Source organism: Kribbella sindirgiensis (genome assembly GCF_004331435.1).
GTDB classification, from domain to species: Bacteria; Actinomycetota; Actinomycetes; order Propionibacteriales; family Kribbellaceae; genus Kribbella; species Kribbella sindirgiensis.
Window position 1 is genome coordinate 674309 of sequence record NZ_SJKA01000002.1, and the last position, 56973, is coordinate 731281.

Genomic DNA, 56973 nt, shown 5'->3' on the forward strand with positions numbered 1-56973 from the left:
CCGTCACCCCGGAGCAGTACGACTACGGCAAGGTCAAGTACAGCGTGGCCGCGGACGCCTCATTCACCGTGAAGAACACGGGAACCGATCCTGTCCGGATCGACGGGGTCAGCCTGACCCACGTCAGCTTCCCCTTCCGGTTCAATCCGGACGTTCCGCACGACTGCCGGCAGACGTTGCAGCCTGCGGCGACGTGCACCGTGAGCGTGCAGTTCCTGCCCATGTCGATCGGTCCCGAGTCGGACACCCTGACCATCAAGGACTCCACTTCCTTGGAACGGCACACGGTCGCCTTGACCGGCTACGGCATCGACGTGGCTGCTGCCCAGAACGTGGCGGTGCAGTCGACGTACAACGGTCATACGGTGAACTGGCGGTCGCAGCAGACCGCAGGTGGTACGGCGGTTCGCGGGTACAACCTGCACAAGTACCTGAACGGCGCGGAGACCGTGCAGTGGTTCCCCGTGAAGGAGTCGACGGACGACTTCGTCTTCGTCGAGCCCAGGACCGAGCCCGGGACCGAGTACGGCGTCTCGCTCGTGAACGAAGTCGGCGAGGGACCGGTCAGCCCGCGTCTGCCCGTCCCGCGGGCGATCGAGCAGGTGGTGGTCAGCCAGGGCGAACCGGACAGCCGGGACCTGGCCGCCGCGGACCAGTTCGGCCACGTCGTGCCGTTCCCGCCGGATCCGAACTCTGTCAAGGCGAAGCAAGCCGTCACCACCTCTCCGGACGGGCAGTCGCTCGCGTACGTGAGCGGCACCACGGAGCGTGCTCTGTGGACGCAGAGGGTGACGCAAGGCGATATCGGCGTACCGGTCAAGCTGTGGACTTCCACGGTGCCGGTCACCCACCTGGCGTGGTCGCCGGACGGCACCCGCATCGCGTTCCAGGCCCCCGAGAACGGCACCCCGTGCGTGTTTCTGATCGCGGCCACCGGCGGTACGCCGGTGAAGGTCGCCTGCCAGGTGTCCAGCCCGAGCTGGACCACGGACGCCCGCACGCTCGTGGTGTCGGACCACCGCAGCACGCCGAGCAGGCTCGCGACGATCGCGGCAGCGCCTGGCGGCGCCCGGGTCACCACACTGGCGGAAACGGCCGAGGTGGCGGACGGCCGGCCGGTTCGCGCCTCGGCCGACGGCCGGTACGTCGCCTTCGGGGACGGCTCCACGGTGCGACTGGCCGGGACGACGGAGCGCAGGAGCCCGTCGCTCGACTCGGAGGTACGTGCCATCTCGTGGGCAGGCGCCGAACGGATCGTGGCGCTGACCGCCAGCGGCCGTGTCTACCAGCTCGGGGTGAACGGCGGCGATCCGTACATGCTCAACGAGCTGGCCAGGGAGCCGAACACGCAGCGGGGTGATGTCACCTGGCAGCACCCGCGGGTGACGATCGAGCCCACGGCGGAGGTGATGGGACCGAACATCTCCATTCCGTTCGACACCTCGGCCTTCCCGGCCGGCACCAAGTTCACTTGCGAGGTGAAGGGATCGTTCGTGCCGGCCAAGCCGTGCACCTCGCCGTTCACGGGGACCGAACTGCGATCCGGGAAGTACCAGGTCATCATCGGCGGGGCGTATCGGGACATCACCGTCGACGCGGACGGACCGGTGGCGCGGATGACAGGGCCGAACTACCAGTCCTCGGTGGCTGCGGCGGCGACCCTGACGGTGTCGGGGACGGATCCCAACGGTGTCGCGTCGTACGACGTGCAGTACCGCCGAGCCACGTCCGCCGGGGACTACGGCGCCTTCGTGCAGCCGTGGACGAAGACCACTGCCACCTCGATGACGTTGGCAGTCGCGGCCGGGTACGAGTACTGCGTCTCGGTGCGGGCGACGGACAAGCTCGGGAACGTCGGGCAGTGGAGTGCGGAGCGGTGTTTCTCGCGGCCGTTGGACGACCGGTCGTTGTCGCTGGCAACTACTGGGTGGACGCGGGCGACCGGGGGGACGTTCTACTACGGGACGACGACGCAGACGACCGCGTACGGGAAGGCGCTCACGCGGACCGTGCAGGGGAAGCGGTTCTTCCTGGTGGCGACGCGATGCCCGACGTGCGGGTCGGTCGCGGTGTACGCGGGGAACAGGTATCTGGCCACGGTGAACCTCGCCTACCCGACGACCCACAAGCAGGTGCTGCTCGGGCTTCCGGTGCAGAGCACGCTCTTCAGCGGCACCCTCAAGCTGGTCAGCGCGTCCACCGGCAAGCTCGTCCAGATCGACGGGCTGGCGGTCGGCCGGACCTGACGAACGGCAGGTCGACAGGAGGTGTCGCTCAGCCGGGCGCCGCGGGGCGCCCGGCTGAGCGTGAGCAACCGGACCAGTGGACGTATACGTACTGTCGAGCTGCAGGCGTCAGGTCAGGTGGTCGTAGTCGCCGCGGACCCAGGCGGCGTGGCGGTCGGCGGAGCGGCGTACGACGGACTTGGCGTCGACCGGGATGACCGAGCCGAAGTTGTTGTAGAGGCGGTCGTACTCGAAGGGGTCCAGGGAGCGGGCCACGCGGTCGACGACGGCGCCGGACAGCGGGATGCGGTTCGGGTAGCTGCGCATGAAGCTGACCGAGGTGCGGTCGGGGTTGGCGAAGATGGTGTCGCCGGACAGGATCACTCCCTTGCCCTCGGCACCGTTCGCCCAGTGCACGACCGCGCTGCCCGGGAAGTGACCGCCGGGCTGGATGACGGTCACTCCCGGTAGCGGCGTGAGCTGTCCGGACCAGGTCCGGATGACCGCGTCCGGCCGCGCGACCCACTCCTTGTCGGGCTCCGAGACGTACACCGGTACGTCGCCGAGGCGGTGGCTCCACTCGACCTGGACGCCGTACATGTGCGGGTGGCTGGCGATGATCGCCACCACGTCGCCGAGGTCCCGGATCCGGCGTACGGCGTCGTCGTCCAGGTACCCGATCGGGTCCCAGAGCAGGTTGCCCTCGGAGGTTGTCAGCAGCATCGACTGCTGCCCGATCCCCACCGGCGGCTTCGAGCGGACGCCGTACAGGCCGGGCTCGACCTCCTCGACGGTGACCTCGGTGCCGGCCGCGGCCAGCTCCTCGAGCGTCGTCCACTGCTGCCCTTCGGCGGGCACCCACTGCCGCTCGTCCTCGCAGATCAAGCACACCTCGACCTGCTCCGCGTGCTCCACCGCACAGGTCGCACAGATCCAGAAACTCACCGTGTTCTCCCCTCGATCCCGGTACCGACGCGACCGATCTCACACGGATCGCGACCGATGTCACATCTGTCAGGACATTTCACCTCAACCAGCGGGTCTAGCATCAAGACGATTCTGTGAACTCGTCGAGGAGGATCTGGTGCCCAGCAAACCAGCCGGCACGCTCTACCGTGGCCGGGAGGGCATGTGGTCATGGGTCGCGCACCGGATCACCGGTGTCGGGATCTTCTTCTTCCTGCTGGTGCACGTGCTGGACACCGCGCTGGTGCGGGTCTCGCCGGAGGCCTACAACGAGGTCATCGGCACCTACAAGAACCCGCTCGTCGGCCTGCTCGAGGTCGGACTGGTGGCGGCGATCCTGTTCCACGCCTTCAACGGCGTCCGGCTGATCCTGGTGGACTTCTGGGCCAAGGGCCCGCGCTACCAGCGGCAGTTGATGATCGGTGTCGGCGTCGTCTGGGTGGTGCTGTTCGTGCCGTTCGTGATCCGCCACCTCACACACGTCTTCGGAGGCTGAGATGTCGGAATCAGCTCCAGGGATCGCAGCCCCCAGGTCCAGCTCCCGCGCCCGCAAGCTGAAGGGCGGCGGGCGGAACCGCTCCGGGCAGACCAACTTCGAGCTGTACAGCTGGCTGTTCATGCGGCTGTCCGGGCTCGCCCTCGTCATCCTGGTGCTCGGCCACCTGTTCGTGAACCTGATGCTCGGCGGCGGGATCACCGCGCTGGACTTCGGCTTCGTGGCCGGTAAGTGGGCCAACCCGCTGTGGCAGGTCTGGGACCTGCTGATGCTGTGGCTGGCGATGCTGCACGGCACCAACGGGCTGCGCACGATCATCAACGACTACGCCGAGAAGGACCAGACCCGGTTCTGGCTCAAGTCCTTGCTGATCACGGCCGCGATCGTGATCGTGGTCCTCGGCACCCTGGTGATCTTCACCTTCGACCCCTGCCTCGACCCCAACTCCACGTTGTCGGTCTGTAAATAAGTAAGGACGTCATGCAGGTCCATCAGTACGACGTAATCATCGTCGGCGCGGGCGGCGCGGGAATGCGCGCGGCCCTCGAGTCGAGCAAGCGGACCCGGACCGCCGTACTCACCAAGCTCTACCCGACCCGTTCGCACACCGGCGCCGCCCAGGGCGGTATGTGCGCCGCGCTCGCGAACGTCGAGGAGGACAACTGGGAGTGGCACACCTTCGACACGGTCAAGGGCGGTGACTTCCTGGTCGACCAGGACGCGGCCGAGGTGATGTGCCGCGAGGCCGTCGACGCGGTGCTCGACCTGGAGAAGATGGGCCTGCCGTTCAACCGGACCGCCGAGGGCAAGATCGACCAGCGGTTCTTCGGCGGCCACACCCGCAACCACGGCGAGGCCGTCGTACGGCGCTCCTGCTTCGCGGCCGACCGTACCGGTCACATGATCCTGCAGACGCTGTACCAGCAGTGCATCAAACAGAACGTCGAGTTCTTCAACGAGTTCTACGTTCTCGACCTGCTGATGACCGACGGCAAGGCGAGCGGCGTGGTCGCGTACGAGCTGGCCACCGGCGAGCTGCACGTGTTCTCCGCCAAGTCGGTGATCTTCGCGTCCGGCGGTTTCGGCAAGGTGTTCCGGACGACGTCCAACGCGCACACCCTGACCGGCGACGGGATGGGCATCGTGTGGCGCAAGGGCCTGCCGCTGGAGGACATGGAGTTCTTCCAGTTCCACCCGACCGGCCTGGCGGGTCTCGGCGTACTGCTGTCGGAGGCGGCCCGTGGTGAGGGCGGCATCCTGCGGAACAAGGACAACGAGCGCTTCATGGAGCGGTACGCGCCGACCGTGAAGGACCTCGCGCCGCGGGACATGGTCGCCCGCGCGATGGCGAACGAGGTCCGCGAGGGCCGCGGCTGCGGTCCGGACGGCGCGTACGTGATGCTCGACCTGACGCACCTGGAGCCCGCGCACATCGACGCGAAGCTGCCGGACATCACCGAGTTCGCCCGGACCTACCTGGGTGTGGAGCCGTACACCGAGCAGATCCCGGTGTTCCCGACCGCGCACTACGCGATGGGCGGCATCCCGACCAACATCAAGGGCGAGGCGCTGGCCGACAACGACAACGTGATCCCGGGCCTGTACGCCGCCGGTGAGGTCGCCTGCGTCTCGGTGCACGGTGCGAACCGGCTGGGTACCAACTCGCTGCTCGACATCAACGTCTTCGGCCGCCGGGCCGGGATCGCGGCCGCCGAGTACGCCGCGACCGCCGCCTTCGAGGAACTGCCGGCCAACCCGGAGGCGTACGTCGTGGAGCTCGTCGAGGGGCTGCGCAACTCGACCGGTGAGGAGCGGATCGCCGCGATCCGGTCCGACCTGCAGGCGACGATGGACCTGAATGCGCAGGTGTACCGCACCGAGGGCTCGCTGAAGCAGGCGCTCGTCGACATCGCGGCGTTGAAGCTCCGGTTCGGCAAGGTCGGCGTCCAGGACAAGGGCAAGCGGTTCAACACCGACCTGCTGGAGGCCGTCGAGCTCGGGTTCCTGCTCGACCTGGCCGAGGTGCTGGTGGTGTCCGCACTGGAGCGCAAGGAGTCCCGCGGCGGGCACTTCCGCGAGGACTACGACAAGCGCGACGACGTCAACTTCATGCGGCACACGATGGCGTACCGCGAGGTCGATGCCGACGGCAACGAGACGATCCGGCTCGACTACAAGCCGGTCGTGCAGACCCGCTACAAGCCGATGGAGCGCAAGTACTGATGGACGTCAAGGTCAAGATCCTCCGGTACAACCCCGAGGTCGTCGACGAGGCCGAGTGGAAGACGTACTCCGTCACGCTGCAGCCGACCGACCGGGTACTGGACGCGCTGCACAAGGTCAAGTGGGAGCAGGACGGCACGCTGACGTTCCGGCGGTCCTGCGCGCACGGTGTCTGCGGCTCGGACGCGATGCGGATCAACGGCCGGAACCGGCTGGCCTGCAAGACGCTGATCAAGGACCTGAACCCGGAGAAGGAGATCACCGTCGAGCCCATCAAGGGCCTGCCGGTACTCAAGGACCTGGTCGTCGACATGGAGCCGTTCTTCGACGCGTACCGCTCGGTGATGCCGTTCCTGGTCACCAGCGGTCACGAGCCGACCCGGGAGCGGATCCAGTCGCAGGCCGACCGGGACCGGTTCGACGACACCACCAAGTGCATCCTGTGCGCGGCGTGTACGACGTCCTGCCCGGTGTTCTGGTCCGACGGGCAGTACTTCGGCCCGCAGGCGATCGTCGGCGCGCACCGGTTCATCTTCGACAGCCGCGACGAGGGCACCGAGCAGCGGCTGGAGATCCTGAACGACAAGGAAGGCGTCTGGCGCTGCCGGACCACCTTCAACTGCACCGACGCCTGCCCGCGCGGCATCGAGGTCACCAAGGCGATCCAGGAAGTGAAGCGCGCACTCATCTTCCGTCGAGTGTGAGCGTGCGCCCTCTTTCGCATAAGATTCCACCGCCGACCTGACCCCCCTTGCGGGGACACCTGCGCCTTGGGGGGTGACTGTGGAGCCGCGCCTGCGCGAGTTGTCCGACCGCTACTACCGTCGCCTGGTGGAGCTGTTGGAGCGCTGCGGGCTACCCCGCAGCATGCCGCCGTTCCTCGTCCTCGGGGTGCTCGCGGCCACGACGTCCATCGTGCTCGCGGTGGTGCACCTGGCCGCGCACCGGTCGCAGCCCGACCCGCAGATCGCCATCGAGCCGGCCGCCGCGGGGCGGTCCGGCAGTTCGGTGGTGAACTCCGAGCGCGCGCAGGTGCTGTCGATCACGATGATCACCCGGAACCGCTGGGCGGCCGGCTGGTCTGACTGCACCAGCGGCCCGAACTGCAAGTTCGCCGCGGTGATCGACCGCGACGGGTCCCGCGCGACCGCACCCGAGTGGCCTGTCCCGTACGCGACCCTGCAGGCCGGCAAGGAGGCGATCGCCGTCGCCCCGCCGCTCGAGGGCACGCTGACCGGCGCCGCGACGATGATGTTCCGGCTGACGTACGACGGCCCGGTGCTCACCAAGCTCCGGTACCGGCTGCCCACCGCGACCTTCCAGAAGAACGAGATCCTCAGCGACCGGATCGTGCCGGGCTCGATCGTCGTGGTGAACCCCGAGGAGTCGACGGTCCGGATGCTCAGGACCCGCGGCACCCGCTCCCCGGTCTGTGACGAGTCCGGCCGCTGCTGGATGCTGACCGGGATCGGCCGCACGGACGTCGTCTGGACCGACGACGGCGGCCGGAGCTGGGGCTCCCGGTCGCTGGACACCCACAACCAACTCGGCCGGCTCGCGGTCAGCCCCGACGGCCAGACGCTGCTGTCGACCTCGGTCACCGTCGGCGCCACCGGCCAGACCGTGTCGAAGATGGAGATCTCCACCGACCGCGGCGCGAACTGGAAAACGGTCGAGAACCCACCGAAGAGCCTGAGCGCCCCGCCGCTCGCCTTCGACGACGGCACCGCCCTGATCCTCGGCGGCCGCCCCGGCGACCGCCCGCGCATCTTCCGAGTCCGCGACGGCGCCGCCAAACTCGACCGCGGCTACCCCGGCGACCTGGCGGACCTGTCCGGCGACGCCCAACTCATGTACGGCTTCGAGGTCCCGAAACGCCGTACCACCGAGGTAGTCCTCAGCACCGACCAAGGCGCCACCTGGACCAAGTTCGCCCCCCGCTAGCCCGCCGCCCAAGCCCCTCCAAAGCCCGGGGAACACCACCCACCTGAACCTCCCCAAACCAGTTTGGGGAGTCCCACCCACCCGAATCGGGCAGCTGCACTCCCCAATCCCAGGTCAAGCACCCCCCAAACTGGTTTGGGGAGACTCACCCACCCGAATCGGGCAGCTGCACTCCCCAGTCCCAGGTCAAGCACCCCCCAAACTGGTTTGGGGAGACTCACCCACCTGAATCGGGCAGCTGCACTCCCCAGTCGGAGGCAAGCACCCTCCCCAAACTGGTTTGGGGAGGGTGGTGCGGTTTGGGGAGGGTTGGGTGCGGGGTTCAGTGGTGTTTGGCGGCGCCCTTGAGGGTTTTGTCGACGGCGTTCTTCGGGCCGTAGACGGCGATGCCGACCAGGTCGAGCTCGGCCGTACGGACCGCCTTCACCGCAGCCCGATTGTCGTGGTCGTTGCCCGTAGCAAACAGATCCTGAGTGAAGACCGAGTGCTCGATCTTCCGGCTCAGCGCGCGTTCGTGGGCGGTCGTCATGAACTCCTTGGACCCCTCGAACACCATCACCGGCTGCCTGAACATCGGCAGGTACCGCACGCTGTCCGCATCCTCGTACGGCTCCCCGACCACCTCCGGATGCGTCCCGGCAATCCCGCTGACCAGGAACGCGGTCACGTTCAACCGCTGCCACACCGCCAGATCGTCGCGCAACAACACAGCAATCTTCGTATCGAACTTGTCCACACCCCGATCCTCACTGGCCGCCCGGACGGGGTCTTGTACGTTCTTAACCGGCTCAGCAGTACGGCGGGTTCGAGGTGACTGCTGAGCAGACGCGGAGGAACAGGTTGAACATGCGGTAGAGCTGGAGCATGTCGCCGTCAAGGGTGACTGTGCGGTCGTCGCGGCGGGTGACGCCGGGGATCGCGGTGAGGTGGGAGGCCACTGAGGCGGACTGCCAGCGGACGGACAGGCTGCGGGAGCCGGTCGGCGGGCTGGGTGGGGTGAGATTGGCGAGGGCCTCGGTGGTGGTTGTCTCGATGGATTGCTGGGCCTCGGCGACGGGGACGAGCTGCGCGGCGAAGCGGTCCTTGGCGAACTTGACCGGGACGGTCGCGACCGCGGGATCCCAGGCCTTCATCTCGTCGCAGGCGGTGTCGTCGCCGGTCAGGAGCGCGAGAGGTACGCCGTACGCCGCGGCGGCCGCGTGGAACAGGCCGATCTCGCCGGTGACCTGGTCGTCCAGCCAGATGTCCTCGATCTCGTGGCCCATGAAGCTGTGGCTCAGGACGCCGAGCACGCCGGCCCGGGCGTGGTACCCGACGCAGAGAACGGCGTCGTACTCCGGGGTGAGGCCCTCCATCATGCCCATCGGCTTCGGGCGGCCCTTGATCAGGCCGGCGCGCGGATCGAGGAGGTCGGGCAGCAGGTTGCGCATCGGGCCGTGGGCGTCATTCACCAGGACCTCGGTCGCGCCGGCGGCGTACGCACCGCGGACGGCGGCGTTCACGTCCTCGGTCATCAGCAGCCGGCCCCGCTCGTAGTCCCGCCCCGGCGGCTGCACATCCTCCGCGTCGACGACCCCGGTGACACCTTCCATGTCCGCACTCACGTAGACCTTCACAGGCAGCAGCGTATGTTCTGACTATGAGCGGCGGCGCCACGGTTCGGGCGTGGCGGCCTCGGGTGGACGGGGTCGTCGAGGTGCTGCATGCGCATTTTCCGTCGCATGCGTACCCGAGCCACACGCACGACGCGTGGACGGTGCTGATCGTCGATGAGGGTGCGGTGCGGTACGACCTGGACCGCCACGAGCACGGTCTCGCCCAGGCGCAGGTCTCGCTGCTGCCGCCGCATGTCCCGCACGACGGGCGGTCGGCGCTGCCGGGCGGGTTCAGAAAACGTGTTCTGTACCTGGCGCCCGACCGGCTCGGTGAGGGTCTGATCGGCGCGGCCGTGGACCAGCCCGAGTACGTCGACCCGCTGCTGCGGCACCGGATCCACCAGTTGCACGGCGTACTGCTGGACGGTCAGGAGGATCTGGAGGCGCAGAGCCGGCTGACCCTGATCGAGGAGCGCCTGAAACAGCATCTGCGGCGGCAGGTGGTCGCACCGGCCGACCGGTCCGACGCGGGTGTGGCCGCGCAGTTGCGCGACCTCCTGGACGCGCACGTGCCGGACGGCATCACGCTGGACGACGCGGCGAAGGTGGTGCCTGCGCATCCGGCGCACCTGGTGCGGGCGTTCAGCCGGGAGTACGGGATGCCGCCGCACCGGTACCTCACCGGACGACGGGTCGATCTGGCCCGGCGGTACCTGCTCGACGGGCGTCCGGCCGCGGAGGTGGCGACGCTGGCCGGGTTCTACGACCAGTCGCACCTCACCCGGCACTTCCGGAAACTGCTCGGGGTCACACCGGCGAGTTTTGTGCGGTCCTAGCCGCCTTGTACGCGCGGACACCCCAGGTGCCGAGCAGCGCCGCGATCAGCAGGTTCACGACGATCAGGACGGTGTGCGCGACGTAGTACCCGGTCGGGCGGTCCTCGGTGTCCACGAGCGCCTTGATGAAGCGCAGGTAGGTGATGACGTTCCACGCGGCGATCGCCAGCAGGACAAGAGCGTGCTTCCGTTCGAGCTTCACCTAGCCATTGTGACCGGGGCGGTCGACCATCCTGAGCAGCTGGGTGCGGTTGGCCACTCCGAAGCGGCGGTACAGGCGGGTCAGCTGCGACTCCACGGCCTTCACCGACAGGTACAGGGCCGCGGCGATCTCGCGGTTCGTGGAGCCGTCGCGGACCATCGAGACGATCTGCTGCTCGTTGTCCGTCAGCTCCGACGGCTGCCGGCTCCGGCTCGGTACGTCGAGACGCGCGAGCTCCATCTCCGCGACCTCACGCCAGGCCGGTGCGCCGTACGCCTCGAACTGCTCGATCGCGTCCAGGAACGCGGTCCGGGCGACCGAGCGGCGACGGGCCTGCCGGGCGATCCGGCCGCGAGTCAGCTCACAGCGCGCGAGATCGAGCGGGTACACCCGATCGCCCGCCGTACTGACAGTCTTGTCCAGCAGCTCCAGGGCGGCGGCCGGGTCGCCCTGCTTGGCGACCAGCAGCGCCTCGGCGCGGTCCAGCCCGAGCTTCACCACGCGGCGGTCCAGATTCTCGGCGCGGGTGCGGATCTCGGCGATCAAGGCGGCCGCGTCATCCAGCCGGCCGGCCGCGACCAGCGCCTCGGCGTAGTCCGCGTGCCACGGGATCACCGCCGGGTCGTACGGCATCGCGGCCTCGCCCGAGCCCTCGATCGCGTCGAACGCCTCGACGGCGCGCTGCGGGTCGCCGGTCAGCACGCCGATCAGCCCGAGGCTGACGAGCGCCGGGCCGGTCCATTCGTCGTTCCCGACCAGGTGTACGGCGTCCAGCGCGGACTCGGCGAGCTGCCGGCCGATGGTCGCCGAACCGCCGACCCACTCGGCGCGGCTGGCGATGATCATGCCGACCTCGGCCTCGTCACCGATGTCCTGCATCAGCTGGTAGCACTCGTGCCCGGCGGCCAGCGCGTCGGCGCCGCGGCCGCTGCGCTCGTAGATCGCCGTCGCGGAGATCAGTACGGACGCCAGCCAGCGCATCGCGCCGTGGTCGCGGACCTCGTCGGCCAGCGCCGTGATCGCCGTGATCGCCTCGTCGGTCCGGCCGCGGAACAGCTCACGCATCGCGGCCATCTGGCGGGCGTTCACCACGGTCCTGGTGAGCGGCAGGCCCTTGGCCAGCTCGGCGGCCTGCTCCAGTACGGCGTCCGAGGTCTCCTCGGCGTCGCGGGCCATCAGCACCGAACTCGCCGCGCTCAGGGCGTCGACGACCGCCTCGGTGTCGCCGGCCTCGCGCGCCAGCGCCTCGGCGATCCGCGCGTCCTCCTGCGCGTCGTCCAGGCTGCGATCGAAGTAGTGGCTGTGGCTGCGCTCGATCCGCACCCGCGCCTCAAACCGTTTGTTGCCCTCGGCCGCCGCGAACGCCTCGGCGAGCAGCTCGACCCGGCGATCCCGCTCCGGCCAGACCGCGTCGGCACACAGCAGCAGGGCGGGCACCTTGGTCTCGGGCGTGGTCGCTACCTGTACGGCGAGTCGCGCCATGTCGGCCGACTCCGCCAGGTGACCAGCGGCCGCGGCGTCGTCGGCGGCCCTGGTGAGGCGGCGGGCCCGCTCGTCGGGCTGGGCACTCGGCGTCCGGTCCGCGCTCAGTCGCCATAGGTTCGCGGCCGCGCCAGGAGCTCCCCGACCGGCGGCGACCGTGGCGGCCTCCTCGATCGTCGCGGCCAGCTCTGGGTCGGCCTCCTGGGTGGCGAGGGCGCGGTGGGTCGCGTTCTCGACCGGTTCGTCGACCACGGCGGCGAGTTTTGCATGCGCCTGACGACGGGCGGCCGACGTGGCTTCGGCGTACACGAACTCCCTCAGCAGGGGGTGCGTGAAGCGGAGCCGCTCGGCGGAAACGTCGATCAGGCCGAGAGTTTCCGCCTCGGCGAGGCAGACGTCGATCGGGCGGTCGAGGGAGCGGGCCAGCTGCGTCGTGGTCGGGCGCGGCGAGGACGCGGCGTGCAGGAGCAGCTCGTGCGTGTCGGTGGACAGGTCGCCGAGACGCTCACCGAGCAGCGTCTTGAGGCGGCTGGAGACCGGGAGCGGGTCGTTGGGCGAGACGTTCTTCGGATGCCGCAGTACGGCGCGACCGAGCTCGAGGGCCATGAACGGGTTGCCGGCGCTCGCGGTGAAGATGCGGCGCGCCGTACGGACCGGGAGCGGGCTGGACAGCCGCTGCCGAAGCAGGCCGAGGACGTCGGGCTCCGTCAACGGCGGGACCTCGAGCTGCAGGACGGGCTCGGGGCAGGCGTCGGCCATCACCGGCAGGTCCCCGTCGGCCACCTGCTCGGTGGCGAGCAGATGCACGCCCTCGGACAGCCGGCGAGCACAGAACGTGAGCACTTCGAGGCTGGACGGGTCCACCCACTGGATGTCGTCGACGACGATCAGCACCGGGCCGGTCGTCGCGAGGCGGCGGAGGACGTGCAGTACGGCGAGGCGCACGGCCAGCTCGTCACGCACCGTATCCGGGGCGCTCGCCTTCAGCAGGGCGACCTCGAGGGGCTGCCGGAGGTGGTCCGGCAGCACCTGCCAGGCGAATTCGAGCTGGTTGGAGAGCAGATCGAGGAGCGTGACGTACGGCAGGCCGGCCTCGGAGTTGGACGGAGCGGCGCTGAGGATCCGGCAGCCTTTCCGGCCACGCTCCGCGACAAGCGCCCGCCCGAGAGCCGACTTGCCGATGCCGGTCGGGCCGTAGAGCAGCACGCTGCCGCTGGTCTCGAGCTGCTTGGTGGCACGCTCGACCAGTCCGCTACGCCCGACCAGCTCGTCGTCAGTCATTCAACTCCTCGAAGGATTACCCTCGCCGATTATCACAGTCAACGACCGTTCGACACGGCGAGTGTCACATGAGGAAATTTGCTGGCCACCATCCTGTCACCCCTTACTGCCCAGTTCCGAGCAGTCGCGACGGCACGATCGTGCCGGGGCACCGGATGGTCTTTCGACGACTTTGAGCCCCCACCAACCGTTTCGCGGCGCCGAAAACGGTTGGTGGGGGCCCAAAGAGGGTCAGATCGATTCGAGGTCGCGTTCGATGGCGGCTAGCTCCTCCTCGGAGCCCTGGACCTTGGGGCCGGTGAACCAGCGGCGGGCGGACAGGAACCAGTACGCCGCCGCGAAGCCGAGCACGACCAGAACGGCGATCGGCGTGTAGTTGAAAGTGCTACCGGTGACCGGGCTGACCTGCGGCAGCATGAACAGGATCGTGATGAACGCGACCCAGACGATCGCGACGATGCCGATCGGGCGGCTCCAGCGGCCCAGGTGCCACGGTCCGGGCTGGAAGTCCTTGCCCTGGAGCAGCCGCAACAGGGTCGGCAGCACGTAGGCGATGTACAGGCCGATGACCGCGATCGACGTGACAGCGGCGTACGCCGTCGCGTTCCAGAGGTACGGCAGACCGAGCAGGAACGCGCCGCCGGCGGCCAGCCAGATCGCGTTCGTGGGCGTCCTGGTCTTGCCGTTGATCTTGTGCCAGAACGACGACCCCGGCAACGCTCCGTCCCGGGAGAACGCGTAGATCATCCGCGAGTTCGCGGTCACCGACGACATCCCGCAGAACAGTTGGGCGCCGATCACGACCAGCAGCAGGACCTTGGCCAGCCCGGCGCCGACCGCGTCGATGAAGATCTGCGCGGGCGGTACGCCGATCTCGCCCTCGAGCGCGCCGTCGTAGCTCTGGATCGCGAAGGTCAGACCGATCAGCAGCACCCACCCGGCCGCCAGCGAGACCAGGATCGACATCACGATCCCGCGCGGTCCCGACCGGGCGGCGTCGTGGGTCTCCTCGGTCATGTGCGCGGAGGCGTCGTACCCGGTGAAGGTGTACTGCGCGAGCAGCAGGCCGAGCAGCGCGACGTAGAAGGTGGAGCCCCAGCCGGTGTTGTTGACGAAGTGGCCGAACACGAACCCGGCCGACTGGTGCTTGTCCGGCACGATCACGAGCGCGCCGACGATGAAGACCACGCCGACGATGTGCCACCAGACGCTGATGTCGTTGAGCTTGGCGACCAGCTTCACGCCGAACGAGTTCAGCAGGCCGTGCACCAGCAGGATGATCCCGAACAGCAGGATCGTGTGGCCGGGCGTCGTACTGAAGCCGAACTGCAGGTCCAGGAACGCGTTCAGGAAGAACGCCGCGCCGAAGTCGATACCGGCGGTCACCGCGACCTGGCCGAGGAAGTTGAACCACCCGGTGAACCAGGACCAGGCCGCGCCGTTGGTCCGGGCGAGTTTCGCGGACCAGTAGTACAGCCCGCCGGCGGTCGGGTAGCTCGAGCAGACCTCCGCCATCGCGAGGCCGACGAACAACGTCATCAGGCCGACGAACGGCCAGCCCCAGACGATCATCACCGGGCCGCCGGTGTTCATCCCGAACCCGTACAGGGTCAGGCAGCCGGACAGGATCGAGATGATCGTGAAGGACACCGCGAAGTTCGAGAACCCGGACATCGTCCGGGACAGCTCCTGGGCGTAACCCAACTGATGCAGGCGTTTCTCGTCGTCGGTCATCGGGGCGGCGGACTCGTCATTGCTCATTTTCGGGCCTCCTGGACACAGCGCCTCAATGGTCTCCCCCCAGACCTTTAGGCAATTGAGGCACCGCGGTCAGGCGGTGTCAAGGGAAACGGGCCGCATTGACATCCACACGGCGGCTTGAGTCAATGGACTGGACGTAGACCAATAGACTCCAGGAGTGGCCGTGCTGAGTGTGGAGGAGTTGCGCAGGCTGGTCGAGGCCGGCGAGGTCGACACGGTACTGGTGGCGATCACCGATATGCAGGGGCGCCTGCAGGGCAAGCGATGCGGCGCGCGGTACTTCCTCGAGGAGGTGCTGAAGCACGGGACCGAGGGTTGCAACTACCTGCTGGCGGTCGACGTCGACATGAACACCGTCGACGGCTACACGATGTCCTCCTGGGAACGCGGGTACGGCGACCTGGTGATGGCGCCCGACCTGGACACGCTCCGTCTGGTGCCGTGGCTGGAGGGCACCGCGCTCGTGTTGTGCGACGTGCAGTGGCTGGACGGTACGCCGGTGGTCGCGTCGCCGCGGCAGGTGCTGCGGGCCCAGGTGGACCGCCTCGCGGAGCGCGGACTCAAGGCGTACGTCGGGACCGAGCTCGAGTTCATGGTGTTCGACGACACCTACGAGAACGCGTGGAACAAGCGGTACCTCGGCCTCACCCCGTCGAACCAGTACAACGTCGACTACTCCCTCGTCGGCACCTCCCGGATCGAGCCGCTGCTGCGCGACATTCGCAACGGCATGACCGGCGCCGGCCTGTACGTCGAGTCCGCGAAGGGCGAGTGCAACTTCGGCCAGCACGAGATCGCGTTCCGGTACGACGAGGCGCTGGCAACCTGCGACAACCACTCGATCTACAAGACCGGCGCGAAGGAGATCGCCGCCAAGCACGGCAAGAGCCTGACGTTCATGGCGAAGTACGACGAGCGGGAGGGCAACTCCTGCCACATCCACCTGAGCTTCCGCGCCGACGACGGTGATCCGGTGCTCGCGGGAGACGGTTCGCACGGCTTCTCGCGGCTGATGGAGCACTTCATCGCCGGCCAGCTCGCCTGCCTGTCCGAGTTCACGTACCTGCTGGCCCCGAACATCAACTCCTACAAGCGATTCCAGAAAGGCAGCTTCGCGCCGACCGCGATCGCGTGGGGTCTCGACAACCGCACGTGCTCGCTGCGAGTGGTCGGCCACGGCGACTCGCTCCGGGTCGAGAACCGGCTCCCCGGCGGCGATGTGAACCCGTACCTCGCCGTCGCCGCGATCATCGCCTCCGGCCTGCACGGGATCGAGAGCGAACTGGAGCTCGAGCCGCTGCTGGAGGGCAACGCGTACGAGTCCGACAAGGAGCACGTCCCGAGCACGCTCCGCGAAGCCGCCGCGCTCTTCGCCGGTTCGAAGCTTGCCCGGACGGCGTTCGGGGACGAGATGGTCGACCACTACAGCAACGCCGCACGCATCGAGCTGGACGCGTACGACGCCGCTGTCACCGACTGGGAGCGGGTCCGTGGGTTCGAACGTCTCTAGGCCGCGCATCGGCATCACGACGTACCTCGAGCCGGCCGCCTGGGGCATCTGGCGCCGCGAGGCCGCGCTGGTCCCCCGGGTGTACCTGGACGCGGTGGTAGCGGCCGGAGGGGTGCCGCTGCTACTGCCGCCCGTGGGCACCGACCCCTCGATCCTGGGCGTTCTGGACGGTCTGATCATCGCGGGCGGATGCGACGTCGATCCAGGTGCGTACGCCGCCGCGCCGCATCCCGAGACCGTCGACACCCGGCCGGACCGAGACCACCACGAAGCGATCCTGATCCGGGCCGCCCTGGACCGTGATCTTCCGTTGCTGGCGATCTGCCGTGGCTTGCAGATGCTCAACGTGACACTGGGCGGCACGCTGCATCAGCACCTACCGGACGTGGTCGCCCACGACGATCATCGCCCGGAGCCTGCGGTCTTCGGCAGCGTCGAGGCGAAAGTCGAGCCGGGGACGCTGACCGCACGGATCCTCGGTGAGCACGTTTTCGGAAGCTGCTACCACCACCAGGCGCTCGACGTCGTCGCACCGGGGCTGAAGGTCACCGCTCGCGCGGACGACGGAACGGTCGAGGCGGCCGAGGTGGAAGGCCACGACTTCGCACTCGGGGTGCAGTGGCACCCGGAGGAGAACCCCGAGGACCTGCGGCTCTTCACCGCACTGATCAGGAGCACCTCATGACGTACGACGTGATCAACCCGGCCACCGAGAAGGTGATCCGGACGATCTCACTCGCCTCCGAGGCCGAGACCGACGCGGCGATCTCGCGGGCCGCGAAGGCCTTCGAGACGTGGCGGGACGTGACACCTGCCGATCGTGGGCGGCTGCTGCGGCGGTTCGCCGACGCGGTCGACGCCGACCTGGAGAACCTGGCCGCGCTGGAGGTCGAGAACGCCGGCCACACGATCGGCAACGCGCGCTGGGAAGCCGGCAACGTCCGCGATGTGCTCACGTACTACTCGGCCGCCCCGGAACGCCTTTTCGGACAACAGATTCCGGTGGCCGGCGGCATCGATGTCACGTTCCAGGAACCGCTCGGCGTGGTCGGCGTGATCGTTCCGTGGAACTTTCCGATGCCGATCGCCGGGTGGGGTTTCGCCCCCGCGCTGGCGGCCGGCAACACCGTGGTCCTGAAGCCCGCCGAGCTCACCCCGCTGACCGCTCTGCGGCTCGCCGAGCTGGCGCTGGAGGCCGGCCTGCCACCCGGCGTCTTCGAGGTCGTGCCCGGTAAGGGAACCGTTGTCGGAAACCGTTTCGTCACGCATTCCGCGGTCCGGAAAATCGTCTTCACCGGCTCCACCACCGTCGGCAAGCAGATCATGGCCGGCTGCGCGGACCAGGTGAAACGGGTGACGCTCGAGCTGGGCGGAAAGTCCGCGAACATCGTTTTCGCCGACGCCGACCTGGAGAAGGCGGCAGCGCAGGCGCCGTACGGCGTGTTCGACAACGCGGGGCAGGACTGTTGCGCGCGCAGCAGGATCCTCGTCGAGCGTTCGGCGTACGGCCGGTTCCTGGAGCTGCTCGAGCCGGCGGTGAAGAACTTCCGGGTCGGTGATCCGGCGGATCCGGCCACGGAGATGGGGCCGCTGATCTCCGCGGGACAGCGCGAGCAGGTCGCGTCGTACGTCGAGAACCCCGCGTTCCAAGGGACCGCGCCGAGCGGACCCGGGTTCTGGTTCCCGCCCACGGTGCTGGCACCGGCCAGTGACCGGGCCTTGCGGGAGGAGATCTTCGGGCCGGTCGTCGCGGTGGTCCCGTTCACGGACGAGGCCGACGCGGTGCGGATCGCGAACGACAGCGAGTACGGGCTGTCCGGCTCGATCTGGACCCGGGACGTCGGCCGGGCACTGCGCGTCAGTCGCGGTGTCGAGGCCGGGAACCTCTCGGTGAACTCGAACTCGTCGGTGCGGTACTCGACGCCGTTCGGCGGCTACAAGCAGTCCGGCCTCGGCCGGGAGCTCGGGCCGGACGCGCTGGCCGCGTTCACCGAGACCAAGAACATCTTCATCAGCACGGAGGACTGATATGGACGTCAAGGCTCATCGGCTCGAGGGCCGGGTCGCTGTGGTCACAGGTGGCGCAAGCGGGATCGGTCTGGCCACGGTACGGCGGTTCGCGGCCGAAGGTGCGCGCGTCGTGATCGGCGATCTCGATCCCGCCGCGGGCAAGGACGCCGCGGACGAGGTCGGCGGGCTGTACGTGCCGACCGACGTCACCGACCCGGCCGCGGTCGAGAACCTGTTCAAGCAGGCCTTCGACACGTACGGCGCCGTGGACATCGCCTTCAACAACGCCGGTATCTCGCCGCCCGACGACGCGTCGATCCTGGACACCGGGCTGGAGGCGTGGCGCAAGGTCCAGGAGGTCAACCTGACATCGGTGTACCTGTGCTGCAAGGCCGCGATCCCCTACATGCAACGGCAGGGCCGCGGGTCGATCATCAACACCGCGTCCTTCGTCGCGGTGATGGGAGCGGCGACCTCGCAGATCTCGTACTCCGCGTCGAAGGGCGGCGTCCTGGCGATGAGCCGCGAGCTCGGCGTCGAGTTCGCGCGGCAGGGAATCCGGGTGAATGCGCTCTGCCCCGGCCCGGTCAACACGCCGCTCCTCACCGAACTGTTCGCGAAGGACCCCGAGCGCGCCGAGCGCCGGTTGGTGCACGTCCCGATGGGCCGCTTCGGCGAGCCGGAGGAAATCGCCGCCGCGGTCGCGTTCCTGGCCAGCGACGATTCCTCCTTCATCACCGCCAACACGTTCCTCGTCGACGGGGGAATCTCGGGCGCCTACGTGACACCGATCTAGTCTGAGGACATGGTCGTTCAGGCAGATGACGCGGTGTTCCGGCCCGTGCGGGCCGGGAACCCGTTCGAGGAGACGGTCGAGCGGTTGCTGCAGGCAATCAAGCTCGGCGTCGTCGTGCCCGGCGACCGGCTACCGCCCGAGCGCGAGCTCGCGACCCGGCTGAACGTCAGCCGGGTCACGCTCCGCGAGGCGATCCACGCGCTCACCGAGGCCGGCTACGTCGAGTCCCGCCGCGGCCGGTACGGCGGCACGTTCGTCAACGAGCAACTCCCGAAACCCCGCCGTACGCCGGCCAAACGCCTCGCCCGCGACCTCGCCGCGGGCCTCGACGACGCCCTCACCCTCCGCTTCGTCCTGGAGACCGGCGCCGCGGAAGCCGCCGCGACCCGCACCCTCACCGACGCCGAACGCGACCACCTGCAACGCTGCCTGGCCGACACCAACGCCGCCACCCTCACCGACTACCGCCGCCTCGACTCCCGCCTCCACCTGGCCATCGCCGAAGTCACCGGCTCCCCCTCCCTGACGTCGGCGATGGCCGACGTCCGCATGCGCCTCAACGAACTCCTGGACGCCATCCCCCTCCTGCAACCCAACCTCGACCACTCCAACGAACAACACCGAGCCGTCGTCGACGCGATCCTCGCCGGCGACCCCCAGACCGCCCGCCAAACCATGCAAGAACACCTGGCCGGCACCGAAGCCCTCCTCCGAGCCTTCCTCGAATAGCGGTTCGGCGTGGTGGTGCCGTGGCACTGGGGGGACAGGGAATTGGTTGGCACTCCCCGGGTTGATGGGGAAAATCGCCGGATTCGGCCGCACCGCCCAAAAGCGGCCCGATTCTGGAGGACCGCTATGCGATCTTTCGTTACCCGTCCCCGCGCTCTGGCCGTGCTGCTGGCCGGTACGGCGCTTGCGTTCAGTCCGCTCGGTGGACAGGCGACTGCCCAGTTGCCCGTCGACGCGACCGGCAACCCGGCCTGTTTCACGCCGGAGGAAGGCGCCGCCGCGCGTGGTGGCTTCGGTGCCGACCACCGGGAGCTCTCGGCGGCCGAGCAGAAGGCCATCGACGCCAGGACAGCACAGATCCTGAAGGCCAAGGCCGCCCGTGGCCTGGCTCCGCAGGCCGGCACGCTGGCCGCGGCGAGTGTCCCGGTGTACGTCCACGTGATGCTGAGCAAGTCCGGTGCCGGTGACGTCACCGCGACCCAGATCGACCAGCAAATCGCCGAGCTGAACCAGGACTTCGCAGGTCAGGAGTCGTCCCAGGCCGCGAACACCGGCTTCACTTTCACGCTGGCCGGCGTCAACCGGTACTACAACGACCAGTGGCACAAGGACCGGCAGAGCTCGTCGTACCGCTCGCAGACCCGTCAGGGCGGTAAGAACGCCCTGAACATCTGGCTGGTCGACTTCTCGTACCTCGGGATCGCGACCTTCCCGTGGGACTACCCGAGCAACCCGAAGATCGACGGCATCCGGGTGCAGTACAGCTCGCTGCCCGGTGGTTCGGCGACCAACTACGACCTCGGCAAGACCGCGACCCACGAGGCCGGGCACTGGTTCGGGCTGTACCACACGTTCCAGGGCGGCTGCACCAGCACGAACGACTCGGTGGCCGACACGCCCGCCCAGAGCAGCTCGTCCAGCGGCTGCCCCGAGGGCCGGGACTCCTGCTCGCTGTCAGGTCTGGACCCCATCCACAACTACATGGACTACTCGTACGACGACTGCTACAACCAGTTCACGCCCGGCCAGTCAACCCGGATCAGCAACATGTGGACCGCCTACCGGGCGTGACTCAGGGCATGAGACCCGACTGTGACATCTGCACCGGTCGGCAACTAGAGTGCCGCCGATGCGTTTGCTTCTGACGGCCTGCGCAACCACCGCACTGGTGGTCGCCGGACCTCTGACAGCGACCGCCGCCGGCCAGACCCCACAGGGTCCGGTCGGCGGCGACCTGCTGACCGCGAAGCCGACGGTGGTCGCCATCGGGGCGGCGCCGCCGGCCGTCCAGGCATCGGCGTACGTCGTGGCCGACATCGACACCGGCCAGGTGCTGGCGGCCAAGGCGCCGCACGCGCAGCTCCGCCCGGCCAGCACGCTCAAGACGCTGACCGCGCTGGTGCTGCTGCCCCGGCTGAAGAAGACCGATCCGGTGATCGGTTCGGACGCCGACGCCGGCATCATCGGCAGCAAGGTCGGCGTGTACCCCGGGCTGCGCTACACCGTCGACCAGCTGTTCCAGGGCATGTTCCTGGCCTCCGGGAACGACGCCGTTCACGCACTGTGTGCCCATGACCAGGGCGGCGTACCCGCGACCGTCCAGCGGATGAACGCGAAGGCCAAGGACCTCGGCGCGCTCGACACCCACGTCACCGACCCGACCGGCCTGGACGCCGACGGGCAGTACTCCAGCGCCTACGACCTGGCCCTGTTCGCGCAGGCCGGGCTGACCCGGCAGGACTTCGCGAAGTACGCGTCGACGAAGTACACGAACTTCCCGAACGTCGGCAACAAGGGCACGTACCAGGTCGCGAACCAGAACAAGCTGCTCTTCAACTACGAGGGCGCGCTCGGTGTGAAGACCGGTTACACCACGCTGGCGCGGAACACGTTCGTCGGCGCCGCCCGCCGCAACGGGCACACGCTGGTGGTGACGATGATGAACGCGCCGCACGGCATCACCGAGGACGCCAGCAACCTGCTGACCTGGACGTTCACCAACTACGGCAAGCTCAAGCCGGTCGGCACCCTGGTCAAACCGGCCGTCGCGCCGCCGAAGACCCAGCCGGAAGGCAAACCCGCCACCAAGCCCGAGGCCGGTACGGCGGGCCGCCCGCAGCCACGTACCGCACTCACCCCCGGCCAGGCCGTCCAGTCCCTCGCCTTACGCGTCCCCGACTGGGCGTACGCCGCCCCGCCCGTCCTACTCCTCGGCCTCTTCCTCCGCCGCCCCCGCGCTCTCCGCCGCCGCCGTCACTGAAATCTCAGGAGACTACCGGCGCCGGACCGTTCGCACAGCTCGGAGGCCCTGGACTGCCAGCGTGGTGAGGGTTGCGCCCAGGAGCGCGCCGGCGGCGACTGCCACCGTGTCGGCCTTGCGTTCTGGGATGGGGACGACCTTGTAGCGCTTGCCGGGTGGACCGAGCAGGAGGGGCTCGAGCTCGGCCGGGTCTGAAGGAAGGTCGGCGGGCTCAACAGGCTCGGCAGCCTTCGCGTCGAGGGTCGCCTCCTTCGTCCAGGCCGCGATCAGCATGATCACCCGGGTCATCAGGTAGATCCACACCAGCAGCGCCAGCGGCAAGGCGACAGCGCCGTACGCCGCGTTCGCGCCGATCACGTGGTTCACGTACAGGTTGCCGAGGCGCTGTGCGAGGTAGAACACGATGCCGCCGGCCAGCGCGGCGATCAGCGACACCTTGCGGGGCAGCAGGATCCGCGGCAGCGCCGTCTGCATGTACAGGAACAGCACCGCACCGGCGGCGACGCCCAGCACCACGCTGATCAGGCCGAGACCCCAGCCCGCCAGCCAGCTGCCGTCCAGGTCGGCCCAGTCGACGATGCGCTTGGACAACCCGGTCAGGACCGACGACAGACCGGTGGCGAACATGCCGATCATGCCGAGACCGATCAGTGCCCCGAGGTCGACGGCCTTCAGCTTGACGGCGTTCCCCGGCTCGTCGTCCAGCTCGTGCATCGAACGGATCGAGGCGCGCAATGAGTCGATCCAGCCGAGGCCGGTGAACAGCAGCGAGACACCGGAGACGAGGCCGATGGTGCCGGCGTGGCCGATCAGCCCGTCGATGTCGATCTTGTCGCCGATGCCGGGCAGGTTCTGCTGCAGGGCGTCCTTCATCGCCTCGATGGCGTCGTGACCGAGCAGCGGCCCGACGATCGCCGCCGCGAGCACGATCAGCGGGAACAGCGACAGGAACCCGAAGAAACTGGTTGCCCCGGCCAACCGGTTGCCCCGCCGGTCGCCGTACCGCTTCCAGGCCCGCCACAGCTGCGACTTCTTGAATCGCGCCCAGACACGCTTGATGCTGCCCATGTGTCTCCTGTACCCCGATGAAGGAGACTCAGCCTGCCAGGGGGAAGGAGCGCTGAGGGCGCCACACGCCGTCGGAGCCGTGTTCGTAGCGGCTGAAGTGCTCCACGTCGAAGGCGCAGTCGTACTCCGACAGGGCGTCGTACGCGCGGTCGAGCGCGTCCTTCTCCAGGTCGTGGGCGACGGTGACGTGCGGGTGGTACGGGAACTTCAGGTCGACCTTCAGCGGGCCGGACCGGACCTGCGACTGCAGCACCTCGCACGACGAGATGCCCTCGGCCAGCGGTACGAACACCACCGGCGAGATCGGCCGGAACGTCGCCGTACCGCGCAGCCGGATCCGGAACCGCGGGAACCGGGCCGCGACCGCGAGCAGGTGCTCGTCGATCGCCGCCAGGTCGCCGGCCTCGATCTCGGTGGGCGGCAGCAGCGTGACATGGGTCGGGATCGACGCGGCCATCGGATCGCCGAAGTCGGCACGGTACTTCTGCAACTCCGTGCCGTACGGCTCCGCGATCGGAATCGCAACGCCAATCGTCGTCGCCATCCGCGGTCTACCGGCCCTGCGCAGGGCCGGGGACGAACCCGAGGCGGTCGTAGACGCGGGCCAGGGTCGGCTCGGTGACCGCGCGGGCGCGTTCGGCGCCGGCCGTCAGGATCGCGTCCAGCTGCGCCTTGTCGTCCAGGTAGGACAGCGTCTTCTCCCGGAACGGCGTGACGAACTCGACCACGACGTCGGCCAGGTCCTTCTTGAAGTCACCGTACCCGCGGCCGGCGTACTCGTCCTCGAGCTCGCTGATCTTGCGGCCGGTGAGCGCCGAGTAGATGGTCAGCAGGTTCGCGACGCCGGGCTTGTTCTCCTGGTCGAAGATCACGTCCCGGCCGGAGTCGGTGACCGCGGACCGGATCTTCTTCGCGCTCGCCTTCGGGTCGTCCAGCAGGTCGATGATGCCGGCCGGCGACGAGCCGGACTTGCTCATCTTCGCGGTCGGGTCCTGCAGGTCGAAGATCTTCGCGGTCTCCTTGACGATGTGCGCCTCGGGAACCCGGAAGGTCTTGCCGAACCGGTGGTTGAACCGCTGCGCCAGGTCGCGGGTCAGCTCCACGTGCTGGCGCTGGTCCTCACCGACCGGGACGCGGTCGGCCTGGTAGACCAGGATGTCCGCGGCCTGCAGGATCGGGTAGGTGAACAGGCCGACGGTGGCGCGGTCGGCGCCGCCCTTGGCCGTCTTGTCCTTGAACTGCGTCATCCGGCTGGCCTCGCCGAACCCGGTGATGCAGCCCATCACCCACCCGAGCTGCGCGTGCTCGGGCACGTGCGACTGGACGAACAGGGTGGACCGCTCCGGGTCGATCCCGGCCGCCAGCAGCTGCGCCGCGGACCGGCGGGTACGGTCACGAAGGGCCTTCGGCTCGTACTCCACAGTGATCGCGTGCAGGTCGACGACGCAGTAGAACGCGTCGTGGTCGTCCTGCAGGGCCACCCACTGCCGCAACGCGCCGAGGTAGTTGCCGAAGTGGAAGGAGTCCGCCGTCGGCTGGATCCCGGAGAGCACGCGGGGGCGTCGCTGGGAACCGGCTGCGGAGGGGTCAGACGCAGCGTGGGACATGACCACGATTCTGCCAGCGGTGTCAGTCCAACCCACACCCGGGAGGGTTGTCAGTCATATTTCACGAACTATGCGTCACCAGGACCAGCCGCGGGCGGCCAGTTCCTGTTCCTCCTGCCAGCGTTTCTCCTCCGAGCGTTGCTGCTCGGACTCGCACGGGCAGCCGGCCAGGCGGCAGGCCTCGTCGAGGAGGTCGTCGTACGCCGCCTCGAGCGCCATCAGGCGGTGTGCGCGGGCGTAGACGTGGGGTGTGGACTCGACGCGCCGGATCTTGGTGGACAGGTGCCCCAAGCGGGTCTGCAGCCGGAGCGTGTCGAACGGGTCCGGTTCCGGCTCCTGACGCCGGCGCAGGCGCGCGGTCAGTCTCGCCGTACGCCGCTGCAGACCGCGCCGCCACCGCGACGGCGGCGGATTCGGCAGCAGCAGGCTCAGCAGGACGCACAACGTCGAGAACAGAACGACAACACCCAGCCACGCCATCTCGCCACCCCTCAGCAAGAGCGTACGGCGAGCGAACCCCGGTCCGCGAGAGGTTATGCGTTGGTCGCCGGGTTCCCGTCCACCGCGGCCGCCAGCTTCGGGACCAGCCCGTCGAGCACGATCGGCAGGCTGAGCACGGACACGAAGCTGGTCGCGCCGTACAGCTGGTCGTCGTAGTTCTCCTCGACGAACACGTCCCGGCCCTCGGTCCGCACCTTCAGGTTCTTGTACAGCGGGTCCGCCTTCAGCTTCGCCGTACCGCCCTTGGTCGGGAACCAGACCAGCGCCTGCTGGTCGAGCAGCGAGATCCGCTCCGCGCTGATGTTCGCGCCGAACTTGTCGCCGATCGCCTTGTCCAGCCCGTCCGGCAGCACGAACCCGAAGTCGGTCAGCAGCCGGGACCGCGGATCCTGCGTGCCGTAGATGAAGTAGCCCTCGTACGGCGTGGCCATCAAGGCGGGCCTGCCCTTGAACTCGGGATGCTGTGCGCGCACCTCGGCGAACCGCGTCTCGATCCCCTTCACCAGCTCGTCGGCCTGCGCCGGCTTCCCGACCGCCTGCCCGACGGTCCGCGCCACGACCTGCCAGGACACGCCGTAGTCCGGTACGCCGGCCGGCTGCGCGACCGTCGGCGCGATCGCGGTCAGCTTCTGGTAGTCGTCCGCGGAGATCCCGGAGTACAGCCCGATGATCAGGTCCGGCCGCAGCGCCGCGATCTTCTCGAACTGGATCCCGTCCTTGTCGCTCAGCACCTGCGGTACGGCCGCGTTGTCATGGTCGCCGAGTTTCGCCTTCGCCCACGGGAACAACGCGCCCGGCTTCTCCCCGAACCATTCGGTCGTCGCCACCGGTACGACGCCGAGCGCGAGCAGCGCGTCCTGCTCGACCAGGCCGACCGTGACGATTCGCTGCGGGGCCTTCTCGACGACGGTGTCGCCGTACTTGTTCTTGATCGTCACCGGGAAGGCGCCGCCCTGCGACGCGGCGGTCTGCGGGGCTTCGTCGTTCCCGCTTCCGCACCCGGTCAGGGCGAGCAGGAGTACGGCCAGGAACACCAGCAGGCGGCGCATCGGAACCTCACAGGGGCTGGTCATGGCTGGGTTAGGTTAGGTTGCCCTAACCTAGCCCAGATCTCAGTCCCGGTGGTACTTCGTGACCGCCTTGTCCTGTTTGAGCTTGTCGGCCGCGGCCTGGATCCGCGCGGTCCATTCGGACTGCTGCAGACCGCCGGCCATGAACTGCCCGGTGGCCGCGGCGGCTGCGGTCGCGAACTCCGGGTACCAGTCGTCGAAGTACCAAGTGATGAGCTGGTCGCCGGCCGACGCGAGCAGGTCGCGCGCCGAGCTGAGCGCGGTCCCCATCTCCAGCCCGTCGGCCGCCCCGCGGACGATGGTGAGCTGTTTCGACTCCGAGGTGACCTGCGCAGCGACGTCGGCCGACAGCAACGCCCGCAGGTACTCGAGCCCGCCGGCCTTGTTCTTCGCCTTGTCCGGCACCAGCACCGGCGCGGTCGCCGCGACGTGCACCCCGCTGGCGAGCGCGGGCGAGGTGTCCAGCGCCGGTGCGGCGAACATGGTCAGCGCGAAGTCCTGCGGGATCAGGCCCTTCATCTCGTTCTCGAGCCAGTTGCCGCACGGCAGCATCCCGACCTTGGACGCGAGCAGGCGTTTCTGCGACCCGATGTGGTCGTAGTCCGCGGTCCCTGGGGCGAGCAGCCCGCGCTTGGTCAGCTCACCGACGGCGGTGATCGCCCTGGTGACGCTCTCGTCCTTCCAGGCGCCGTCGTCCAGGTTGTCGATCCGCCGTACCACATCCGGCCCGCCGGTCTTGGCGGCCAGCGTCAGCACCAGTTCCAGCAGGTAGTACGGGTGCGTGCCGGCGTACATGAACGGGCCGAGACCGGCCGCCTTCATATCGGCGCCGAGGGCAAGCAGATCGGGCCAGGTGCGCGGCGCCTCCCAGCCGTTGCGCTGGAACAGGCTGGCCGAATACCAGATCCCGTACACGCTCGCGATGTAGTTGACGGTGCGCTGCGTCCCGTCGTACGAGCCGAAGTCCAGCATGTCCGGCAGGAGCTGGTCCTTGACCACCGCGTCCGGGTTGTCCCAGGACGGTGCGTCCAGCAACTGCTGCAGGTCGGTCAGTTGACCTTCCTTGACCAGCCGGCCGACCTTCAGCTTGTCGTCCCCGGTGCTGAGCACCACGTCGGGCGGGTTGCCCGCGGCGAACCGGGGCAGCAGTTGGTCGGACAGTTGCGGTGTCAGCTTCGGCGCGACGACGGCGGCCGCGTACTTCTTCCGGTACGCCGCCGCCGCGAATCCGCCGTACTCCTCACTGAAGACCAGGTCGACGGGGGCGTTCCCGTCCACGGAGAACGGGTTCTCCTTCGACACCGGCGGGGCGACCGGTTCGCTGGTGCAGCCACTCAGGACCGCACCAGCCAACGCCCCCTGCAGTAACGTCCGCCGTCTCAGCATCACCGCAGGCTATTACTTCACGCCTCCCGCGGTCACGGAGACCTGCAGTTGCCGCTGGAAGATGATGTAGACGACCAGCACCGGCGCCACAGTGATCACGACGGCCGCGAACAGGGCGCCGAAGTCCACCGCGTAACCGGCTTGCGACGCGAACGAGGCCATACCCTGCGAGAGCACGTAGTTCTTCGAGTCCGTGTTCAGGGCGACGGGCAGCAGGAACTGGTTCCACAACCCGAGGAAGTTGAAGATGGCCACCGACGCCATCCCCGGCCGCGCCATCGGCAGCATCACCGAGAAGAACGTCCGCCACTCACCCGCGCCGTCGATCTGCGCCGCCTCGTAGATCTCGCCCGGCAGCGCCTTGAAGAAGCTGTGCAGGAAGAAGACCGTGAACGGCAGCGCGAACGCGACGTACGTCGTGATCAACCCTGGCAGCGTGTTGAGCATCCCGAAGTTCTTCAGCACGAAGAACAGCGGCACGATCGCCAGGAAGACCGGGAACGTCAGCCCGGCCAGCATCGAGTAGTAGATCAGCCGGTTGCCGGGGAACGTGAACCTGGCCAGCACGTACGCGCACATCGCGCCCAGGATCATCACCAGCACCAGCGCGACGCCGACCACGATCACCGTGTTCAGGAAGTAGCGGCCGATACCGGCCGTCGTCCAGGCGTTCGCGTAGTTGCTGAACCGCAGCTTGCTCGGCAGCGACAGCGGGTTGCCGAGCACCTCCTGCGTCGACTTGAACGAGGACAGCAGCGTCCACACCAGCGGCAGGATCACCAGCAACGACCACAGGATCAGCGCGACGTGGGCGGTCGTCGCCACACCCCGGCCCTCTGGGGCCCGGTGGCCGGGCGCACGGGAGGCCGCGAGTTCGGCGCGGTCGGCGGTGGTTGTCGTCATCGGCGTACCTTTGCTTTCCGGTCACGTCCGCCGGTCAGGGCGTTCACCGTGAAGACCACGAGCGCGAACAGCATCGTCACCGCGGCCAGGACCACACCCATCGCCGTCGAGTAACCGAACTGCCCCTTGGTGAAGGCCGTGGTGAACAGTTGCTGCGGCATGACCAGGGTCGAGTTCTGCGGCCCGCCGCCGGGGTTCAGCGCCTGCATGTAGACGAACGCGTCGAGCGCGGCGATCCCGAGATAGATGTACGCCGTCTGCACGTTGTCCCGGATCAGCGGGACCGTGATCGACACCGCGCTGCGGAACCGGCCGGCGCCGTCGATCCGGGCGGCCTCGAACACCTCGGGCTCGATGCCCCGGATGGCGGCGATGAACAGCACCATGTAGAAGCCGACGAAGCCCCAGATCATCACGAACATCGAGGCCGGCATCGCGGTCCGCGCATCCCCGAGCCACGCGTAGTTCTCGAACTGGTGCAGCCCGATCTTCGACAGCAGCGCGTCCAGGATGCCCGAACCCGGCGTGAACACCTGCGCCCAGATCAGGCCGATCACGATCGCCGGGATCACGTACGGGAAGAACGAGACGATCCGGTAGAAGCCCGCGTTCCGCAGACCGCGGACGGTCCCGGTCCCGGAGCCGCCGATCGTCACCAGCGTGGCCAGCGTCAGCGCCAGCACGATCGTCACGATCGGTACGACGATCGCGAGCAGCACGTTGTTGCGTACGGCCTTCAGGAAGATGTCGTCGTGGAACAGCTTCACGTAGTTGTCGAAGCCGACGAAGTTCATCCCCGAACTGAACCCGGACCAGTCGGTCAGCGAGTAGTACAGCGCCTGCACGAACGGGGAGACCACGAAGATCACGAAGACCGCCAGCGGCAGGCCGAGGAACACGACCATGAAACTGGCGCGGTCGAAGGTCAGCGGCCGGCGGCGCCGGGTGACGGACCGCTGGGGTCCGCCTCCCGGCACAGCCTCTTGCGTCATGGTCACTTCGTGACCGGGATCTTCTTGACCGAGCTGTCGTTACGCACCTTGTCGGTGATCTGCTGCAGGCCCTTCGTCAGGCCGGCCGCGTCCAGCTGGCCGGACAGGAACGAGTTCCAGACCACGAGGTTGTCGGTGTTCATGCCGTACAGGCCGACGAACTGGTAGTCGAAGACGTTGGTGCCGGCCGCGTCCAGCATCGCGGTCTGCGACTGCAGCGCGGTCGAACCGAAGCCGTCCGCGGGCACCAGGCCCTTGACGATCGTCGGCGCCAGCCGGGTCTTGGCGAAGTTGGTCGCCGCCTCCTTGGACAGCATCGCCCGCAGCAGCTCCTTGCCGCCGGCAACGTTCTTGCCCTTCGACGGGACGATGAACGGCTCACCGGCCGCGCTGCGCAGCGACTCGTACGGCAGCTTCGGGGCGTCGGTGAGCACCGGCTCCGGGACGCCCTTCATGTCGAAGCCCGACTTGGTGGCCTTCTTCATCTCGTTCTCGATCCACGAGCCCGAGGGGTAGAGGACGGCCTGCTGGTCGTTGCTCCACTTCGCCTGCGCGGCGGTGAACTGGGTGCCGGCGCCACCGGGCACGAAGTACCCGTTCTTGACCATCGTCTCCAGGGCCTTGAAGATGCCCTGGATCTGCGGCATCGACCAGCAGTTCTCCTTGAGGTTCTCCAGCGCCAGCCGGACCTCGTCGCCACCCTCCTTGATCGCGCCGTCGACGGCCATCGTGTGGTAGTAGGTGGCGGCTTCCTTGCCCCAGACGAACAGGTACTTGCCCTTCGCCTTGGCCTTGGCACCGAGGTCCAGGAGCCCGTCGTACGTCTTGGGCGCCTCCCAGCCGTTCTCCTTGAACAGGCTGTCGGAGTACCAGATGCCGTAGAGCGTGAGCACGTAGTTCATCGCGACGAACTTGCCGTCGTACGTGCCGGGGTTCTTGGCGCCCGGGTACAGGGTGTCGGCGATCTTCGTGCCCTCGTAGTTGTTGGCCTCGAAGACGTCGTCGAGCGTCGACAGCTGGTCCAGGATCGTGTTGAAGCCGATCTGGTTCGCGCCGGAGTTGTCGATCAGGTCCGGCGGGTTGCCGCCGACGAAGCGCGGCTGCAGCTGCTGGGCGATCTGGGTCGACGGGGCGACCTTGAACGTCGAGCCCGCGAACTTCTTCTGCGCGATGTCGGCCGCGAACTGCACGTAGTCGTAGCCGTAACCACCGTTGAAGATCACCGCGTCGACGGTCGCCTTCTCCGCCATGCCGAACGGGTTCTCCGAGGTCTTGTCGGCGCCGCCACCGCCGGTCCCGTTGTCGTCGCCGCCGCCGGTGGCACAGGCCGCCAACAGCGTGCTGCCGCCGGTCGCCAGCAAGGTGCCGACCGCCGCGCGCTGCAGGAACAGCCGCCGCGACAGGTTGTTGGGAGTGGTCATGGTCCCGCCTTCCGAGTGTGTTTCAGGCAGTACGCCGGATACGACCGGCGTACCTTGCTTCAAGGGCATGGTTGTGTTCGTCGCCACCGGGAATGTTCGCGGACAGGTAGACCGGCGGCGTCTCGCCGGCCTCCGTCAGCCGGCGCAATACCTCAGCCACCAGCATCTGCGCAATCAGTGCCGCGGTGATGGAGGACACGGCGCACACCTTGCCGCCACCGGGCAGGTCGAGCACCGAGTCCCCGTACGGCGCCTGGTTGTCGAGCACGACGTCGGCGAAGTCGATCAGCTTCTTGCCGGACGGGTGCCGCGAATCCATACCGCCAGTGTGCTGCAGTGAGGTGATCGCGATCAGCGGGTGGCCCTTCTCCTTGACCACACTCGCGAGCTCGACGATCGAGCCGTTCACCCCCGAGTTCGACGCGATCACGAACAGGTCGCCCTCGCGGGCCGCGGACAGCTCGTAGAGCTTCCGCGAGTACGCCGGGTCGCGCTCCAGCTCGGCACTGCGCAGCAACTCGGGCGGCTCGCCGCCGAGCAGCACCAGGTCGCGCAGCGCGATCCGGTTGGAGGCGATCAGCCCGCCGGCGCGGCCGGCGATCTCCATCGCGAGGGCCTCGGAGTGCCCGGAGCCGAACGCCTGGATGACGCCGTTCGCCCGCACCGACGCGGCCATCAGATCGGCGGCCTGCTGGATCGGGCCGTCGATCTGGGTGGTGACCGCGGCCAGGATCGGCATCAGCGTTTGAACATACGCGTGCGCGCCCAAGCTACTGGATTCCCCCGTGTTACTGCTGGCCATCAACGGCCCACCCCTCGACTAATCTGCTCGCCGACGACACTCCAAGTGCCGACAAATGCGCAAGTTTGCTGTTTGCTGGACAGAACTTTTCTCAACTCGTAGCTAAAGTCAAGGCTCATCCGTGTGATCTCCCTAGATCGGGACCGTTGCGTAACCTTGTTTACTTGTGCTTACTTATAGGCTCTTTCGAGCAGTTTGGAGCATCGCGTATGTCGGTCGAAGGCTTGCTTCCGGACGCTGACGCCGCACCTGTCGACCAGGTGGTCCTGATACCTGCCGGACCACTGGTCCTCGGCGGCGACCTCGGCGGTACCTCCACCCGGATCGTGGTCGCGGACTCTGAGGGCAACGTAATCGGTCGCGGAGCCGCAGCGGGAGGGAATCCGACCAGCCATCCGGCAAGTGCGGCGGCCAACTTCGGCCAGGCGCTTCACGCCGCGCTGTCCGGCCTGGACCCGACGGCCGTCAAAGCCGGGGTCGTCGGCATGGCCGGCGGCGTTGCCCTGGCGCGGCCGGACGTGGCGGCCCAGTTCGAGGCCGCCTGGACGGGCGCCGGCCTGATCGTTGCCCCCGACTACATCGGCGATCTCGAGGTCGCTTTCGCCTCAGGTACGCCGGAACCGGACGGGACCGTGCTGATCGCGGGCACCGGCAGCAACGCCGGCCTGGTGCGCAACCATCAACTCCTGCGCACCGCGGGCGGGCACGGCTGGCTGCTGGGCGACGACGGCTCCGGCTTCTGGCTCGGCCGGGAGGCTGTGCGCAGCGTGCTGCAGGCACTGGACCTCCGCGAGCCACTCGGGCTGCTCGGACAGGCCGTCGTCCAGGCGATCCTGCCCGATCGGGACGAGCATGCAGCTGCACAGCGTGAAGGATACGACGCGCTGCGTGATGATCTGGTGAGGACGGTGAACAGTCGCCCACCGGTTCTGCTCGCGGAGCTGGCGCCGGCGGTGATGGCGGCGTACGCACAGGACGACGAGATCGCGCGGTCGCTGGTGAAACGCGCAGCCGAGTTGCTCACGGAAACCGCTGCCCGCTTGAAGACAACGTCGGACAAGGGCCCGATGGTGCTCGCAGGCAGTGTCGCCGGTGAGTCCTCACCTGTGGGCCGAATCATCCGCCAGCACTTCGCCGGCGAGGTACTAACCGCCCGGGACGGAGTCGGAGGCGCCACCTGGCTGGCCCTGGGCACCCTCGACCCCGCCCTCGCGACGACCGCGAACCACCAACGTCTAGTCGAACACTGAGACCGGGCGGACCTCGACGGCGAAGAAGCCGGCCTCCGGGATGGTGGCGGCTACCTCTTCGGCGCGTTCCTGGCTTGCCACGTCGATGAGGAACACGCCGGCCAGTTGCTCCTTCGCCTCGGAGTACGGACCGTCGGTGGTGGCGCGGACGCCTTCGCGGACGCGGACCACCCGGGTCTTCGCCGGCGGATCGAGCGGGACGGCGGTGATCAGCTCGCCGTTGGCATCGAGCTCGTTCAGCAGGTTGTCGAGCTGCGCGGCGAGCGCGTCGCGCGCCTTCTTCGGCAGGGCCTTGCCTTCCTCGGTGTGCAGGAACGACGGGTGGCCCCAGGTGATCGGGTTGCTGTGAATCATCAGCAGGTACTTCATGTCAGGTGTCCTTTCGGGCAGGTACAGGATCTTCGCAGCAGAGGTCGGACACGACCGGCAGCACTCGACATTTCGGCGATTTATGGTGAAGCGCATGGACGAGATCGACTTCCGGACGGCCGACGGGCGGGTCCTGCACGGGTACGACAGCGCGCCCGGTGACGACGCGCGGCTGGCGGTCGTCTGGCACCACGGCACGCCGAACCTGGGCACGCCACCGGCACCGCTGTACGAGGCGGGCGAGTGGCTCGGCATCCGGTGGATCTCGTTCGACCGGCCCGGGTACGGCGGTTCGACCGCGGCACCCGGCCGCACGATGGCCTCGGTCGCCGCCGACCTGACCACGGTCCTCGACACACTCGGGATCGGCACCTGCGCACTGATGGGCTACTCCGGCGGCGGCTCCTACGCACTCGGCTCCGCCGCCGTGCTCGGCGACCGCGTCGAGGCCGTCGCCACCTTCGCCGCGATCGCGCCGTACGGCATGGAGGGCTGGTACGACGGGATGATCGACTCCGGCCGCGCCGCGCTGCAGGCCGCGGTGGCGGGCCGCGCGGCCCGACTGCACAACGAGGCGGTCGAGTACGACCCGGAGTTCACCGACTCCGACGTCGCGATGTTCGACGGCCCGTGGGGCTGGCTCGGCTCGGTCGCCGGCGACAAGGCGATGCCCAACGGCCCCGACGGCGCCGTCGACGACGACTGCTCGTACGTCGTCCCATGGGGCTGCGACCCGGCCACGATCACCGCCCCGGTCCTCCTCCTCCACGGCACCGCCGACCACATCATCCCCAGCACCCACGCGGGCTGGCTCGCCGCGAACCTCCCCACCGCCGAACTCGCCCTGCACCCCGGCCTCAGCCACATCTCGATCCTCAGCCAGTCCGAATCCGCCCTGGAGTGGATCCGGGACCGAACCGGCTGACCGAGGGTCAGGTGTGCGCTCTCAACAGGTAGAGCACCCCGAGACGCCGTACACGCCGACCCTCAACACGCTCAGGTGCACTACCCAGCGGACTGACACCTCCTGTCCATCTGCACACCAACAACATTCCAAGCAATGGCTTGACATTGGATGTGGTGTGGCGCATATTCCAATCATGTCTTTGGAAAAGGATCCGCAGCGGGCGCGGCTGCTGAACGATCCGCTGGCGATTCGGGCGATGGCGCATCCGGTGCGGCTCGACCTGCAGTCGCTGCTCGGGCGCGAGGGCCCGCTGACGGCGGCCGAGGCGGCGCGGCGGCTGGGGATCAGCCAGGCGCTGGCGTCGCACCACCTGCGGCAGCTGGCGAAGTACGACTTCGTCGAACCGGCGCCGGGCAAGGACAACCGGGAGCGGCCGTGGCGCCTGGTGTCCACGTCGCAGTCGTGGCGGGACGCGATCAAGACGCCCGAAGGCGCGGCCGCCGCCGACGTACTCGAGCAACTGATGGCCGAGCGGGCGCTGGACGCGCTGGCGAAATGGCAGCAGCAGCGCCTGCTGGCCGACCCGGTCTGGCGGGACAACTCCGGCATCGGGCAGACCGGTCTCTACCTGACCGGCGAGGAGCTGGCGGAGATCGTTGGGCAGATCAACGAGCTCCTGCAGCGCTGGGTGGACGAGCGGCCGATCGACGACAAGTCCACCCGGCCGGCGGGAAGCCGGCACGTCTCGTTCACCCAGATCGTTGCGGTCTCACCCGAGGAGTAAGCACATGAAGGACTTGTGGGGCGTCCTCGCGCGGCAGCGTGACTATCGGCTGATGCTCAGCGCCGGCCTGATCTCGCTCACCGGTGACTGGCTGCTGCGCACCGGGCTCGCGTTCCAGGTGTACGTACTGACCGGCTCGACACTCGCCTCCGGCGGACTGCTGCTCGCGTCGTTCCTCCCCGCCGTGCTGCTCGGGTCGCTGGCCGGTGTCTTCGTCGACCGGTGGAACCAGCGCACCACCATGATCGTGACGAACGTCCTGAACGCCGTCGTACTGCTCCCCCTGATCGCCGTCCACGACGCCAGCATGATCTGGATCGTGTACGCCGTCGTCCTGGCGCAGAGCTGTCTGCAGCAGTTCTTCACGCCGGCCGAACAGTCACTGGTCCCGCTCCTCGTGAACTCCGACCAACTGGTGACCGCGAACGCGCTGAACAGTCAGATCCGCGACCTCGCCCGCCTGGTCGGCGCCGCGCTCGGCGGCGTGCTCGCGGCCGCCGGCGGACTCACGCTCCTTGCCATCGGCGATGCCGTGACGTTCCTCGCCGCCGTCGTGCTGGTCGCCGCGATGCGGCACCGGCAGGTTCGGCCCGACGCCAAGGAGGAGACGGCCGGCGGCGCGATCAAGCGGCTGAAGGAAGAGTGGACCGAGGGCTTGCGGCTGTGCGTCGCGGGTCCGGCGATGCGGCTGTTCTTCGTGTTCTGCCTGGTCACCGGCGTCGGTGAAGGGATCATGAGCACGCTGTTCGCACCGTTCGTCAGCGCCGAGGTCGGCGGCGACGGGAAGGTGTACGGCCTGATCGTGTCGTCGCAGGCGATCGGCGGGATCGTCGGCGGTCTGGTCGCGGCCGCGATCGGTTCCCGCTGGCCGGCCGCGACCTTGTGGGGACTCGGCGCGTTCGCGTTCGGGCTGATCGACATCGCGCTGTTCCTCTACCCGTTGGCGTCGGACAGCGTGATTCCGGCGTTCGTGTGCATGATCGTCGTCGGCCTGCCCGGCGCGCTCACGATCGCCGGGATGATGACGGTGTTCCAGAGCCTCACCGTCGACGGCACCCGCGGCCGCATCTACGGCGCGGTCGGCGCCGCCGAAAGCATCGCGGTCCTGCTCGGCATCGCCGCGGCCGGCCTGCTCGGCGACGCCGTCGGCATCATCCCGATCCTGGTCTTCCAGGGCCTCGGGTACGTCGTGGGCGGGCTGGTGGTACTCAGTCGGCGGCGGGCTCTGGTTCCTCGGCCGGAATCTGCTCTGACGGTGTGACCAGGTGCAGGCGGACGCGGGCGACCCGGCGGCCGTCCATCTCGGTGACGGTGAGGGTGTGGGCGTCGAACGGGACCTCGTCGCCGGTCGACGGAACCTTCCCGAGCCGGGCGGCGAGGAACCCGCCGACGGTCTCGTAGGGCCCGTCGGGGAGCTCGATCGTGGTCGCGTCGGCGAAGTCGTCCAGGTTCAGCAACCCGTCGACCTCGATGTCGCCGCTGCGCAGCCAGGTCGTCTCGGCCGGTTCCTCGTCGTACTCGTCGGTGATGTCGCCGATCAGCTCCTCGACCAGGTCCTCGAGCGTGACGATGCCGGCAGTACCGCCGTACTCGTCGAGGACGATCGCGAGGTGGGTGCTGCGGCGGCGCATCTCGGTCAGCGTCGGCAGCAGCTTCGCGGTGTCCGGCAGCATCAGGACTTCGCGGGCCAGGTCGCCGACCCGGACCGAGCGGGTCGCGACCGCCGGGTCGAACAGGTCCCGGACGTGCACGAACCCGACGATGTCGTCGGCCGAGCCGTTCATCACCGGGTACCGCGAGTGCGGCCGTTCGGCGGCGAACTTGACCGCCTTGTACGCCGGCATCTCGGCGTCGACGAAATCCACCTCGGTGCGCGGCAGCATCAGCTCGCGCAACTGCCGGCTGCCGGCCTCGAAGACATCGTCGACGATCTTCCGCTCCTCCTCACCGAGCGACTCGTGCGCGGAGATGACGTCGCGGAGCTCCTCGTCGGACATCACCTCACGGTTCGCGTTCGGGTCGCCGCCGAGGGCGCGCACCACCAGGTCGGTGGACTTCGACAGCAGCCAGATCACCGGCCGCGCACCGGACGCGATCCGGTCCACGAGCGGCCCGAGCGCGAGCGCGAACCCCTCGGCCCGCTGCAGGGCCAGGCGTTTCGCGGCCAGCTCGCCGAGCACGATCGAGACGTACGAGATCAGGATCGTGATCAGCACCAGCGCGACCGTGCCGGCCACCGACTCGGGCAGCCCGAGCTTCTGCAGGTGCGGTGCGAGTCCGTCCGCGAGCGTCGCGCCACCGAAGGCGGCGGACAGGAAGCCCATCAGGGTCACGCCGATCTGCACGGCGGACAGGAACCGGTTCGGGTTGGCGGCCACCTTGGCGACGATCTCGCCACGCCGGCCGCGGTGCGAGAGCGCCTTGAGCTGACTGTCCCGGAGCGAGACCAGGGCCATCTCGGCCGCGGCGAAGACCCCGCCGATCAGCACGAAGACCAGAATCAGGACGATGTTGAGCAGGGTGTCGTTCATGGGTGCGGTTTCCTAGCGCCCTCTCGTCAGACGTCGAGAGGGCGGGCGTTGGGCGTAGTCGTCCATCTACCAACTCTAGCGGTGGGCGGTCCCACAGTGCATGTTCGAGTTTGTTGGTTTACGATGATTCCTGGCTGCCCAAGCGTCGGACGGCCGGGAGGGTCAATCGATGAACACACCGCGCGGAGCGCGCCGGACGGACACCAGGCTGTCGGACGGCCGCGAGCTGATCTACTACGACCCGGCCGACGCGCCGGCCCGGGCGCCGCTCGAGGACACCCGCGGCCTGCCCGCGCCGCAGCCGCAGGTCGAGCTGCGCACCGATCCGCTCACCGGCGACGTGATCACCTACGCGACGCACCGCAACACCCGGACGTACCTACCGCCGGCGGACCAGTGCCCGCTGTGCGCGAGCAAGCCGGGCAACCCGACCGAGATCCCGGACCACGACTACAACGTCGCCGTCTTCGAGAACCGGTTCCCGTCCTTCGCCGGCCCCGGCCGGACCGAGGTGGTCTGCTTCACCAGCGACCACAACCGCTCGTTCACCGATCTGTCCCAGGGGCAGGCCCGGCTGGTCGTCGACACCTGGGCCGACCGGACCGCGGAGCTCGGCGCCCGCGACGACGTCGAGCTGGTGTTCCCGTTCGAGAACCGCGGCCGCGAGATCGGCGTCACGCTCAGCCACCCGCACGGCCAGATCTACGCCTACCCGTTCGTCCCGCCGCGGATGCAGAACCTGCTGCGGCAGGCCCGCAAGCACCAAGAAGTTGCCGGTAGCAACCTGTTCGCCGACGTCCTGGCCGCCGAGCGCAAGGAAGGCACCCGGGTCGTCGCCGAGAACGGCAACTGGACCGCGTTCGTCCCGGAGGCCGCCCGCTGGCCGGTCGAGGTGCACCTGTACCCGCACCGCCAGGTCGGCGGCATCGACGAACTGTCGGTCGGCGAGCGCGACGACTTCGCCGAGCTGTACCTCGACGTCCTGCAACGCCTCGACGGTCTGTACGGCGAGCCGCTGCCGTACATCGCCGCCTGGCACCAGGCCCCGGTCCGGATCGATCGCGAGCTCGGCTACCTGCACCTGGAGCTGTTGTCGATCCGGCGGGCCAAGGACAAGATCAAGTACCTGGCCGGCTCCGAGTCCGGCATGGGCGCGTTCATCAGTGACACCCGGCCCGAGGATGTGGCCGAGACCCTGCGAAAGGCCGGCCAGTGAGCTTCCAGAAGGTTTTCGGTACGTCGCCCGACGGCACGTGGCGCGCCCCGGGCCGGGTCAACCTGATCGGCGAGCACACCGACTACAACGACGGCCTGGTGCTCCCGATCGCGCTGCCGAACCGGATCCTGGTCACCGCCTCGAAGCGGGACGACGGCCGGATCGCCGTCGCGTCGAGCGGGCACCGGGGCGTCACCGAGTTCGCGATCGACGACCTGGCCCCGGGGTCGGTCGGCGACTGGGCCGCGTACCCGGCCGGTGCGGCCTGGATCCTGCGCGAGTCCGGCTACCCGATCGGCGGCGCGAACCTGCTCGTCGACTCGGACCTTCCGTCCGGTGCCGGCCTCTCGTCGTCGGCCGCCCTGCTGTGCGCGACGTTCGTCGCGCTACTGGGTCTGCGCGACATCGAGGTCGACCCGGCCGAGATCGCGCGGCTGGCCCAGAAGGCCGAGAACCAGTACGTCGGCGCGCCCGTCGGACTCATGGACCAGATGGCCTCGATGTGCTGCACCGCGGGCCACGCACTGTTCTTCGACATCCGCGCGATGTCCACCGACCAGATTCCGTTCGACCCGCCGGCGGACGATCTCGCGCTGCTGGTCGTCGATGTGAAGGCACCGCACCGGCACGTCGACGGTGAGTACGCCGCACGCCGGACGAGCTGCGAGCAGGCGGCGGCCGAACTCGGCGTACCGGCGTTGCGGTCGATCGCGTTCGAGGACCTCGACGACGCGCTCGGACGGTTGCCGGACGACGTCGTACGGCGGCGTGTGCGGCACGTGGTGACCGAGATCCGCCGGGTCGAGGACGCGGTCGCGTTGATGCGGGCCGGCAAGCTGCGCGAGGTGGGTCCGCTGTTCACCGCATCGCACGCCTCGCTGCGCGACGACTTCGAGATCACCGTGCCGGAGCTCGACGTCGCCGTCGACACCGCGCTGGAGGCCGGTGCGCTCGGGGCGCGGATGACCGGTGGTGGTTTCGGTGGTTGCATCATCGCGCTGGTCGAGGCGTCGGCGGCCGATTCCGTGCTGTCCGCGATCGAGAAAGCCTTTGCGGAACACGGTTTCTCGGCCCCGACCTCACTCGCCGCAACCCCATCAGCCGGCGCCTCCCGCGTCAGCTGACATCGCGCACCACCCGCTGACGCCTCCCCAAACCAGTTTGGGGAGGCGCGCCCTCCCACATCGGGCAGTACGGCTCCCCAATCCACGCACAGAGCCCCCCAAACCGGTTTGGGGAGGTTTGGCACCGGGATCGGGGCGCGCACAGTCCCCAAACCGGTTTGGGGAGGTTTTTCGCCGGGACTGGGGAGGGCTGCTGCCCGATTTGGGTGGGTAGAACTCCCCACAGCGCTCCGGCCTGTGGCACAGCGCCGGGGCGAGGCACCCGCGCCGACGCCGACGCGACGCGACGCGACGCGACGCGCGAAGTCTCCGGCGCTGCGCGCGTCAGTTGACGTGCGGGGTGTTCATGAAGCGATGACTAGGTCACATCCTGTGTCGCGCATGGCTTTGCGGGCGGCGGTCGTGAGGCCGTTGTCGGTGACGATCACGTCCAGGTCGGACCAGGTCGCGAACGTACTCAGGCCGACGGTCCCCCACTTGGTGTGGTCCGCGACGACGACCACCTCACGGCTCGCGGCGATGAACGACCGGTTGGTCTCGGCCTCCATCAGGTTCGGCGTGCTCAACCCGTGCTCGGCGTCGACACCGTGCGCGCCGAGGAACAGCAGGTCCAGGTGCAGCGACGCCAGCGCGGCGGTGGCGATCGGGCCGACCAGCGCGTCCGACGGTGTCCGGATGCCGCCGATCAGGACGACGGTGCGGTCCGAGCGCCCGTTGCCGTGGAACACGTCGGCGATCCGCGCCGAGTTCGTGACAACTGTCAAGTTCTCGACCCGCAACAGCTGCCGGGCCAGCGCGTACGTCGTCGTACCGGCGCCGATGCCGATCGCGCTGTCCGGCTGGACCCGGGTGGCGGCCTCGGCGGCGATCGCCTGCTTGGCCGCGGACTCCTGGGTCAGCTTGGCGTCGAAGCCCGGCTCGTGCGCGCTGCGCAGGCCGACGGAGGTCGCGCCGCCGTGCACCTTGTGCAGCAGACCGCTGGAGTCCAGGGCGTCCAGGTCGCGCCGGATGGTCATGTCCGAGACCCCGAACCGGTCGACCAGCTCGGCCACCGTGATCGCGCCGCGGCTGTTGACCTCGGCAACGATCGTGGCCTGTCGCTGGGCGGCGAGCTGGCCGCCGCGGCCGCGTGGCGCTTCTGCTCCGGCTGGGTTCACGCCCACAGCCTAATCGGGGAACGCCTCGGTGTCAGGGAAATGTGTTTGCCCGGCCGGTGGCAGCGCGTCACCCTGAAGCATGCGATTTCCCGAAGACGTCCCGGTGCTGACCGACGGCGTGGTGACCCTGCGTGCGCACACGGCCGACGACGTCGACCCGGCGTACCGGATGTGCCAGGACCCGGTGATGCAGGAATGGACCACGATCCCGGTCCCGTACCTGCACGAGCACGCGGTGAACTTCCTCACCGAGGTGGTCCCGGCCGGATGGCGCGAGAACACCGCCTGGGCCTGGGCGATCGAGTACGACGGGAACTACGTCGGCACCATCGATCTGCGCGACGGCGAAGGCGGTGTCGGCGAGGTCGGGTTCGCGGTGTCGGCCGAGGTCCGCGGCCACGGGGTGATGACGCGGGCACTGAAGCTGGTGGTGCGGTACGCGTTCGACGACCTCGACTGGACGCGCGTGATCTGGCGTGCGTACGTCGGCAACTACGCCAGCCGCCGGGTCGCGTGGAAGACCGGGTTCCACGGGCTGGTGACGATTCCGGGCGGCGGCCTGTCGCGCGGCGTCCGGAAGGACGAGTGGGTCGCGACGATCGGGCGCGACGACGAGCTCGAGCCGAAGGGCAACTGGTGGACGGTTCCCGTGCTCGACGGCGGCACGATCCGGCTGCGGCCGTTGCGCGCGTCGGACGCGCAACGGGTGATGGAGGCGTGCGGCGACGAGCGGACGCAGCAGTGGTTGACGGGCATGCCGTCGCCGTACGGACTCGACGACGCGAAGGGATTCATCGCGAGCCGGGCGGATGCGGCGGCGAGCGGTGACGCGGTCGCCTGGGCGATCGCCGACGCGGTCACCGACGTGCTGCTCGGCAACGTCAGCATCTTCGGTCTGAACAACCGGATCGACAACACGATCGGCGAGATCGGGTACTGGATGCACCCGGACGCGCGCGGCCGCAAGGTGATGTCGAGTGCGGTCGAGCTGGTGATCGGGCACGCGTTCCGGCCGATCGAGGAAGGCGGTCTGGGCCGGCGCCGGCTGGTGTTGCGGTGCGCCGACGTGAACACCGCGTCCGCGCACGTTGCCGAGGCCAACGGCTTCACGCGGGTCGCCGACGAGCGCCTCGCCGACCCCCGCCGCGACGGCACCTACACCAACCTCCGCACCTACGACCTGCTCGCCACGGAGCACCCTGCCGGCTGACAGCTCAGGGTCCCGTGGTGACCGGCTGCAGGCAGCGGTTTACGGCGAGTTGGTGTCAAACGACACCGGTTCCCCTCGCCGTCGGGCTGCCGGGCTGCTTGAATCGACGGGTGAGAGATCGTGAGGAACTCGTCCGCCGTTGGCAGGCCGGGTGGTCCGTCTCGCGGGGCTGGACCACGGTTGAGGATGACAACGACGGCATTCTGATCGTCCGGGCAGGTGAGGAGAGCCGGCCGACGGAGTACGTCGTACTGGATGCCGATGACAAACCGGAACGGGTGGAACGCGCCGCCCAGCTGGCCCTCGCCGACGGCGGCGGGCGCGGCTCGGGCTGGATCACGCTGGCCACCGACGACAAGGAAGCCCGGATCGAACAGCTGGAGGAACTCGGCCTCGAGGTCCAGCAGGACCAGGACTGGCTGATGACGATCCAGCTCTCGGAGCAGCCGGCCCTGAAGCTGCACGAGCGATATACGTTGCACACCGAGCTCGAGGACGACCTGATCATCACCCGCGCCACCATGCACGGCGGAGTGGTGTCGAGCGGCCGGATGGCGGTCGTCGGCGAGGACGCGGTCGCGGACCGGATCGAGACCGACCCGGCGCACCGCCGGCGCGGACTCGGCAGCGCCGTGATGGCGTCGCTGGTCGAGGCGGCCGCGGCGAAGGGTGCGAAACGCGGCATCCTGATCGCGTCGATCGACGGCCTGCGGCTGTACCGGAGTCTGGGCTGGAAGGTGATCGCCGACATCGTCATCGCCCGCTCGCGCTGACTCATTCAAACGACTGCCATAGTCAAAGGTTTGTGAAGTGCTGCCCGCTGCGCGGGTGGGCAATCGTTGGCCTGGGCAAGGCTGCAGATCATGACGAACCACAGACGGTCCCCCGGCAACGGTGTGGCCGGTCCCCTCATCGCGTCACTGTCGGCTCTCGTATTGCTGGCCGGCATCGGGTGGTTCGTACTGCGCCAGTCGGACAGCAGCAAGGTCACGAGCCAGTCGGAACCGGTCTCGTCGATGGAGACCGCGAGCGACGACGCGTCGTCGGCCACACCGGTCCGTCCGACCACTCCGACGTACACACCTCGACGTACGCCGACCCCCTCGAAGGCCACGAGCGTGACGCCGAAACCCACGCGGACGACGTCGGCGCCGAGCCGGGGCAGCACACGGACTCCCAAGCCCACCACGTCGACGACGTCGCCGAAGCCGACCCGCTCCGCGACCCCGACACCTACGCCGACCAGGACGACGAAGACCTCGAAGCCCACCAGCGGACCGGCCGAGGCGCAGGTCCTGGACCTGACCAACCAGGAACGTGCGAAGGCCGGCTGCGGACCGTTGCGGACCAACAAGTCGCTGACCCAGGCCGCCGAGGCGCACGCCGCCGACATGGTTGCCAGGCACTACTTCGCGCACGACAGCCTGGACGGCCGCAGCCCGTTCGACCGGATGAAGGCGGCCGGGTTCCGGGGCGGTGCGATGGCCGAGAACATCGCGGTCGGCTACACGACCGCGGCCGCAGTCGTGAAGGGCTGGATGAACAGCGCGGGACACCGCGCGAACATCCTCAACTGCGGCTACACGATGATCGGCATCGGGTACGACAGCGGCCAGGTGAAACCCGACTGGGGCAACGGCAGCTGGGTGCAGGATTTCGGCGGCTGACCGGGTTACCCCGGCGTTCAGTCAATCGTTTTCTTCAGGATTCGTTAAGAGGCCATTCGGCTCCGTAACGATGACCTTGCACGTCGGTTAAGGTCGCTGTTCGGTGAGACCAGGGGGGACCTGGCTGGACCACGGGGAACGACGCGCAACTCGGTACGACGAAAAACGAAGAGGATTCGCCCATCCCATGATGGATTCGCCTACCCCCCGGCGGCACCGCGGCAGTAGACGTGCTCCCCGGCGGAGCCGTGGCCTGGTCGGCCCTACCGTCAGCGCGCTCTCGGTCCTGGTCGCGATCGGACCTGTGGTCTGGTTGATGTCGCGCGACAGCGACCAGGTCAACGACGCCACCAACGTCCAGTACGTCAACGAGGACACCCGTGTCGACGGCGGGTCCGCGGTCGAAGGTACGACGGCCGGCACGCCGCTGATCACCATCACGAAGACCTTGCCGAACGGACGGACGACGACAGCAGTCCTCGGTACGCCGGCGTTCGGCGCGAGCACGTCCTCCTCCGCGACCCCGGCGAGCCCGGGTGCGTCGAGCGACACGCCCAGCACCGTGCTCACCACGCCGACGGCACCGACCGTCGGCACGACCACAGTGACCGTGTCACCGACCGCGCCGGGCAGTCCACGGACCCAGGCCGGCAAGCCGAAGCCGAAGCCGACGACGACCGCGAGTACGACGCCGACGCGGACGCCGACCAAGACGCCGACGAAGACGCGATCGACCGACCCGACGCCGAGCGAGACCACGCAGCCGCCCACCGGTGGCGGCGGGACGAACACGCAGGAGCGGCAGGTCCTCGAGTACACCAACCAGATCCGTGAACAGCAGGGCTGCGGCCCGCTCCGGCTGGACAGCGCACTCGTCGAGGCCGCCGGCAAGCATGCGTCGGACATGGTCCGCCGGCACTACATGGACCACACCAACCCTGACGGACAAGACCCTGGCGACCGGATGGCGGCCGCCGGGTACCGCGGGTCGAGCTGGGGCGAAAACATCGCGGCCGGCTACGACAGCGCACAGAAGGTGGTCGCCGCCTGGATGCAGAGCGACGGGCACCGCAAGAACATCCTGAACTGCCGGTTCACCACGATCGGCGTCGGATACGACCCGGGCCAGGTCAAGCCGGACTGGGGACCGGGCAGCTGGGTCCAGGACTTCGGCAGAAGCTGAGACCGGGTAGCCATCGTGGTTGTCATCGTGTCCAGAACACCGAGAGTGGCCAGAACGTTGTCCCAGGGCCACAATGTCCGGCCGATTCACGGCCGGTCGCGGCGGGTAGGTCCTGTCTGGCGATTCCCCGCCGTCGCGAGCAGGTGCTCGGTGCGGTGCATCGGCGTGCGGGGGCGAAGGGGTCGATGCGGAGCATCGTGGCCTTTGCCCCCGTGCGGCGAGGTGCCGTGCCGAGTGCCGCGCAGTAGGCGGGGAATCGCCAGACAGGACCTGCATCCGTCCTTGTCATGTTGCCGGACGGGCCTGGGGGGCTCCGGTGAGGCGGCGTGTGAGGCGCCTCGATCTGGCGAGGCACGTCTTGGGGGCGCGACTTTGAAGGGACCAACGAAATAATGTCCGAGTCCGGCAACGGCCGGTACAAACCACGCAGGAAAGCGACCCGAGCGGCCTCCCGTTCGTCGCGGTCCGGCAACCGGCCCACCCCGCCCGCGGAACCCACCCCGCCCGCACCACCCGAACCGCCGCGCTACGCGCCGCGGACCAGCGACGAGTCCCCCTTCTGGGCCAGCGCGCCGAAGGGCGCCACGTCCAGCGAGTCCCCGTTCTGGGCCGGCGGCAACCAGTCACGCCCCGCCACGCCGCAGTACGCACCGCGCGGCGCGCTGCCCAGCTACACCGCTCCCGACACCGAGGCCGGTCTGCCTACCCGACCGGCCGAAGACCCGGCCGCGGGCCTGGCGAACCGGCGGCCTGCCGGCGGTACGCCGTCGTGGGTCGACCAGTCGATCGCCGGCACCGACCCCGAACCCCCCACCCGAGCCCGCCGCGCAGCCCGCAAGGAAACCCCAGCCCCGCCAGGCGAAACCGCCGGCACCTGGTCCTCCCGCCGAGCCGCCGACGACTGGGCCTCCCTAGGCGCCGCAGGCACAGCTCCCTCCGACACGGCACCCGCCGCACGCACACCCCGCGCAAGCGAGAACACGCCCACCGCAAGCGTCTTCGGGGCCGGCGAGAACGCGTTCGGCACGAGCACCTCCGGCGTAGGCGAGAGCGCATCCGGCGCGAGCACCTCTGGCCTCGACACGTCCGGCGAAAGCACGCCCGGCGTTGGCGCGAGCACGTCCCGCGCGAGCGAGAGCGCATTCGGCGCGAGCACGTCTGGCATAGGCGAGAGCACGTTCAGCGCAAGCACGTCCGGTGGTGGCGCGAGCGCGTCTCGCGGTGGTGAGAGTGCGTTCGGTGCGGAGCGTGCTGATGCCGGCGCGGCGGCGTACGCGGGTGCTGGGACGGACTCGGCGGCTGAGCACGTTGTTGCTGCCGGCGCCGGTGGGCGTGGGGCTTCTGGTCCGGGTCGGCCTGGTGGTTCTGGGTCTGGCGGCAGTGGACCGGGACGACGTACGGCGGCTCGGTCGGCAGCGGCCGGACGTTCGGCGCGTGGTCGGCGTACGGTGATCGCGATCGCGTCTGTGCTGCTGGTGATCACGCCGATCTCGTGGATCCTGCTACACCAGCCGCAGAACGACGAAGCGGACGCGTCCATCCCGATCGTCACGCGCACCGACGACACCTACATCACCCCGAGCGCCAAGCCGGCGGTCGCGACCCCCTCGGCCAAGGTCACCGTCCCGCCAACGGCGACCCCCACGGCCACCCCCACGAGCACCCCGTCGGAAACCCCCTCGGCAACCCCGACAGACACTCCGACGAACAGCCCGACGGACACCCCGACCACCAAGTCCTCCACGAACACCCCCAGCACCGCCCCGACCTCGGCCCCGACCACGCAGCCCACCACCGCCCCAACCTCCCCGGGCCGCACCGTCCCCACGCCGACAGCCACCAAGACCACCACGACCCCGCCCCCACCCGTCGACGGCGGTATGGACGCCAACGAACAGCAACTGTTCGACCTGATCGACAACGCGCGGGTGAACAACGGCTGCGCACGCCTGAAAGAAGATCCCAGCCTCACCTCAGGTGCTCGGTCGACGGCCCAGAGCCGGGCGACGTCCGGTGACAATCTGAACAGCGGCTCAGGCTCGCAGGTCGGCGCCGGTGGCGACGGTATGACCGCACAGCAGGCCTACAACCAGCTGATGAAGAAGTACAAGAGCACGATCCTCGACTGTGGTCGCACAACACTGGGGGTAGGCATGAAGTCGGCCGACCACGACACCGGCATTCTGTGCCCGCTGATCTGCGGCTCGGCCGCCCGCAACGCCTGGGTGGCCAACTTCTCCTAGCCGTCCGCTCGCGCGAGTCGTGGATTCGGGGGGATGTTTTGCCGTCGGAACCCACGACTCGGCGCGATGGGTGCGACCATGGGTGTCGGTGACCTGGTCCGCGGGAGGTTGGGATGCTTGAGCGGGATGATGTGGATCGGGTGGGGCCGGCGCATTTCGGGATTCATCCGGACGCGCTGTCGGCGGAGCGGCCGGATCCGCGGCCCGAGGAGGCCAAGCGGATGGGGCTGAGCCGCCATACCGAGGAAGGCGCCGTGCTCTACTTCGCGTCCTCGCTCGACCGCGGCAAGCCGGCGCACCGGATGATGGCCTGGATCCTGCTCGTCACGTTCGCCGCGCCGGTGATCTACATCCTGCTCGTGCTGTAGAACTCCTGCCGGTGCCGCTGCGGTGTCGTCCCCAGTAACCCGTGGAAGTGGTGCCGGAGCGCGTCGCTGCTCCCGAACCCGCTCTCGGTGGCGACCCGCTCGACCGACAGGTCCGTTGTCTCCAGCAACAGCCGCGCCCGGTCGAGCCGCTGGCGCAACAGCCACGCCTGTCCCGAACTCCCGGTCCGCGCCCGGAACTGCCGGGTGAACGTACGCCGTGACATCGCGACCGCCCCGGCCCATTCGTCGAGCGACACCGGCTGGTCGAGCCGCGCCCGCGCCCACACCATCGCCTTCTCGATCACGTCGTCGGCGGGATCCGGCGGCACCGGCACCGGGATGTACTGCGCCTGCGACCCGCTCCGATGCGGCGCCACCACGATGTCCCGGGCAACCTGCTCCGCCACCTCGATCCCGTGATGCGTGCGTACCAGGTGCAGACAGCAGTCCAGCGAGGCCGCCGTACCGGCGGAGGTGACGAGGTCACCCTGGTCCGACCACAGCACGTCCGCCCGCACGTTCAGCGACGGGTACCGCGACCGCAGCTCGTCGGCGAACCGCCAGTGCGTCACCACTTCACGCCCTTCGGCGAGCCCGCTCTCGGCCACCAGGAACGCCCCGACGCACAGCCCGACCACGGTGGCGCCCCGCGCATGCGCGCCCCGGATCGTGTCCAGTAGTACGTCGGACGCCACCAGCCCGGGCTCCCAGCTCGGCAGCACCACGACGTCGGCCTGCTCCATCACTTCGAGCCCGTGATCCACCGTGATCCCGAATCCGGCGCTGGTGGGGAACGAGCCCGGTTCCTCCGCACAGACGAGCACGTCGTACCGGCTGGGCAGCCCGCGGCGTTCGCCGAGCACCAGGCACGGCACGGACAGGTGGAACGGGCTCATCCCGGGATAGGCGAGGACCGCGACGGTACGCATGGGCACAGTATGACGCAGTATGGCCCGATCTTCGGGAACTGTGACTCGCGGGCCAATGGCGAGACGGTTCGCCAGGCCGGAGGATCGTGGTCATGAAGATCACGCACATCGGCGGCCCGACCGCCGTCCTGGACCTCGGCGGCCTGACGTTCCTGACCGACCCGGCGTTCGACGAGCCCCGCGACTACCAGCTCCCGGGCCGGGTGATGACCAAGCTGACCGGCCCGGCGATCCCGGCCGCGGAGCTCGGCCCGATCGACGTCGCCCTGGTCTCGCACGACGAGCACAAGGACAACCTGGACGATGTCGGCCGCGCACTCCTCCCGTCCATCCCGACCGTCCTCTCCACCCCCGGCGCGGCCGACCGCATTCCTGGGGTTCGCGGGCTGAAGAACTGGGAGTCGATCGACCTGCCCCGGCCGGACGGCGGCGTGATCACGGTGACCGGCGTACCGGCGTTGCACGGCCCGGAAGGCGCCGAGGCGGTGCTCGGCGTCGTCACCGGATTCGTCCTCCAGGGCGACGGACTGCCGACCGTCTACGTCTCCGGCGACAACGCGTCGCTCGGCCTGGTGAAGGAGATCGCCGATCGGTTCGCGCCGATCGACGTCGCGGTCCTGTTCGCCGGAGCGGCGCGCACAACTCTGCTCGACGGCGCCAACCTGACCCTCACGTCGACGGACGCGGTCGAGGCCGCGCGGATCCTCGACGGGGCGGCGATCGTCCCGGTGCACACCGAGGGCTGGACCCACTTCAGCGAGGGCCCGGAGCAGTTCGTCGCTGCGTTCCGTGACGCCGGCCTGGAGGATCGCGTCGCGCTGCTCGAGCACGGTGTCGCGACGAGCCTTGATTGAGGGCTTGACGAGCACGGAGCGTGACGGATAGCGTGCGACCGCCGGGGGGAACCGGCAGTTCGCATTCATCGGGCCGGGGGGACATCGGCCCACTGCCAAGGGGGACATTCCTGTGTTCGCACGACGCTTCCGCACGCTCTTTTCCGCTGCGACGGCCGCGGTGGTGCTGGCCGGTACGGCGGCTCTCGCACCACTGCCGGCCGACGCGGCGATCACCGTCGTCCTGAGCGGCATCCAGTACGACCCACCCGGGGCCGACACCCGCACCAACGCCCAATTGAACAACGAGTTCTTCACGGTCCGGAACATCAGTTCGCGCCCGATCAACCTGTCCGGGTTCCGGGTACTGGACGCGGCCAACCACCTGTTCGTGTTCCCGCGCGGCTACGTACTCCCGGGCCGCTCGACGGTGATCGTCCGCACCGGCAAGAACCGGAACCGCGCACTCACCCTGTACTGGAACCAGAGCTGGTACATCTGGAACAACACCGGCGACACCGCCCGCTTCCAGACCCCGGCCGGCAAGACCTTCGACACCTGCACCTACAAGGCCGTCACCGGCCGTTACCGCGTCGGCTGCTAACTGCGGGTTGCGGGGGCGGGGTCGGCGTCGTCCGGGATCCATTCGTGGACGGTGATCTCGTCACCGACGGTGATGTTGCCGGGGGCAAGTACTGCGCCTTTGACGCCGAAGCTCACGCCGCCGCCGTAGGCGGGCTCACGACGGTACGTCGCCAACGTCCGGGTCGGTTCCGGCCCGGACTTGGTGCCGGTCGCCTGGTCGACGGTCGGCACCGCGCAGCGGATCCCGCGCGCGGAGTACCCGATCTCCACCGCACCGGCGGTCATCCGGAGCACCTTGTCCTCGGTGTGCGGCTCGTCCCAACCGGAGATGACGAGGTTGGGCCGGAAGCGGTTCATCGGGATCGCGTCGGCGCCGCGCTCGAGGATGCGCGCGTTCAGCCCGTCGAGTGACGCCTGCGACGTGATCATCAACGCGTGCGCGTCGCCGAATCCGGTCAGCCCGCGATGCGCGCCCCACCCCGGTCGCTCGTGCTCGGGCGTCACGCGGACGAGAGCCGCCGGCGCCCCGAGGCGCGCGGTGAACCACTCGTCCGCGGCCGGGTCCTGCACCACGCCCTGCCCGAACCATTTCTCGAACAGGCTGACGTCACGCCGCTTCCCGTCGTACCTGATCTCGACCTCGAGGTCTGGGGCGCCTGGCGCGGACAACTGGAGCGCGTCACCCGCCAACGCCGCACGCAAGGTGGCCATCGCGGGCAGCTTGCGCTGGCTGAGGAACGTCCCGTCCGGCTGGACCAGCATGAACAGCCGGTCGTTCAGCAACCCGGTCGGGCCGACCTCGGCGGTCTCGGTGGGGATCCCGGCGAGGCCTTTCACCGGGTAGTAGGCCAGGGCGGCAACCTTCGCGACAGACACAGCCCAAGCGTAACCGGCCTTGCCCTGTTGAAACGTGTTGAGTTATGTTTGATCACGTGCAGGATGTCGAAACCTTCGCCGCCGCGTTGCAACGGGTACGTCGGCACGCGGGCCTGAGCTACCGCCAACTCGCGGACCGTGCGCACTACTCGCATCCGCACCTGATCCGCGCGACCAGCGGCAAGCACCTGCCGGCCTGGGAGGTCGCCGCCGCCTACCTGACCGGCTGCGGAGTCCCGGCAGATCTGATGCCGCTCTGGCACCGGCGGTGGGAAGAGGCGAGCCGCGATCCGCGCGACATCGTCAGCCTGCTGGAGAGCGCGGAAAACCTGCAGGACCTGGGAGCCGCAGTCGCTGCGCTCGCGCGACCGCGTTCGCTGCGGGCGCTGGAGCAGGAGACCGGGATCCCCCGGGCGACGATCCAGGCCTGGTTCCAGGGCACCCGCCGCCCCGGCCCGGACCGCCTCGACCAACTGGTCCGCGCGATCGGAGCAACCCCCGCCCAACGCACAGCCGTCGCCGCCACCGTCCACCGACTGAGCGCCGAGCAGGTCAGCTCCGGAAGACTGAGGCCGGTGCGCGCGGCGTGAGGTAGCCCTCCGCGTCGGTCAGTGGTGCCGCCTTGCCCGCGAGCTCCTGCAACGGCATCACGTCGTACGGCGGTTGCGCCCGCCGACCCGCGTCCACCAGATCGGGCACCGGCTGCCGCGACGCGACCATGATGACGTTCCCGAATCCCTTGCCCCGCAGGATCTTCCGCTCGGCGAGCACAACCCCCGCCCCGATCGAGTCCGCAACGGTCGCCGCCGTACGCCGGATGAACGGCAGCCCGGCCTTCCCGTCGATCAGGTTCGCGATCAGCACCCCGGTCGGCCGCAGTACCCGCGCGCACTCCGCGAAGAACTCGGCCGTCACCAGGTTCGCCGGGACCGCCTCGTGCTCGAACGCGTCCAGGATCACCAGATCCATCGAGTCGTCGTACAACTCGGTGATCCCGGCCCGCCCACTCACCGGCCGGACCTTGATCCCGGACCGTTTCGGCAACGGCAGCGCCTCGCGGACGAACTCGGTCAGGTCCTCGTCCGGTTCGAGCACGATCTGCCGCGACCGCGGCCGCGTCACGGCGACGTACCGCGGCAGACTCAGCGCGGCGCCGCCGACGTGCACCACCGCGACCGGCTGACGCCGTGGCGCGACCGCGTCCACGACGTCGCCGATCCGGCGCATGTACTCGAAGGACAGGTGGCCCGGGTCCGCCAGATCGACCTGTGACTGCGGCGATCCGTCGACCCGCAGCACGAAGGTCCCGTCGGCTTGCGCCTCGACCGCGGCGAGCCCGGAGGCAGTCCTACGTTCCACCTGCCCATCTTGTCAGCTACTTGGCTTCGCGTTCTTCCGCGACCGCGATGTCGGTGTTGTCGGTGAACAGCCCGTCGATCCCGGCCTTGCGGTACGCCGCGATCTCGCCGAACAGGTTGCCCGAGTCCGACGCCACCGCGGAGCTGTCGAAGTCGGCCGGGAGGAAGCTGTTCTCGACCCGGAACGTGTACGGGTGCACGACCAGCCCGGCCTTGTGCGCGTCCGCGACCAGCGCGGTCGGCTTCCCGAGCTTGCCGGTCGCGTCGAGCGGGATGACCTGGTCCTTCGACGGTCCGACACCAGCGGCGTACGTCGCGACCTCGCGCAGGCCCTTGGCGCTGACGATATCGGCGTACGTGCGCTTGTCACCGGAGACCACGAAGTCGTACGGCGCACCGCTCGCGCTGGTCAGCTGCACCAGCGGGACACGGAGCTCCTTGTGCAGCGCCTTCAGGTTCGAGACCTCGAAGGACTGGACGAACACCTTCGCTCCGGGGCGGTTCAGACCGTTGCGGTTCAGCGTCCGCACCAGCGCCGGCTCGAGCGCGAGACCCTGCTGCTGGAAGTACGTCGGGTGCTTGGTCTCCGGGTAGATCCCGATCGGCCGGCCGAGTTCCTTGGACAGCCGCTTGCTGAGGTCGATCACCTCCTGGAAGGTCGGGATCTGGTAGTGCCCGTTGAACACGGTGTTGTGCTGCCGGACCGCCGGGATCCGCTCGACCGCGCGCAGCGTCTTCAGCTCGGCCAGCGTGAAGTCCTCGGTGAACCAGCCGGTCACCGCGACGCCGTCGAGCAGCTTGGTCTTCTTGCGGTCCTTGAACTCGGGGTGGTTCGCGACGTCCGTCGTACCGCCGATCTCCGGCTCGTGCCGGGCCACCAGCACCCGGTCCTTGGTGGTGACCAGGTCCGGCTCGATGAAGTCGGCGCCCATCCGGGCGGCCAGTTCGTACGACGCCAGCGTGTGCTCGGGGCGGTACCCGGAGGCCCCGCGATGGCCGACGATGACGAAGTCGTCGTGCTTCTCCGCCTGGACCGCGCTGCCGGTGGCGGGTGCCGACTCCGGCAGGGCCTGCGGTACGACGACGGCCGCGGCCACCGCGAGGGCCGAGGCGGCGACCGGCAGCAGCCGGCTGGACAGCTTCATCCGATTCTCCTAACAAGTCAGGGGACTGGGAGTCACCTTCGGGCACCGCACCGGCCCCGCGACGTACGCCGGATGACCGTACGGTGAACGATCCATCGAGATGTGAGGTATTAGCTACTGCCCCAGCGTTGGGCAGAGACGGCTGGCTTGCTAGCGTCCGAAGCACACAAATCTGATCAGCGAGGAGCGCGTCGTGAGCACTACGCCGGTGAAGGTGGCCGTTACCGGGGCCGCAGGGAATATCGGGTACAGCCTGCTGTTCCGGATCGCGAGCGGAGCGCTGCTCGGGCCGGACACCCCGGTGGAGCTGCGGCTGCTGGAGATCACCCCGGCGCTGAAGGCGCTCGAGGGCGTCGTGATGGAGCTCGACGACAGCGCGTTCCCGACGCTGGCCGGGATCGAGATCGGCGACGACCCGAACGTCGTCTTCGACGGGGTCAACGTCGCGCTGCTGGTGGGCGCGCGGCCGCGGACCAAGGGCATGGAGCGCGGCGACCTCCTGGAGGCGAACGGCGCGATCTTCACCGTCCAGGGCAAGGCGCTGAACGACCACGCCGCCGACGACATCCGGATCACCGTCACCGGCAACCCGGCGAACACCAACGCGCTGATCGCGAAGAGCAACGCCCCCGACATCCCGGCCGAGCGGTTCTCGGCGCTGACCCGGCTCGACCACAACCGGGCGCTGGCGCAGCTGGCGAAGAAGACCGGCACGCACGTCACGGACCTGAAGAAGCTGACGATCTGGGGCAACCACTCCGCGACGCAGTACCCGGACATCTTCCACGCCGAGGTGGCCGGCAAGAACGCGGCCGAGGTCGTCAACGACCAGGCCTGGATCGAGAACGACTTCCTGCCGACCGTGCAGAAGCGCGGCGCGGCGATCATCGAGGCCCGCGGCGCGTCGTCGGCGGCCTCAGCCGCGGCCGCCACGATCGACCACACCCGCGACTGGCTGAAGGGCTCCGCCGAGGGCGACTGGCTGTCGATGGCGGTCGTCTCCGACGGTTCGTACGACGTCCCGGAGGGCCTGATCTCCTCGTTCCCGGTAACCACCAAGGACGGCAACTGGGAAATCGTCCAGGGCCTGGAGATCAACGAGTTCTCGCGCGGCAAGATCGACGCGTCGACCGCCGAGCTCGGCGAGGAGCGCGACGCCGTGAAGGACCTCGGCCTGATCGGCTGAACCGAAGAAACACAGAGGGTCACTCAGACGGCTTGAGCGAACCTTCAAGAAGAAGAGCAAAGAAGAAAGATCAAGTAAAGAAGAGATTCAGGGTGTTTGCCGGCCTCAGCGGTCAACCGTGGGTCTGCCTGGCCGCCAAAGCCAGCCACCACTGGGTTATTGGTGGTGGCTGGCTTCGCGTTGAGATCATCGGGTTCGTACGCCGGAGCGAACAGGCCGCGGGAAGCGGGGTTGGGGAGGATTTTCCACCCGATTCGGCACGTAATCCTCCCCAGATCCGGTCGTTCACCCACGACCCGGAGCTTCTTCGTCACGAACGCCGACTGTGGTACGGACCTACCCGGTGAGGTCGTGGTATCCAGGACCCCGATCTCGTTTCGATCCAGCCGACGGCAGGCCGACACCGCATTAGTCTTGTTGCCGACCGAAAGCCAGCCACCACCGGCAGCTCTTTCTTTACATCACCGCAGGTCGTAGGCGGCGATGATGGTTTGGGTGGTGGTGTTTCCCGTGGCGTCGGTGGTGGTGGCGCGTAGGGAGATGGTTTTGCCGGGTGGGGTTGGGAAGATTGCTTTGGTGCCGGTGAGTGGGGCCTGGTGCCAGGTTTTGCCGGCGTTGTCGGAGTAGTCGATCTTCAGCTTTGCCACCGCGCCGCCTTTGATCTCGTACAGCAGGACGGTGACCGGTTTGCGTTCCATCGTGTTGTTGCCGTCGAGCTCCGGGCGGAACGCTACGGTGCGGATCGGAACCGCTGCCTGGTCCGCCGACGACGTGAATGTCGCCTCCAGGTCCACCCGGGTCGAGAACGGCGAGACCGCCTGCGTACCGGTCGTGACCAGCTTGTACGTCGCCTTACCGGCCGGCTGATCCGTGACGCCGATACTCCCGAACCTGTCCGTGGACCCGATCTCGGTCCCGTCCCGGTAGAGCGTCGTACTCCCCGTCCGCGAAATGAACCCAGTGTGCCCGTCAGCATCGGTGAGACCGTACAGCGAGACGTTGAGCGCATCCGCCGACCGCGTCGCGGCGTACACCGACGGCACGAACACCGCCGCGTTCCACCGCTCCTGGTAGTACCGGCCGGCCTTGTACAGCACCGGCTTCCCCTCCAGGCTCCACTTCGGGAACGGGAGGTCCGCGCCGTCCGTGTCCTCCTCGGTCCGTCCGGCCCAGCCGTACTGCGTGTCGTCGAGGTAGTACCGGATCGTCCGCGGTACGTCGACGCGGATGACGCGGGCCCAGCCGCCGCCACCGTCCGGCATCACGGGGTGCAGCATCTTGAACACCCGGGGATCCACGGTCTTGCTGACCGTACTGTCCACCGTCGCGAGGTCGGCCTGCTTCACCTGCCGGTCGAATCCGGTGGGGAACTCGCCCGGGAAGTAGTTCGCGATCCCGTACAGGTACGGCGTGTTCGTGAACAGCCCGTCCGCGCCCGGCACACCCCACTGGGACGTGACGTGCCCGGTCAGCTCGGCCGCGGACAGCTTCGGCCCGGTGCTGTACGTGTACATCGTCCCGGACAGGAAGCCGCCCGCGGAGTAGATGTACGTGCTGTCCTTGATCTTCCGGTCGAAGCCGATGTCCGAGTTGGCCTGCTTCGCGTCCGCCTTCGGCACCGACGTGGTGACCGGCTTCGCCTTCCGCGCGTCGAGGACGACGGTCTGATCCGAGGTGAGCTTCACGCTGGGCGCGGTCAGGATGAAGAAGATCCAGTCCTCCGGTCCGCGCTCGAACTCCTGGAACTGGTCGACCATGTACTCGCCCTGCGGCAGCCTGAGGGTCACCGTCCCGGTCTCGTCCGGCGAGTACAGGTCGTGCATGTCGTTGTCGATGCCGGTCAGCGACATCGGGTAGTCCGGGTCCGGTGCGCCGTCGGGCCGGATCAGCTTGACGGTCAGGTTGTACGTCGGACCTTCCTTGTCCACACCCACCGGTACGACGACCGTCTGGCCGCCTCCCGTGGCGGTGATGCGACCGCTGAAC

55 protein-coding genes (2 of these 55 only partly in view) are annotated in these 56973 nt (G+C 68.7%); 30 read left to right on the top strand and 25 right to left on the bottom strand.

From position 1 onward, the window contains the following. Positions 1-2246: the 3' portion of an Ig-like domain-containing protein gene (locus tag E0H50_RS07905; RefSeq protein WP_131285925.1), read on the top strand. It extends 742 nt beyond the left edge of the window; only the last 2246 of its 2988 coding nucleotides appear in the window; the start codon falls outside the window, past its left edge; its stop codon occupies positions 2244-2246. A gap of 108 nt (positions 2247-2354) precedes the next feature. On the opposite strand, the gene E0H50_RS07910 is transcribed toward E0H50_RS07905, so the two are convergent. Further along, entirely contained in the window at positions 2355-3170 is an 816-nt protein-coding gene (locus E0H50_RS07910) for an MBL fold metallo-hydrolase (RefSeq protein ID WP_131285926.1), read from the bottom strand. 139 nt (positions 3171-3309) lie between these two features. Here E0H50_RS07910 and sdhC point away from each other — a divergent pair, with 139 nt between their 5' ends. The 5 genes from sdhC (at position 3310) to E0H50_RS07935 (ending at position 7854) form a co-directional block, all read left to right on the top strand. Continuing rightward, positions 3310-3687 (top strand): succinate dehydrogenase, cytochrome b556 subunit, encoded by a 378-nt coding sequence (sdhC, locus tag E0H50_RS07915; RefSeq protein WP_131285927.1) that lies wholly within the window; start codon positions 3310-3312, stop codon positions 3685-3687. Position 3688: 1 nt separating this feature from the next. After that, the gene (locus tag E0H50_RS07920) at positions 3689-4156 is read left to right on the top strand and encodes a succinate dehydrogenase hydrophobic membrane anchor subunit (protein WP_131285928.1); all 468 of its coding nucleotides are present in this window, start codon (positions 3689-3691) and stop codon (positions 4154-4156) included. 11 nt (positions 4157-4167) lie between these two features. Then, positions 4168-5910, top strand: a complete 1743-nt coding sequence (gene sdhA, locus E0H50_RS07925) for a succinate dehydrogenase flavoprotein subunit (RefSeq protein ID WP_131285929.1) — start codon at positions 4168-4170, stop codon at positions 5908-5910. Next, complete coding sequence (locus tag E0H50_RS07930) at positions 5910-6614, top strand: succinate dehydrogenase iron-sulfur subunit (RefSeq protein WP_131285930.1); 705 nt, start codon at positions 5910-5912, stop codon at positions 6612-6614. The genes sdhA and E0H50_RS07930 overlap by 1 nt, the downstream gene beginning before the upstream one ends. A gap of 127 nt (positions 6615-6741) precedes the next feature. Beyond that, positions 6742-7854, top strand: a complete 1113-nt coding sequence (locus tag E0H50_RS07935; RefSeq protein WP_131285931.1) for a WD40/YVTN/BNR-like repeat-containing protein — start codon at positions 6742-6744, stop codon at positions 7852-7854. Positions 7855-8176: 322 nt separating this feature from the next. On the opposite strand, the gene E0H50_RS07940 is transcribed toward E0H50_RS07935, so the two are convergent. Further along, the gene (locus E0H50_RS07940) at positions 8177-8590 is read right to left on the bottom strand and encodes a DUF2000 domain-containing protein (RefSeq protein WP_131285932.1); all 414 of its coding nucleotides are present in this window, start codon (positions 8588-8590) and stop codon (positions 8177-8179) included. A 52-nt stretch (positions 8591-8642) separates the two neighbouring features. Further along, complete coding sequence (locus tag E0H50_RS07945) at positions 8643-9470, bottom strand: M55 family metallopeptidase (protein ID WP_131285933.1); 828 nt, start codon at positions 9468-9470, stop codon at positions 8643-8645. Positions 9471-9493: 23 nt separating this feature from the next. On the opposite strand from E0H50_RS07945, the gene E0H50_RS07950 reads away from it, so the two are divergent. Next, complete coding sequence (locus E0H50_RS07950; protein ID WP_131285934.1) at positions 9494-10285, top strand: helix-turn-helix transcriptional regulator; 792 nt, start codon at positions 9494-9496, stop codon at positions 10283-10285. On the opposite strand, the gene E0H50_RS07955 is transcribed toward E0H50_RS07950, so the two are convergent. The 3 genes from E0H50_RS07955 to E0H50_RS07965 all read right to left on the bottom strand — a co-directional run bounded on the left by E0H50_RS07955 (position 10257) and on the right by E0H50_RS07965 (position 15011). Next, positions 10257-10487 carry an SCO4848 family membrane protein gene (locus tag E0H50_RS07955; RefSeq protein ID WP_131285935.1) on the bottom strand — a complete coding sequence of 77 codons (231 nt, stop codon included), beginning with the start codon at positions 10485-10487 and terminating at the stop codon, positions 10257-10259. The genes E0H50_RS07950 and E0H50_RS07955 overlap by 29 nt on opposite strands. After that, complete coding sequence (locus tag E0H50_RS07960; RefSeq protein ID WP_131285936.1) at positions 10488-13250, bottom strand: AAA family ATPase; 2763 nt, start codon at positions 13248-13250, stop codon at positions 10488-10490. Between the two features lie 231 nt (positions 13251-13481). Further along, positions 13482-15011 carry an amino acid permease gene (locus E0H50_RS07965; protein ID WP_165547030.1) on the bottom strand — a complete coding sequence of 510 codons (1530 nt, stop codon included), beginning with the start codon at positions 15009-15011 and terminating at the stop codon, positions 13482-13484. A gap of 157 nt (positions 15012-15168) precedes the next feature. Between E0H50_RS07965 and E0H50_RS07970 the strand changes: the two genes are divergently transcribed. The 7 genes from E0H50_RS07970 (at position 15169) to E0H50_RS08000 (ending at position 22316) form a co-directional block, all read left to right on the top strand. Further along, the gene (locus tag E0H50_RS07970; RefSeq protein ID WP_238150832.1) at positions 15169-16521 is read left to right on the top strand and encodes a glutamine synthetase family protein; all 1353 of its coding nucleotides are present in this window, start codon (positions 15169-15171) and stop codon (positions 16519-16521) included. Further along, complete coding sequence (locus E0H50_RS07975) at positions 16502-17206, top strand: gamma-glutamyl-gamma-aminobutyrate hydrolase family protein (protein ID WP_131285937.1); 705 nt, start codon at positions 16502-16504, stop codon at positions 17204-17206. The genes E0H50_RS07970 and E0H50_RS07975 overlap by 20 nt, the downstream gene beginning before the upstream one ends. After that, on the top strand, positions 17203-18549 hold the full coding sequence (locus E0H50_RS07980) for an aldehyde dehydrogenase family protein (protein WP_131285938.1): 1347 nt from the start codon (positions 17203-17205) through the stop codon (positions 18547-18549). Before E0H50_RS07975 ends, E0H50_RS07980 begins: the two co-directional genes overlap by 4 nt. A gap of 1 nt (position 18550) precedes the next feature. After that, entirely contained in the window at positions 18551-19327 is a 777-nt protein-coding gene (locus tag E0H50_RS07985; RefSeq protein ID WP_131285939.1) for a 3-oxoacyl-ACP reductase, read from the top strand. Positions 19328-19336: 9 nt separating this feature from the next. Beyond that, on the top strand, positions 19337-20056 hold the full coding sequence (locus tag E0H50_RS07990) for a FadR/GntR family transcriptional regulator (protein ID WP_131285940.1): 720 nt from the start codon (positions 19337-19339) through the stop codon (positions 20054-20056). Positions 20057-20182: 126 nt separating this feature from the next. Continuing rightward, positions 20183-21127 carry a zinc metalloprotease gene (locus E0H50_RS07995; protein ID WP_131285941.1) on the top strand — a complete coding sequence of 315 codons (945 nt, stop codon included), beginning with the start codon at positions 20183-20185 and terminating at the stop codon, positions 21125-21127. 58 nt (positions 21128-21185) lie between these two features. Then, positions 21186-22316, top strand: a complete 1131-nt coding sequence (locus E0H50_RS08000) for a D-alanyl-D-alanine carboxypeptidase family protein (RefSeq protein WP_131285942.1) — start codon at positions 21186-21188, stop codon at positions 22314-22316. A gap of 12 nt (positions 22317-22328) precedes the next feature. On the opposite strand, the gene E0H50_RS08005 is transcribed toward E0H50_RS08000, so the two are convergent. The 10 genes from E0H50_RS08005 to E0H50_RS08050 form a co-directional block, all read right to left on the bottom strand. Then, complete coding sequence (locus E0H50_RS08005) at positions 22329-23384, bottom strand: YihY/virulence factor BrkB family protein (RefSeq protein ID WP_131285943.1); 1056 nt, start codon at positions 23382-23384, stop codon at positions 22329-22331. A gap of 28 nt (positions 23385-23412) precedes the next feature. Next, positions 23413-23928 (bottom strand): 2'-5' RNA ligase family protein, encoded by a 516-nt coding sequence (locus tag E0H50_RS08010; protein ID WP_131285944.1) that lies wholly within the window; start codon positions 23926-23928, stop codon positions 23413-23415. Positions 23929-23935: 7 nt separating this feature from the next. Continuing rightward, a complete protein-coding gene (gene trpS, locus E0H50_RS08015; protein ID WP_131285945.1) occupies positions 23936-24991 on the bottom strand; it encodes a tryptophan--tRNA ligase in 1056 nt (351 codons plus the stop codon). A gap of 75 nt (positions 24992-25066) precedes the next feature. After that, complete coding sequence (locus E0H50_RS08020) at positions 25067-25471, bottom strand: hypothetical protein (protein WP_202868052.1); 405 nt, start codon at positions 25469-25471, stop codon at positions 25067-25069. Between the two features lie 53 nt (positions 25472-25524). Further along, positions 25525-26565, bottom strand: a complete 1041-nt coding sequence (locus E0H50_RS08025; RefSeq protein WP_238150833.1) for an iron-siderophore ABC transporter substrate-binding protein — start codon at positions 26563-26565, stop codon at positions 25525-25527. Between the two features lie 39 nt (positions 26566-26604). Further along, positions 26605-27948, bottom strand: a complete 1344-nt coding sequence (gene ngcE, locus E0H50_RS08030) for an N-acetylglucosamine/diacetylchitobiose ABC transporter substrate-binding protein (RefSeq protein ID WP_131285946.1) — start codon at positions 27946-27948, stop codon at positions 26605-26607. Between the two features lie 12 nt (positions 27949-27960). After that, on the bottom strand, positions 27961-28851 hold the full coding sequence (locus tag E0H50_RS08035) for a carbohydrate ABC transporter permease (protein ID WP_131285947.1): 891 nt from the start codon (positions 28849-28851) through the stop codon (positions 27961-27963). Beyond that, on the bottom strand, positions 28848-29843 hold the full coding sequence (locus tag E0H50_RS08040) for a carbohydrate ABC transporter permease (RefSeq protein ID WP_131285948.1): 996 nt from the start codon (positions 29841-29843) through the stop codon (positions 28848-28850). Before E0H50_RS08040 ends, E0H50_RS08035 begins: the two co-directional genes overlap by 4 nt. A 2-nt stretch (positions 29844-29845) precedes the next feature. Next, positions 29846-31264 carry an N-acetylglucosamine/diacetylchitobiose ABC transporter substrate-binding protein gene (gene ngcE / locus E0H50_RS08045; protein WP_131285949.1) on the bottom strand — a complete coding sequence of 473 codons (1419 nt, stop codon included), beginning with the start codon at positions 31262-31264 and terminating at the stop codon, positions 29846-29848. Positions 31265-31286: 22 nt separating this feature from the next. Further along, positions 31287-32066, bottom strand: a complete 780-nt coding sequence (locus E0H50_RS08050) for a sugar isomerase domain-containing protein (protein ID WP_131285950.1) — start codon at positions 32064-32066, stop codon at positions 31287-31289. A gap of 209 nt (positions 32067-32275) precedes the next feature. Here E0H50_RS08050 and E0H50_RS08055 point away from each other — a divergent pair, with 209 nt between their 5' ends. Beyond that, entirely contained in the window at positions 32276-33316 is a 1041-nt protein-coding gene (locus E0H50_RS08055) for an N-acetylglucosamine kinase (protein WP_131285951.1), read from the top strand. Here E0H50_RS08055 and E0H50_RS08060 read toward each other — a convergent pair. Continuing rightward, a complete protein-coding gene (locus E0H50_RS08060; RefSeq protein WP_131285952.1) occupies positions 33302-33685 on the bottom strand; it encodes a YciI family protein in 384 nt (127 codons plus the stop codon). The genes E0H50_RS08055 and E0H50_RS08060 overlap by 15 nt on opposite strands. A gap of 94 nt (positions 33686-33779) precedes the next feature. On the opposite strand from E0H50_RS08060, the gene E0H50_RS08065 reads away from it, so the two are divergent. The 3 genes from E0H50_RS08065 to E0H50_RS08075 all read left to right on the top strand — a co-directional run bounded on the left by E0H50_RS08065 (position 33780) and on the right by E0H50_RS08075 (position 36637). Further along, on the top strand, positions 33780-34610 hold the full coding sequence (locus E0H50_RS08065; protein WP_131285953.1) for an alpha/beta fold hydrolase: 831 nt from the start codon (positions 33780-33782) through the stop codon (positions 34608-34610). 175 nt (positions 34611-34785) lie between these two features. Beyond that, a complete protein-coding gene (locus E0H50_RS08070; protein ID WP_131285954.1) occupies positions 34786-35376 on the top strand; it encodes a helix-turn-helix domain-containing protein in 591 nt (196 codons plus the stop codon). Positions 35377-35380: 4 nt separating this feature from the next. Further along, a complete protein-coding gene (locus E0H50_RS08075; protein ID WP_131285955.1) occupies positions 35381-36637 on the top strand; it encodes an MFS transporter in 1257 nt (418 codons plus the stop codon). Here the strand turns inward: E0H50_RS08075 and E0H50_RS08080 are convergent. Beyond that, complete coding sequence (locus tag E0H50_RS08080) at positions 36585-37907, bottom strand: hemolysin family protein (protein ID WP_131285956.1); 1323 nt, start codon at positions 37905-37907, stop codon at positions 36585-36587. The two genes, E0H50_RS08075 and E0H50_RS08080, sit on opposite strands and share 53 nt — an antisense overlap. Before the next feature lie 169 nt (positions 37908-38076). Between E0H50_RS08080 and galT the strand changes: the two genes are divergently transcribed. Further along, positions 38077-39123 carry a galactose-1-phosphate uridylyltransferase gene (gene galT / locus E0H50_RS08085; RefSeq protein ID WP_131285957.1) on the top strand — a complete coding sequence of 349 codons (1047 nt, stop codon included), beginning with the start codon at positions 38077-38079 and terminating at the stop codon, positions 39121-39123. Continuing rightward, positions 39120-40247: a galactokinase gene (gene galK, locus E0H50_RS08090; RefSeq protein WP_131285958.1), complete on the top strand. Its 1128-nt coding sequence runs from the start codon at positions 39120-39122 to the stop codon at positions 40245-40247. Before galT ends, galK begins: the two co-directional genes overlap by 4 nt. A 344-nt stretch (positions 40248-40591) precedes the next feature. On the opposite strand, the gene E0H50_RS08095 is transcribed toward galK, so the two are convergent. Then, positions 40592-41404, bottom strand: coding sequence for a DeoR/GlpR family DNA-binding transcription regulator (locus tag E0H50_RS08095; protein WP_131285959.1), 813 nt, complete (start codon positions 41402-41404; stop codon positions 40592-40594). A 79-nt stretch (positions 41405-41483) separates the two neighbouring features. Between E0H50_RS08095 and E0H50_RS08100 the strand changes: the two genes are divergently transcribed. The 6 genes from E0H50_RS08100 to E0H50_RS08130 all read left to right on the top strand — a co-directional run bounded on the left by E0H50_RS08100 (position 41484) and on the right by E0H50_RS08130 (position 48075). Then, a complete protein-coding gene (locus E0H50_RS08100) occupies positions 41484-42614 on the top strand; it encodes a GNAT family N-acetyltransferase (protein WP_131285960.1) in 1131 nt (376 codons plus the stop codon). 110 nt (positions 42615-42724) lie between these two features. Then, positions 42725-43387, top strand: coding sequence for a GNAT family N-acetyltransferase (locus E0H50_RS08105; RefSeq protein ID WP_131285961.1), 663 nt, complete (start codon positions 42725-42727; stop codon positions 43385-43387). A 90-nt stretch (positions 43388-43477) separates the two neighbouring features. Next, positions 43478-44281 carry a CAP domain-containing protein gene (locus E0H50_RS08110; RefSeq protein WP_131285962.1) on the top strand — a complete coding sequence of 268 codons (804 nt, stop codon included), beginning with the start codon at positions 43478-43480 and terminating at the stop codon, positions 44279-44281. A 316-nt stretch (positions 44282-44597) separates the two neighbouring features. Next, a complete protein-coding gene (locus E0H50_RS08115; protein ID WP_238150835.1) occupies positions 44598-45464 on the top strand; it encodes a CAP domain-containing protein in 867 nt (288 codons plus the stop codon). Positions 45465-45856: 392 nt separating this feature from the next. After that, positions 45857-47707: a hypothetical protein gene (locus E0H50_RS43725; protein WP_238150836.1), complete on the top strand. Its 1851-nt coding sequence runs from the start codon at positions 45857-45859 to the stop codon at positions 47705-47707. 113 nt (positions 47708-47820) lie between these two features. Further along, positions 47821-48075 carry a hypothetical protein gene (locus tag E0H50_RS08130; protein ID WP_131285964.1) on the top strand — a complete coding sequence of 85 codons (255 nt, stop codon included), beginning with the start codon at positions 47821-47823 and terminating at the stop codon, positions 48073-48075. Here the strand turns inward: E0H50_RS08130 and E0H50_RS08135 are convergent. After that, a complete protein-coding gene (locus E0H50_RS08135) occupies positions 48054-49004 on the bottom strand; it encodes a GlxA family transcriptional regulator (protein ID WP_131285965.1) in 951 nt (316 codons plus the stop codon). The genes E0H50_RS08130 and E0H50_RS08135 overlap by 22 nt on opposite strands. Before the next feature lie 92 nt (positions 49005-49096). Here E0H50_RS08135 and E0H50_RS08140 point away from each other — a divergent pair, with 92 nt between their 5' ends. Together E0H50_RS08140 and E0H50_RS08145 are read left to right on the top strand one after the other, a co-directional pair. Then, positions 49097-49858, top strand: coding sequence for an MBL fold metallo-hydrolase (locus E0H50_RS08140; protein ID WP_131285966.1), 762 nt, complete (start codon positions 49097-49099; stop codon positions 49856-49858). 112 nt (positions 49859-49970) lie between these two features. Further along, positions 49971-50441 carry a lamin tail domain-containing protein gene (locus E0H50_RS08145; RefSeq protein WP_131285967.1) on the top strand — a complete coding sequence of 157 codons (471 nt, stop codon included), beginning with the start codon at positions 49971-49973 and terminating at the stop codon, positions 50439-50441. Here E0H50_RS08145 and E0H50_RS08150 read toward each other — a convergent pair. Further along, a complete protein-coding gene (locus tag E0H50_RS08150; RefSeq protein ID WP_131285968.1) occupies positions 50438-51298 on the bottom strand; it encodes an MOSC domain-containing protein in 861 nt (286 codons plus the stop codon). The two genes, E0H50_RS08145 and E0H50_RS08150, sit on opposite strands and share 4 nt — an antisense overlap. 56 nt (positions 51299-51354) lie before the next feature. Between E0H50_RS08150 and E0H50_RS08155 the strand changes: the two genes are divergently transcribed. Beyond that, a complete protein-coding gene (locus E0H50_RS08155; protein WP_165547031.1) occupies positions 51355-51888 on the top strand; it encodes a helix-turn-helix domain-containing protein in 534 nt (177 codons plus the stop codon). Here the strand turns inward: E0H50_RS08155 and E0H50_RS08160 are convergent. Next, positions 51851-52657: a spermidine synthase gene (locus E0H50_RS08160; protein ID WP_131285970.1), complete on the bottom strand. Its 807-nt coding sequence runs from the start codon at positions 52655-52657 to the stop codon at positions 51851-51853. The two genes, E0H50_RS08155 and E0H50_RS08160, sit on opposite strands and share 38 nt — an antisense overlap. Positions 52658-52673: 16 nt before the next feature. Beyond that, positions 52674-53801, bottom strand: a complete 1128-nt coding sequence (locus E0H50_RS08165; RefSeq protein ID WP_131285971.1) for a glycerophosphodiester phosphodiesterase — start codon at positions 53799-53801, stop codon at positions 52674-52676. A 193-nt stretch (positions 53802-53994) separates the two neighbouring features. Between E0H50_RS08165 and E0H50_RS08170 the strand changes: the two genes are divergently transcribed. Continuing rightward, positions 53995-54987, top strand: coding sequence for a malate dehydrogenase (locus E0H50_RS08170; RefSeq protein ID WP_131285972.1), 993 nt, complete (start codon positions 53995-53997; stop codon positions 54985-54987). A gap of 44 nt (positions 54988-55031) precedes the next feature. Here the strand turns inward: E0H50_RS08170 and E0H50_RS08175 are convergent, their stop codons facing one another. Further along, positions 55032-55301 carry a hypothetical protein gene (locus E0H50_RS08175; RefSeq protein WP_131285973.1) on the bottom strand — a complete coding sequence of 90 codons (270 nt, stop codon included), beginning with the start codon at positions 55299-55301 and terminating at the stop codon, positions 55032-55034. Between the two features lie 147 nt (positions 55302-55448). Continuing rightward, positions 55449-56973, bottom strand: partial view of a S8 family serine peptidase gene (locus tag E0H50_RS08180; protein WP_131285974.1) — the final stretch only. The gene runs 1712 nt beyond the window's last position; only the last 1525 of its 3237 coding nucleotides appear in the window; its start codon lies off the right edge, out of view; the stop codon is at positions 55449-55451.

Excerpts from the sequence above, each read along its gene's own strand:
- E0H50_RS07920 (WP_131285928.1), top strand. The coding sequence starts at position 3,689 with ATGTCGGAATCAGCTCCAGGGATCGCAGCCCCCAGGTCCAGCTCCCGC.
- sdhA (WP_131285929.1), top strand. The coding sequence starts at position 4,168 with ATGCAGGTCCATCAGTACGACGTAATCATCGTCGGCGCGGGCGGCGCG.
- E0H50_RS07930 (WP_131285930.1), top strand. The coding sequence starts at position 5,910 with ATGGACGTCAAGGTCAAGATCCTCCGGTACAACCCCGAGGTCGTCGAC.
- E0H50_RS07950 (WP_131285934.1), top strand. The coding sequence starts at position 9,494 with ATGAGCGGCGGCGCCACGGTTCGGGCGTGGCGGCCTCGGGTGGACGGG.
- E0H50_RS07960 (WP_131285936.1), bottom strand. The coding sequence starts at position 13,250 with ATGACTGACGACGAGCTGGTCGGGCGTAGCGGACTGGTCGAGCGTGCC.
- E0H50_RS07965 (WP_165547030.1), bottom strand. The coding sequence starts at position 15,011 with ATGAGCAATGACGAGTCCGCCGCCCCGATGACCGACGACGAGAAACGC.
- E0H50_RS07980 (WP_131285938.1), top strand. The coding sequence starts at position 17,203 with ATGACGTACGACGTGATCAACCCGGCCACCGAGAAGGTGATCCGGACG.
- E0H50_RS07985 (WP_131285939.1), top strand. The coding sequence starts at position 18,551 with ATGGACGTCAAGGCTCATCGGCTCGAGGGCCGGGTCGCTGTGGTCACA.
- E0H50_RS07990 (WP_131285940.1), top strand. The coding sequence starts at position 19,337 with ATGGTCGTTCAGGCAGATGACGCGGTGTTCCGGCCCGTGCGGGCCGGG.
- E0H50_RS07995 (WP_131285941.1), top strand. The coding sequence starts at position 20,183 with ATGCGATCTTTCGTTACCCGTCCCCGCGCTCTGGCCGTGCTGCTGGCC.
- E0H50_RS08000 (WP_131285942.1), top strand. The coding sequence starts at position 21,186 with ATGCGTTTGCTTCTGACGGCCTGCGCAACCACCGCACTGGTGGTCGCC.
- E0H50_RS08005 (WP_131285943.1), bottom strand. The coding sequence starts at position 23,384 with ATGGGCAGCATCAAGCGTGTCTGGGCGCGATTCAAGAAGTCGCAGCTG.
- E0H50_RS08010 (WP_131285944.1), bottom strand. The coding sequence starts at position 23,928 with ATGGCGACGACGATTGGCGTTGCGATTCCGATCGCGGAGCCGTACGGC.
- trpS (WP_131285945.1), bottom strand. The coding sequence starts at position 24,991 with ATGTCCCACGCTGCGTCTGACCCCTCCGCAGCCGGTTCCCAGCGACGC.
- E0H50_RS08020 (WP_202868052.1), bottom strand. The coding sequence starts at position 25,471 with ATGGCGTGGCTGGGTGTTGTCGTTCTGTTCTCGACGTTGTGCGTCCTG.
- E0H50_RS08025 (WP_238150833.1), bottom strand. The coding sequence starts at position 26,565 with ATGACCAGCCCCTGTGAGGTTCCGATGCGCCGCCTGCTGGTGTTCCTG.
- ngcE (WP_131285946.1), bottom strand. The coding sequence starts at position 27,948 with ATGCTGAGACGGCGGACGTTACTGCAGGGGGCGTTGGCTGGTGCGGTC.
- E0H50_RS08035 (WP_131285947.1), bottom strand. The coding sequence starts at position 28,851 with ATGACGACAACCACCGCCGACCGCGCCGAACTCGCGGCCTCCCGTGCG.
- E0H50_RS08040 (WP_131285948.1), bottom strand. The coding sequence starts at position 29,843 with ATGACGCAAGAGGCTGTGCCGGGAGGCGGACCCCAGCGGTCCGTCACC.
- ngcE (WP_131285949.1), bottom strand. The coding sequence starts at position 31,264 with ATGACCACTCCCAACAACCTGTCGCGGCGGCTGTTCCTGCAGCGCGCG.
- E0H50_RS08050 (WP_131285950.1), bottom strand. The coding sequence starts at position 32,066 with ATGGCCAGCAGTAACACGGGGGAATCCAGTAGCTTGGGCGCGCACGCG.
- E0H50_RS08055 (WP_131285951.1), top strand. The coding sequence starts at position 32,276 with ATGTCGGTCGAAGGCTTGCTTCCGGACGCTGACGCCGCACCTGTCGAC.
- E0H50_RS08060 (WP_131285952.1), bottom strand. The coding sequence starts at position 33,685 with ATGAAGTACCTGCTGATGATTCACAGCAACCCGATCACCTGGGGCCAC.
- E0H50_RS08065 (WP_131285953.1), top strand. The coding sequence starts at position 33,780 with ATGGACGAGATCGACTTCCGGACGGCCGACGGGCGGGTCCTGCACGGG.
- E0H50_RS08070 (WP_131285954.1), top strand. The coding sequence starts at position 34,786 with ATGTCTTTGGAAAAGGATCCGCAGCGGGCGCGGCTGCTGAACGATCCG.
- E0H50_RS08075 (WP_131285955.1), top strand. The coding sequence starts at position 35,381 with ATGAAGGACTTGTGGGGCGTCCTCGCGCGGCAGCGTGACTATCGGCTG.
- E0H50_RS08080 (WP_131285956.1), bottom strand. The coding sequence starts at position 37,907 with ATGAACGACACCCTGCTCAACATCGTCCTGATTCTGGTCTTCGTGCTG.
- galT (WP_131285957.1), top strand. The coding sequence starts at position 38,077 with ATGAACACACCGCGCGGAGCGCGCCGGACGGACACCAGGCTGTCGGAC.
- E0H50_RS08100 (WP_131285960.1), top strand. The coding sequence starts at position 41,484 with ATGCGATTTCCCGAAGACGTCCCGGTGCTGACCGACGGCGTGGTGACC.
- E0H50_RS08110 (WP_131285962.1), top strand. The coding sequence starts at position 43,478 with ATGACGAACCACAGACGGTCCCCCGGCAACGGTGTGGCCGGTCCCCTC.
- E0H50_RS08115 (WP_238150835.1), top strand. The coding sequence starts at position 44,598 with ATGTCGCGCGACAGCGACCAGGTCAACGACGCCACCAACGTCCAGTAC.
- E0H50_RS43725 (WP_238150836.1), top strand. The coding sequence starts at position 45,857 with ATGTCCGAGTCCGGCAACGGCCGGTACAAACCACGCAGGAAAGCGACC.
- E0H50_RS08130 (WP_131285964.1), top strand. The coding sequence starts at position 47,821 with ATGCTTGAGCGGGATGATGTGGATCGGGTGGGGCCGGCGCATTTCGGG.
- E0H50_RS08135 (WP_131285965.1), bottom strand. The coding sequence starts at position 49,004 with ATGCGTACCGTCGCGGTCCTCGCCTATCCCGGGATGAGCCCGTTCCAC.
- E0H50_RS08140 (WP_131285966.1), top strand. The coding sequence starts at position 49,097 with ATGAAGATCACGCACATCGGCGGCCCGACCGCCGTCCTGGACCTCGGC.
- E0H50_RS08165 (WP_131285971.1), bottom strand. The coding sequence starts at position 53,801 with ATGAAGCTGTCCAGCCGGCTGCTGCCGGTCGCCGCCTCGGCCCTCGCG.